The organism is Bacillus mycoides, from assembly GCF_001757995.1.
GTDB lineage: Bacteria > Bacillota > Bacilli > Bacillales > Bacillaceae_G > Bacillus_A > Bacillus_A mycoides_B.
This window is the reverse complement of record NZ_LXLV01000045.1, coordinates 1-57,671: the sequence shown is the minus strand read 5'-3', so window position 1 is coordinate 57,671 and position 57,671 is coordinate 1. Positions and strand designations below refer to the sequence as shown.

The following is a 57,671-nucleotide window of genomic DNA, read 5'->3' as shown; positions in this document are numbered from 1 at the left end:
GAAACGTATAACTTTTCCAAGTGTATGTTTTCAGTTGCATGGAATGGCACTCCTTCCTTATTAGTGTTTATATGTCTAATTGTAAGATATTTACCTTTTTTTTACAATTGGAGATGCTTTTTATTAAAAAGAGGAGGACTAATATGCGAATTAGAAAATTGATTTTAGTTTTTGTTGCTATTTGTATATTCATAGTAACAGGCTGTTCAAATATACTAGGAAATGAAGATCAAAGAATCGAAGTGCAAAAACGTGTTGGTGATGATGAATATGAAGATCTTAAGATAGTGACAGACAATAATCAGGTGTTGCAAGTAAAGAAAATATTAAATGATACTCATTTTGAAAATAAAAAAGCGGAAATGTCTCGTTCAGCTGATTATCAATTTATTTTTCAGTTTAAAAATCCGAAAATAGAGGCGAAAGCTGTGTTGTATCAAATTTGGATAAGTCCTAATAAAGATAAAGTAGAAGTAATGGCGGGGGATAATCGGTATGCTCAATTAGAAGGAAAAAATGCAGTCACTTTGTTTTTGATTGTTACGGGAGAGAAGTTAGCTGAATAAAAGTATATGGTACTTAACTTTTGGGTGTTTATTGTAATAAGTTACTACTTGTAAGGGACTATTCAATGTGTTGTTCTATTAAAAAAACTAAAGTTGATTAAGTAAATGCGATAAAACCTGGTCAAAAATAATGAAATTTCAGGAAAAATAAGGTACACTAGTCAATGGTTTTGATTTAAAATCGATTGACGTTAATGTATATGGGGGAAAGATTGATGAACAACAATACAGTAAATGAATCAGTTGAAGAAGTTGATAAAAAACGAGTAAGATCAAGCAAACGTTTTACAAATTGGAAGTTTATCGCAGCGGGTGTTGGTATAATTGCACTTCTCATTGGGGGAATGAGTTATTATCAGGCAACTCACTTCAATTCGAATGTTACGATTAATGACACCAATGTTGGTGGTTTGAGTGCTGATCAGGCAATACAGAAATTAAAAACATCTGGACTAGCAAACAAAGTCTATGTCGATCAACAACAAATTTTAGATGAAAAAGATACAAAAACGGAACTTACGGAAAAAGATTTGCCTCAAGTTAAGAAACTATTAAAAAGCCAGTGGACATTTTTCCCTTCTTCAAAGGAAAAAAATTATTCATTGCTACCGGACAAGGCGGATCAGTATCGTAGTGAAACGATGAAAAAACTTGTAGAAGAAAAGCTCATCTCTATGAATGAAAAATTAAAAGCGCCTCAAGATGCTATGGCGAAGCTTGAACAAGGAAAAGTTGTTATTTCGAAGAGCGTTGATGGAAAACAGTATGACGTTACTAGTCTACTGAAAGATTACGACAAGCAGAAGTATAAAAGTGAAATTCATCTGAAGTCTACATACATAAAGCCTATTAAAGAAGACGATCCGATTGTCAAAAAAGAGGAGGAAGCACTACAAAATCTTCTTCAACAGTCCGTTGAGTATAAAGTGCAGAATGAAGTTTATCCTTTAAAAGCAAAAGATTTAATTCAAAATGCCTCTATGTCAAAGGATATGAAAGTTACAATCGATGCGAGCGACATTAAGAATAAGATTACTGAAATTAATAATGCTAAATCAACGTTAAATAAAGATTTCGCATTTAAAACTCATTCTGGTTCGGTCATATCAGTAAAAGGGCAAGGCTATGGCTGGGCACTAGATGTTGAAAAAGAAACAAAACAAGTTCAACAAGCCTTTGAGAAAGGCGAAAAATCACTTTCTGCTTCTAATATTCACGGAAATGGTTGGAAGAAGGAAGGGATCGGTTATGAAACAACATCGAATAATGGCATCGGAGACACGTATGCGGAAGTTTCAATTGCAGAGCAACAAATTTGGATTTACAAAGATGGAAATTTAGTAGTTACAACAAATGTAGTAACTGGTAAACATAGCACGAGTGAAGATACATCACCAGGTGTGTGGTACGTCCTATATAAACGAACACCATACACACTCAAAGGTAGCGCTGTAGGTAAAGCTGATTATGCCGTTAAGGTAGATTACTGGGTTCCATTCACAAATAGTGGTCAAGGATTTCATGATGCAGGCTGGCGAAAAGACTGGGCAAATAATGCCTATTTAACAGGGGGATCAGGCGGATGTGTTAACCTTGTTCCTAATGTAGCAAAAACTGTGTATGATAGTTTGAACACTAATGATCCAGTTATCGTGTACTAGAAAATAGCTACTATCAAAAACTTAAACGAATAAACAAAGCAGGAAATTTTACCTGATGATACATGAAAAAACACCTCTTGAATTCGCATATTTAGTGTGCAAATTCAATGGAGGTGTTTTTTGTTTGAAGAAAAGAGTTCATTGCCTGTAAGAAACGAAGTGGAAAGAGATTGAGGTGAAAAATAGGTATTCAAATAGTCAATAAAATTGACACTGAATATCATTTTCATTTATTATGAAGTCGTCACATGTAATTGGACATGATTTTTGTGAAAAAGTTTACTTTTTTATTAATATAATAGATTTCTATTAAGGTGTCCCATTTAAGAATTTAAACGTAGGAAAGGGTAATATAAAAATGAACTGGAAAAAAGGCGGATTATGGATTATTATTTTTTTCATTGTAAAAGGTACGATTTCTACACTTTTAATTGTTACAGGTGCTAAATATTTTGATTTATCATTTATGCAACTTTTCGTACTAATACTGATCTTATTACTGATTTCTCTCATAAGTCGAAAATTGCTGTATAGACATAAACAAAATAAAAAACAAAAAGAGCTAAATATATAATGAAGCCCCAGAGACCTTTGGATTTCTGGGGTTTTACTTATAAAAATTTATAGTTCATAAAACAAAAAATTCTGTACCATTTAAACTCTGATAACAATTCAAATGATCAAGAATAATTGAGCTAACAGATTTCGTTAGATTGCCATCATCTTTTTTATAATAGAATAGATTCATTACCGTTTCAGACCTATGTATTCATTCATAACCTAACAGTAAAAGGGGGGATGATTGAAGGTATGGCGATTAATGAGGAATCAATTTGTCAACAGTTTGCAAGAATTATCGGTGGCCAAGAAGGATTCGCCGGTGGGAAATGCGTGGCAACAATAAACCGGGATGAAATACGCGCAACAATCTTGGGGAAACGTTTTAGAGTAACAACTTCCTTCTCATTCGAATCACGAGATAATAAAACTGGACGGGCATTATGCTTAGGCCGGGTAGCACTCTTGCAAAAGGAAGTTACTGAATTTGTTGCTACAATTATTAAACAAGGAATAATAGTTTCGTCTATACACAATGAGTGGTTATGTGATGATCCAAATTTGATTTATGTTAATATCGAAGACGTTGATGATCCACTAATTTTTGCAAGAAAAGTTAGAAGAGCGTTATGCAATTAACCAATTTTATTAGTTAAATGAGTGATTTTGTTAATTAGAATATTTCAGCGTGTTGAATGGTATATTTGGAAAATAGATTTAAGTGAATGGTTTTATAAAGTGAAAGAAGGCGTTCCATATTTGGAATGTCTTTTCTTGATGTTTTTTTCTAATGTGGGTTGTTAAATTATTTTAATTGACTATATGTTGCTTATCTTGCAACAACAAGAACTGGGTGAGGTATTTTAACTTGATGGCGATGAGCCACGATTGTGGAAAATCTCCAGGCTTTTATTAGCTGGTTAGTTGAAGAAGAATTTGTTCCGCAGCCCGTAAGTTATTATAGTACAAAAAAATAAAATTCTCCGCCTGCAATCCCTTCAAATCGGTCAATCTCCGCGTCTTTTGAATTCTCTGAAAGTTACTGAACCCAAGTCAAATAAAGATACCATCTCTAGCAAAATAATTAACTATCCTATGCAAGAAAGTTGAGGTAGTTAATAGCATATGTTTTATTGAAAGGGTGTGATTGAACTATGGAACGGCCGAATTGGGGAATTGGAGGATTAGTATTTGTTGGTTGCATGTTTCTTGGTGGAGGAGTGGGATCTATGTTAGGTAGTGCCCAAACTGGATGGCTAATAGGAATGGGTGCTGGATTTCTTGGGATGGCTTTAACGAGACTAATCAGAAAGTAATATAACGGGGATTCTTCTTCCGGTAAATGAGGAAATATGTAATTAATTAATTAATACAATAAGAGCTATTATAGTTAGAAGTTTTTCTTTTGTATTGGTTTTTTCTAAATTTCTTCCATACATAGATATGATTTTCAAGTTGGAGGATGGCACCTTAGGGTGTTTTTTTTATGCTCTCTAAAAAGGTCTGAACATATAATAGCCGAGTTTTTCCACCCATCAAGCTAAGATTTTAAAATAACCCCAAAATAAAAACTTGATAGCTCTACGATTATTTATGAAGACCTAGTTAGTTTGGAAGTTTGAAAATGATGAGGTGATACAAGTGCAAACAGGAGTTATTTGTAAACAATGTAATAATGAATACAAACATCTAAAGCAATATGATAAAAGGTTGGTGGTCCTCCATGCCCATCAACCTTTTATTATGAAGTAACACCTGAACGTATTATATTATTGGTTTTTATTAACAGACATAAAAATAATTTATTTGTTTTATTGATAATTCCTAAACACCATTATAAAATGTTTGTATATACATAAACTAAATCAATTTTCGTTTGATTTTCCTGGAATAGATAGGAAGTATTAATAATAATAAAATAATGGTTATATCACCTACAAAGAGCCGCGGAAAGAATGGAACCAGTACGGAAAAGATACTTTTGTAAAAAATTCAAAAAATAATAATTATTTACTCTTGAAGAAAATTTACAACCATATGGAGAATAAGGTTATACAAAAAAAGTCTTAAAAGGGGGACGGAATTATGGAACAAAGAAAGTTTTCAGTAACACCTCAAGATCGAATGAATTATGTATTAGGTCTTTATTCTGCAGATCAACAAATTAATGCAGTTCTTTATTTTCCTGTAGGTATATCAAAGAAAATACTTGAACAATCAGTAAGGATAACGTTACAATTGCAGCCGGTTTTGAACAGCCGTTTTGTAGAAAATGATATTCCTTACTGGGAGGAACATTCATCGGGCACTAACTCACCTATTTGCCTTTTTGCAGAAGGAAATGATCAAGAACTTGAAATAATGGCCATAGATTTTATTCAGGAACCTGGTGATCGTATCCAGGGGCCTATGGTTCAAACAAAATTATTACGAGGCACTACAACAGATATGTTAGTTGTGAAATTATCTCATCTATGTTCAGACGGTGCAGGGGTCAAGGAATATATTAATTTGCTTGGAGCAATTTATACTCAACTTTCCTTAGGACGATCTAAGGATCAAATTGTAAAGGAATTTAGTGAGGGAAATGAGAGTTTTCGAGATCAATCACATGTATTCAAATATGCTGGAATATCGGACATAAAAAGTGCGTATCGTCCTAACCAAGAACAACAGGCATCGTTATGGTCTTTTCCATCTCAACCCAACAAAAATAAATCCCCTCAAATGTCCATACGGCGGTTGAGCCATGAGCAATCTCTACGTCTAACCCAATGGACAAAAGCACAACAGGCTACCTTGAATGATGTAATCATGACTGCATACTTCCGAGCTTTATCACATTTCACTGTGTATGCAGAACCTCGCACGGCAGAAAAAATGATCGGTTTAACAATTGATTTACGTCGATATCTGCCTAATTATACAACTGGTGCTATTTGCAACTTATCCGGCATGGAAATGCCAGTGATTAAAATGGAGGATGATGAATCATTTAATCAGACTCTCGTTCGAATTAAACAATCAATGGATAAAATAAAGTCTCAAAATCCAGGTCTTTCTTCAGCAGCAGGAATGGAGCTACTGGCAGGAATGAAGCTATCTGTGGTGAAGGAAATGTATAATCAGCAATACGAACAGGCTTTACAGATGGGGATGGCGTTGCCGCTACTGACAAATTTCGGGGTGATCGCTGATGAACCTATTCAGTTTGGTGAAGTTCAAGCTGAGGACGGGTATATGACATCACCCATTATGTATGCACCATTCTTTTCAATGGGTGCAAGCTCTTATAATGGAAGACTTACATTTACGATTGGTTATCATACACCGGATACATTAAAAGAAAAGGTAGACAAATTTTTAGAAAGTGTTGTTAATCAACTATCATAAATAAAAGAGAAAATAGAGCGGAAATTTCTAGCGGAATTGTATTTTAATGGATCGTCCCCATGTCCATCAAGCTAATATTTTGAAGTATCCCTAAAACGAAAATTTTCTTCGTTTTGGGGAACTACCAATTTCTTAAGTTTATGGGCATGTGGTGATATACCAGTAAGGAAAGAAATAGGGGAACATCTATTTCTTCTTATTTCTATAATGGAATATAACTATTAAGTCGAATGTAACGATAATAATTAGAAGTAACAAGTGTAAAAGTGCTTCAGTTTTCCCGTTTAGCAAAGACTTTATAAAGAAATCCCACTCTTTTTCATAGGGAGGATCTATCCAATTGCGTTGCAGTCCTAACACCATTCCATTTATGAAAAAGACAATGCTTAATAGGATCCTTCCAACAAATACGGCGGCTACTTTTATATTCCACTTCTTTATCAGGATTATATAAAGCATGGGAAATAGTATAAGCACCCAAAAAACAAAGATAAAGACTATATTCATCATTTTATCCCCTAACTCAATGCTTATTAATAAAACTGAGTGGAGTTCAGTTTTCCTCCATTTTATTGTGTGAGGAACTGGAATATACGTTACATTATTGATGATTTATACTTGTAATAAAAAAAGAGCCGGAATTCCGGCTCTTTTTTTATCTCTCCGTCTCAAAAAATTCAATCCATTCTCCATCAGGGCCAGCGAAGAATATGTAACGTGTTCCATCTGGCAATGTTTCGATTTCTTCACCTAGTAAAAATGTTACTTTGTGGCTTTCTAGTCTTTTGATTTCATCTTCTAATGAATCCACTTTAAAGCAAATGTGATGTACTTTTCCTTCTGCTGGAAGAGAAGAGTTATAACCTTCAATTAGTTCGAGTATCGTTTCCTTTGATTCTTCTACGCCTAAAAAAGCGAGTTTTAAGTTTGGGTTTGGATGTCCCATACGTTTAATGAGCTGTAAACCGACTACTTTTTCATAAAATGAAATAGATGTTTCTAAATCTGCAACCATAAGTCCTACGTGTTCAATTCTTCTAACTGGCATGTGCAATCCTTCTTTCTGAAAATTTTATATGTAAAATAATATTGAAAATTAAGAAAATAAGCAAGATAAAAACCTTACAAATTTTAGAGTGTTATATGGTATAGTGAGAAAGTATGTTTGGGGAGACGGAAGGAGATTATTTTATGAATACAACTACTCAGACTCCTTCATTATCGGAAACGATGAAAGAGTGGCATTATGCATTAGCGTATGAAATTAAACATTGGAAGACGATAGGTGGTAGTAAAATTTCTATCATTAACGGTCGTTTTTTATATACAGATTATGAAAGTACAGTATACGTATTTCAGCTTATTTCGGAAGTAAGCTTACCTGAAGGTTCACCAATTCGAATTGAGTTCGATGGTGAGGAAGCGACAGGGGAAGTATTATCTGTACATGGATTAGAAATAGAACTGAAATTAAATGATTATATACAAGGTGAAATAAGAGAAGCTGTGTTATATAGTGAGCCGTGGCAACTTTTAGAGCAGCTGCAAGAGCGATTGAAAGAGGCGCATAAAGATAAGTTGAAACGTAATCGTATAAAGCGTCTTGTTGATGGGACGAGTAGTCCGAAGCATATTGAGAAGATGAAAAATACGAAAAATGAATTGGCGTATCGTTCTTTTTACAATCCGACAACGTACGTGTGGGGACCACCGGGAACAGGGAAGTCTTACAATTTATCGCGTATTATTTCTGCTCATTATCAAAAAGGAAAATCGGTACTTGTGCTAGCTCATAGTAATGCGGCTGTGGACGTATTAATGAGTGAAGTAACGAAGCAAATTGAGAAGAAAAAGAAATGGACACCTGGCGAAATTGTTCGTTACGGTTTTAGTCAACATGAACATATACGAAATCATGAAACGTTACTTGCGTCGAAGTTAGTTGAAACGACGAACGGATCTTGGGGAGAAGAAAGACTCTATTTAGAAGAGACACGACAAGATCTTCGTGAAAAGATTTTATCATATAAAGCGACTTCTGCTGATAAGAAGCGTATACAAGAGATTGAAAGTGATCTTCGAAAGCAAAAAGCGAAAATTAAAGAAGTAGAAAAAGAATACATTGAAAATGCGAAAGTAATCGGTGCGACTTTATCGAAATGTGCCATTGATTCACTTATTTATGAGCGTACATTTGATTTAGTTGTCGTAGATGAAGTAAGTATGGCTTATGTTCCGCAAATCGCATTAGCAGCTTCACTTGGAAAACGTATTGTCGTTTGTGGCGACTTTTTACAATTGCCTCCGATTGCGATGGCAAACCATGAACTCGTTCGAAAATGGCTTGGCGAAGATATGTTTTATCATGCAGGGATTGTTGATTCTGTAAATAAATCAGAAGCACATCCCAACCTTTTTATGTTGCAGGAACAAAGACGTATGCATGCGGATATATCGAAGTTTACGAATTCATTTATTTATAAAAATAGAGTGTACGATCATCCGTCTGTTTCAGAGCGTAAAGAACTTGCGCAACTACAACCGTTCGCAAATGAGGCGAGTGTTTTATTTGATACGAGCTTAATGGGAGCATTTTCTTTAAAAGACGCTGCTTCCGGTTCGCGTTTTAATATTATGTCTGGTTTAGTAGCGATGCAAATGATTTTAATCGGACTGTTAGATGGTGTTCAATCTATCGGTGTAGTTACACCTTACAGGGCGCAGTCGCGCTTTTTATCAACGTGTATTAGAGAAATGTTGCAGAGAACGAAATATCAAAACATACCAGTATTAGCGGCAACAGTTCATAAGTTTCAAGGTTCTGAAAGAGATATGTTGATCTTTGATACGGTTGATAGTTATCCGCAGGAACGTCCTGGTGTGTTATTCTTTGATCATAAAAACCATCGCCTCGTCAATGTAGCAGTAACGAGAGCGAGAGGGAAGTTCATTCAATTATCAGATTGCCATTATATGCGTAAAAATCTTTCGAGGAAACAAGCGTTATCACAATTAACAGCTCATATAGAACGTCACGGAGATGTGTATGATCGCACGACATCAAGACAATTGTGGGAGCGGAAAATTTCGAAACGTTTACGCTGGTTTATGGAAATGAATCTTGAGGAGCCGAAAGGGCTATTAAAAGATATTTTAGCTGCGAAACGAAAAATTGTCATTTCACTTCCAAGTACGAAGCAAGTAGATAAACGAGTATGGCAAGCGTTAATGCGTACGAATGCACAAGTAACGGTATATAGTGACGGACCAGTTCCATTAAAAAATATAAAGTTACAAAGGCAAAACAAAGCGTTCCCGTTTATAGTAATTGATGATGAAATCTTTTGGGCAGGAGCACCGCTCACATCTCAAATGATATTTGAAGGTAGTACGGAATTTCCGTACATATGTGCAAGACTACAAGCACCGGAGACAATTGGTGTATTAAAAGGATTTTTAGATATTCGGTAAATTCGGATAGGAATTCCTTGACTTTTAATCGGAATGAATTTAGAATAAAAAATAATTTAATATAATTTTATGAAAATTCTTATCACGAGAGGTGGAGGGACTGGCCCTACGATACCTCGGCAGCGGATTCTTTATGAATACTGTGCCAATTCCAGCAAGGTAACTTGAAAGATAAGAAAGAAGCTCATTTTGACTGTATATACAGAAGCCTCTTTCTATCTTTTAGAAAGAGGCTTCTGTATATACAGAAGCCTCTTTCTATCTTTTAGAAAGAGGCTTTTTTACGTGAAAATAAAAGGAGGAAGAAAAATGGGAGCGACAGGAGTAACGTCACAAAGAAAAACGATTGAAGAGAGTATAGAAAGAAATAAGGAAAAGTACATAGAAACAAGTCATAATATTCATGCGAATCCAGAGATTGGTAACCAAGAATTTTACGCATCAAGAACGTTAAGTTTATTGCTAGGTAGTGCTGGTTTTCAATTGCAACATAACATAGCTGGTCATGAAACAGGTTTTATCGCACGGAAAAGTTCAGGGAAAAAAGGACCAGTTATCGCATTTTTAGCTGAGTATGATGCTTTACCAGGACTTGGTCATGCGTGTGGTCACAATTTAATTGGCACAATTAGCGTTGCGGCAGCAATCGCGTTATCAGAAACGCTTGAGGAAATCGGCGGAGAAGTTGTCGTGTTCGGAACACCAGCAGAAGAGGGCGGGCCTAATGGTAGCGCAAAATCGAGTTATGTAAAAGCTGGTTTATTTAAAAACATTGATGCGGCGCTTATGATTCATCCGAGCGGAAAAACAGCGACGACGAGTCCATCACTAGCAGTCGATCCACTTGATTTTCATTTTTACGGTAAAACAGCTCACGCCGCAGCTTCACCTGAAGAAGGAATTAACGCATTAGATGCGATTATCCAGCTGTATAACAGTATTAATGCACTTCGCCAACAACTCCCATCAGATGTGAAAATTCATGGCGTCATTACAGAAGGCGGCAAAGCACCTAATATTATTCCTGACTACGCTGCAGCGAGGTTCTTCATCCGCGCAGCAACGAGAAAAAGATGTGCGGAAGTAACAGAAAAAGTAAGAAACATCGCAGAGGGAGCAGCATTAGCAACAGGTGCAAAAGTAAAAATCCATCAATTCCAAAATGAAATCGATGAATTACTCGTAACAAAAACATATAACGACATCGTAGCTGAAGAACTAGAGTTACTAGGTGAAGATGTAAACCGTAAAGAACGACTTGGTATCGGTTCAACCGATGCAGGAAACGTAAGCCAAGTCGTACCGACCATTCACCCGTACATTAAAATCGGCCCAGATGACTTAATTGCACATACGAATGAATTTAGAGAAGCAGCACGTTCAGAACTAGGAGATAAAGCGTTAATTACATCGGCAAAAGCATTAGCGAATACGGCGTATCGATTAATTACGGAAGAAGGGTTGTTAGAGAAGGTGAAGGAAGAGTTTAGGGAGGCGCAGAGGAATCAGGGATAGGGAAGAAGGAGAATTATACCCGGGATTTTTTAGTAGGAAATTGAATGAAAAAAGAACCAGCCTATGGCTGGTTTTATTATATTATAAAAGGATTTTTCCACATACACTTCATATTGCTACCTTAGTACCCTCTTATCAGAACGACAATTTCTCCTCAAACTCACTCTTTAAAACAATTAAAGGAGACGATAATCCAAATTGCATTAAAGAATCTAAAAATGCAGCGAGAGAATCCATCGAATCGCTCATGACCTTCATCATATAATTAAACTCCCCGCTAATTCGATATAAATCTGTTACTTCAGGAGCAGCATTACAAAATTGTATAAAATCAGAGCATTGGCTCGTTTTAAACATGATGAATGCTTGAATGTTTTTATTAATTTTGGAAGGCTCAAATTTCGTTCGGTAAGCCGCTATAACCCCTTGATCTTCAAGCTTGTTAATTCGTTCTTTTACAGCAGGCTGCGTCATTGATATAATTCGTCCTATTTCTGAAACAGAAATTCTCGCATTTTCATATAGTAAGTTCATAATTTTATGATCGATTTCATCCAGTTTTACTGCATTTTGCATTGTGTAGCCTCCTCATTTTGTTTTCTAAAGTAAATAGTAAATTATAACTATAATAACATAAGTTAATTGACTAAATTACCTATAAATCTATATTTAAAATTATTGGTATTTGAATAAAAATATAAGTGTAGAATTTATCCCACTATTTGTGGGCAGTAAGACTCCCACCTCAAAGGTCGGCTGGAGAAAAGAAGTTAGGTGGGGAGATCAACTGCCCGTAAACGCCCGATTGGTGAGGCCTGATTAAAGTTTCACTTTATTAAACGGAAATTTAGGAAGGATGGAAAAAATGAAGAATCTTGATGGAAAAGTAGCGTTAGTAACAGGAGCAAGTCGAGGAATCGGCCGTGCGATTGCGATGAGATTGGCGAAAGATGGGGCATTAGTTGCTGTTCACTATGGCCGAAATAAAACAGCTGCAGATGAAACGATTAGAGAAATTGAATCTAATGGAGGGAGAGCATTCTTAATTGAAGCTGAGCTTAATTCAATTGATGGTGTCAAAAAGCTAGTAGAGCAATTAGAGAATGAACTGCAAACAAGAGTTGATACATCAGAGATTGATATTTTAGTAAACAATGCAGGGATAGGTACACAAGGAACGATTGAAAATACGACAGAAGAAGTTTTTGATGAAATTATGGCTGTAAATATGAAGGCACCGTTCTTTTTAATTCAGCAAACATTACCGCTTCTACGAGAACAAGGACGTATTATTAACATATCATCAGCCGAAGTACGGCTTGGTTTTACAGGATCAATTGCATACGGTTTAAGTAAAGGTGCGCTTAATACGATGACTCTTCCTCTAGCTAAACATCTTGGAGAAAGAGGTATAACAGTGAATACAATTATGCCGGGATATACGAAGACAGATATTAATGCGAAATTGCTAGATAATCCGGAAATACGAAATTTTGCTACGAATTCATCTGTTTTCGGGCGAATAGGGCAAGTTGAAGATATTGCAGATGCAGTAGCGTTCCTTGCTTCTTCTGATAGTCGCTGGGTAACAGGGCAAATTTTAGATGTTTCTGGAGGGTTTTGTTTATAGAAAAAGAAGGAATTTCATAACCATCGGCTTAAAGTCTGTTGTTTTGCTAGTTGGATGGTTATGAAGTGCCACCATTTCGAAAATGTCTTAATTAGTGAGTCATTACGTATTAATATACTTACGTACCACATGTGGAGGTTTTTTTATGTTAAAGAGTTTTGTTGACTTTCTTATTGAACGAACTGGCAGTTTAGTTGAAGAAGGAAAAATTATAGTAAACATAGAAAAGATGAATGAATTGAAATTCTTATGAGGTGAAAATGATGGTAATAAAACAAGAAGAAATGAAAGTAGTAGTTGGAGCTGGAGCATTTAATAACAATCCAGGTTGGATTCAAACGCAAGAAGATGAGCTTAACTTATTAGTTGAAACTACATGGGAAGAAAGATTTGAACATAATTCTATTTCAGCTATTTTAGCAGAGCATGTATGGGAGCATCTTACTTTTGAGGAAGGTGTAAAAGCAGCTGGAATTTGTTATAAATTTTTGAAGCCGTCAGGTCATATTCGGTGCGGTGTCCCTGATGCATTTTTCCAAGATGAAACCTATCAAAATATAGTTCAAGTAGGCGGACCTGGCCCGAAAGACCATCCAGCTGCAAGCCATAAAATCGTTCATAATTATAAAACATTAACGAAAATGTTTGAAACTGCTGGATTTGAAGTAGTTTTACTTGAATATTGTGATGAAAATGGGCAATTTTATTACAATGAATGGGATGCGAACGATGGTGTTATTTTCCGTTCAAAAAGATATGATTCTAGAAATAAAGGAGATAAACTTGGTTTCCCGTCGCTAATTGTTGATGCGATTAAACGGTAAGGCATTAACGGCATGAGTTAGTTTTATAAGTTTATGAGCCGCAAATGCGGCTTTTTTGTTTGAAAGGAGAATAAAGTGGAACACATAATAAAAAATGTATTAATGAACTATTTTAAAGAACTCCATTCATTAGTAGTAGAAGAAGAATTACATAAAAATAGCTGGAATACTGATTTACACTATAAAATTATAGTAAATGGAAATCGATATTCTGCACGGTTCATTAATAGAAAACGAACAATAAATCCAGCTTTTGGAACGTTATCAAATGAACAATTGAAAGAGCAAGTACGGTATACGTATTATTTACGCAAGCATGGGATTCTTTTTATGCAAATGAACAAGAATAGGTCAGGGGAGTCATTTACATTAGTCACTTGGAATGATGAACAGTACCGATTTGTATTGTCTAATTGGATGGAAGGAGAACATATTACACATTGTACAGAAAATATTGCAAAAACCTTCGGAAAGGAAGCAAGAAGGATCCATGATATTTCTAGTACATTTCCAAGCTCGATTTTTCAAAAGAAATCTCATTTGGATGGATATGTTGAGTTTGTAAAAATGTTAGAAAATAAGTACGGGACATGTAAGGAATTGCGGGAGTATATAGATCTTGCTAGATATCATATAGAGTGCGCATATACAAGTGATTTACAGTTTATCGTACAAACAGATTTAAATCCTTTAAATGTTTTATGGGACTCGGCTCAACAAGTAAAAGGAATTATCGATTTTGAGTCTATCGGTTATGTCGACCGCATTGAAGGATTAGCCTTTTTAATAAAATGGTATTCTCGAACAGAAGGGATACAGTCTCATGAAGTATGTTCGAAGGTTGCTAGTGCATTTTTAGAAGGGTATAAGGCTCATAATATTGTAACCTCAAATGATTATAAAAGACTTGCTTCATTATTATGGTTATCCGGTAGTTTGAATTGGAATTTTGTAAAGAAAACGCTAAGTGTGTTAGATGATGTGAGGCGCTTAGAGGAACATTTGAAAGTTTATAGAGTAAGGGGCTCCATTTACGGTTGAATTAGTTTCAAGTGAATCAAAACAAGAAGTTACTACTTCGTTTGGAGTTACGGTTAAACTAAATGATTTTTTACGAATGGATAATCGTCCAGATTTGTTAATTGTACCTGGTGGTGGTTGGAATCATAAAGCTGAACATGGGGCACGAAAGCAAGCAGAGATTGGAACTTTGACCAAAATGATTAGAGAGATGCACAATGAAGGAACAATTGTTGCTGGAGTTTGTACAGGAGGGATGCTATTAGCTGCATCTGGTATATTGAATGATAAAAAGGCAACAATGCACCATTTGGCGCAGAATGAAATGAGTGAATACGGGGGAGAGCTGCGTCCTTATAGAATTGTGGATCAAGGCGATAGTATCACTGCAAGAGGAGTTACTTCAGGAATTGATTTAGGTCTTTGGATTACAGAAAGGTTCGCAAGCTCCAAAATTGCAGCGGCCGTTGAATATAGAATGGAATATGAGAGGCGAAGTGTTGTTTGGGAGTAATTTGAATTCTTTTTATTAGTTTAATCATAGTTTTTTGCTGTAGAGCGTATTGGATATTCTCAAAGAGAAAGAGTCAACTCATACGAGTAGGCTCTTTCATTTATATGCTATTTTCCACCTGTTTTCTTATTTTCTCCGGAATGTCCTTTTCAGAAATAACGTCGTAAGAATAGACATACTTACCTTTCACATGGATTTTCAAGTAAGTTTTTCTTAAATAGGTTTTTTAAAGGAGTGATAATCTTGTATGATTATTCGCTTTTATAAATCGTATTACTCTGTAGATCTTCGTAGCTTTTATGCAAGTGTGTCAGGTATCAAAAAAATTGATCCTTGTTATACAAAATCTCTGTTTTGAATTTTCTGTTTTAATTAATGAGTTCTTGTAAGGATGTTATTTTTTGGATAATAATTTAAGGGATAGAAACTAAAAGAATTTTTTTTATGTCTTATATAATAAAATTTCTTTTATAAACGCAGTATAACTAGAATATTCAAAAAGTAACAACGGTATTACACAAGGTAACCATTAGTAAGTTGACTTCCTTTATGTAACCGCAATACCCTTAATATAATTGTACGTTAAGAAATATATACTCACATAAAAACTCAATGAAATTACATATTAAAAAGAAATAACATGATGTAAATATAGATTTTTTAAAAAATCTTCATCACCAAAATATCTAGGTTACTTTAAATATCCAATTAATTATAAATTCCTACTAAAATAAAGGAATTGTTGTGTTTATTTGATATAATTTATGTGATTACAATAAATGTACGGGGAATGAAAGATTATAAATCATCTATACGGAGGTAAGAGAAATGGATGAACAACGAGACATAGGGCCTAAAATAGAAAAAGGCTTTGAATTAATAGGGAAAAGATGGACAGGACTAATTATTTATGTACTAATGAGTGGTCCTAAACGTTTTAGTGAAATTCATTCAATGATTCCAGATTTAAGTAAACGTATGCTTACAGAAAGAATGAAAGAACTTGAGGATAACGATATGGTAGTACGACATGTGACCGCGGAACGCCCTGTGCGAATAGAGTATTTACTAACAAAAAAAGGAACAGAGTTAGGAAGAATTCTTGGACCAATTAGTCAATGGGCTGAAAGTTGGATAAAAGAGTAAATAAAAAGTCCTTTCAAATACGTAAATCAAACACATATTAAGACAAGACCAAGTGCAATTTCCTAAAAAATATAGTCAATCAATTCAATAAGTAGACAATTCATATTAAAATAATAACTGACTTCATTCTAGAAAGGCAGGAAGGGACAAATGGCAAATCTTCTTTATATTACAGCGCATCCATTTGACGATACCGAATCATACAGTATGGCAGTTGGAAAAGAATTTATTAAATCTTATAAAGAATTAAACCCTTATGATGAAGTTGTTCATCTTGATTTATACAAAGCGGATATTCCATATCTTGATGCTGATGTATTTAATGGATGGAAGAAACTTAGATCTGGCATTCCTTTACATGAATTAACACCTATTGAAATATCAAAAGTAGGACGTCTAGCTGAATTAGGTGGACAATTTGTATTAGCTGACAAGTATGTATTCGTCGCTCCAATGTGGAATTTCTCTATTCCAGCCATTTTAAAAACATATCTTGACGCTGTGGCTGTATCAGGAAAAACATTTAAGTATACAAAAGAAGGGGCGGTAGGATTATTAACAGGTAAAAAAGCATTGCACATTCAGGCACGTGGCGATATTTATTCTGAAGGACCAGAAGCTCGTAAGGAGATGGGGCATCGGTATTTAGAGGTTATGATGGAATTCTTTGGAACATCTTTCTTTGAAGGAATATTTGTCGAAGGGCATAATAAATTTCCAGAGCAAGCTGAAGAAATTAAGGGAAAAGCTATTATTAGAGCTAAAGAAGTTGCTAAATATTTTTAAATATTTTAATCTAAAAACTTTCCTAGGCCTTTCTTCACTTATCTTGTAGCAAATTCATCCCACAATATCATCTCGCTCTATAGTATTACGTACATTAATTTAATCCACCAAAATGATTTTCAGTCGTTTACTCAGATTGTTTTAGGATTATAATTATAACCGTTATCAGTAGGCACTAAAAAAGATGGCTCCGGTAGAATGCGGAAACCATCTTTTAAGTGTTTGATTTTTTAGGTCCTTTTTATTAAACTGTCCATTTTATAGAGTACAGTTCAATTCTTTACAATCTTAATTGATTGACAGTAACTTATTCACATCAACCAAGAAATCAAAAAGGGAAGGGTAACAAGAGACATAAGCGCACTAATAAAAAAGGAAGAGGCTGTCTCACCTGCTAGACTGTCGAATTTCAACGAAATCATAGCAGCTACTGCAGATCCTGGGAATGCTACTAATAAAACTAACTTTGTTACGTCACCTGAAGATAATCCTATTGCAAGCGCAATTCCAAGCATGGCAAGTGGTTGAACGATTACTTTAAGAAGTGCAATCCCAAATGCAGTTGGGCTAAATTGAACTTTACGAATTCCGATTGTGACCCCAACAGCAAATAATGCTGCACCCGATGTAATGCCACCAATTTGCTCTAAACTCTTCGCTAATAAATGTGGTGATTGGAACCCGCATAGCACAAGAATAACCCCAATTAAAGGAACACAGGCTAGCGGCTCTGAAAGACCATGTAAAATTGATTTAACAGTTACTTTCAAAAGACTTTCTTTCTCGTCAGTCTCTTCATTCTGACGTTGACCCACTGCACCAATAATAGTAGCTAATGGATCTAGAATGGCATTCACAACGATTCCTGTAATGGCAATTGGAAGTGCTGCCACGCTTGCTCCAAACAAACTTCCTAAAACCGGCGTTCCCATAAATGCAAAAGTTGGTTGGGCTGAGTTTAAAGAAAACATTGATGCTTCTGTTAATGAAAACTTAAATACGTATTTAGCGATTAACAGGAAAATAATATAAAAACCTACAATACCAATAACTAAGGCAAGTAAAAATGGCCATTTTTCAATTAATGTTTGCTTAGATGTTGTTGTAATCCCCACAAACAGATGGGCTGGTAATGCAAATTTAGTTACTAATGTATTTAATCCTTGTGATGTCTTCGCATCAAATTTTTTAAAATATCCAGCTAAATATCCTAATAGGATGGTAAAGAAAATAGGTGTTAGAATAATAAAGATTTGACTCGTTTCCATTTTAAAATCCTCCATATTTCACTTTGATCTAGGTGTATATCCTTAAATTAAGATTTAACTTCAAAGTGAATAATTTCTAGTAAATACCAATGCTTATCAAGGTGATAGGCATTCATTTAAAACTACATAGTTATCTCCGAATTTTCACTAGCTTTGATTGATTTATAAGTTGGATGCCACATAGCATCTTTTACAGCTTGTTCAACATCTTCTGGAACATGTTGAGCCACGCCATCTTGAATAGCTGCGTTTGCAACTTTAATTGCTACTGCTATAGAAACAGAACGCAAGTCCTTTGTACTTGGAAGTAATGAAGCACCAGCTTTACGACTATCAGTCATATCAGTCACAGCATTTGCAACAGCAGTAAACATACCACTTGTAATCACTTTCGCTTTTACGACAATCGAACCAAGTCCTAAACCAGGGAATACAAATGCATTGTTAGATTGACCAATTTCGTATACTGTACCTTTATAAGAAACGGGATCAAATGGGCTTCCTGTTGCAATTAGTGCTTTTCCATCTGTCCAAGTAAGTAAATCTTGTGGAGTTGCCTCTGCTAATGGCGTTGGGTTTGACATTGGCATAATGACTGGGTGTTCCACATGTTTGGCCATTTCTTTTACGATTTCTTCTGAGAAGGCTCCCGTTACACCTGATGTTCCAATCAGAATAGTAGGTTTTACTTGTTTAATCACTTCCAGAAGAGTTATTTTACCGGACTCATCACGAGCCCAATCTTTTACTTCTTCCGATTTTTGTAAGTAAGGTTTTTGGAAGTTTAAAATACCATCCATATCGTCTGTTAAAAGTCCTCGATAATCAACAGCCCAAAATCTACTATATGCTCCTTCTGTCGAAAGACCATCAAACACCATCGCATTATGAATTTGATCAGCATTACCAATCCCTGCGGCCCCTGGTCCAAATACCACTACTCGATGCTCTCGTAAAGGAACGTCAGTAACTTGAACAGCAGAAAGGATAGCTGCTAATGTAATAGCTCCAGTACCTTCAATGTCATCATTAAATGTTAAAATCTTATCTCCGTATTTCTCAATAATGTTGCGAGCATTGACATTCCCGAAGTCTTCCCAATGTAATAAAGCATTTGGGAACATTTCTAATGCTTTTTCAACATAGGCATCAATAAATTTGTCATATCTTTCGCCTCGAACACGTTCATGTCGATTTCCAATATAAACAGGATCTTGTAACAACTCTTCGTTGTTTGTCCCTACATCTAATACAACAGGTAACACACGGCTGGGATCAATACCAGCAGCTGCTGTGTAAACGGCCAATTTACCAACAGAAATATTAATTCCGTTTGCTCCCCAATCTCCAATGCCCAGAATACTTTCAGAGTCTGTAGCTACAATTAAATCAATATCCTCTGCCTTAACTCCACTATTTGCAAATGCTCTATCAATACCATCTAAATCATTAATAGAAAGATAAACACCGTCTGGACGATGATATTCATGACTATACTCTTGAATGGCTTGTCCAACAGTCGGAGTGTAAATGATAGGTAACATTTCACTAAGATGATCTGTTAGTAATCGATAGAATAATACGGTATTGCGATTAGATAAATCGTTTAACCAAACATTTTTCCGTAAGTTATTAGGCTGTTCTTTAAATTGTCGATAAGCACGTTTAACTTGTTCTTTTAACGTTAAAACTGTTGGAGGTAATATCCCTTCTAAGCTAAGATCTTTACGTTCTTGTTTTGTAAATGCTAATCCTTTATTTAAGAAAGGTTGAGCAAGAAGATCTTTTCCTTTCAAATTCGTTTGAATAGATCCTTTATTGGAAATATTAAATTTATTCATGTAATTGTTCCTTCTTTCTTAAACCCTTAGTGTATTTGATTGCATAACTCAAGGTTACTATTAGTAACTTGTGTCACCCGACGACACTAATAGTAACCAATGTAAATAAAATAAGTCAACAATTTTATTTTTCCTTTTTTTTCTTTTTATTTCCTTCGAATTATTTTTTATAGGCTAGCAACTAAATAGTTATCTCTAAGTAAACATAAATTAAAACTATATAAAATAAGGGTTTTTGTGTGTTCTATTACATTGAGAAATCAATAGGAATAACTTAGAAAATAAGAAACCATATAGACGATTTAATTAGAAAAGAAAATATAAATACAATAAAAACCCTTGTTTTAAATGAGTTAATTAGGTTACTTTTTGTAACTTTGTTATTTTATTGATCCTTCCGTGTGTGGTTTATTATCTATCATAATAAAAACAGAAAGTTGAGAATGAATAATGGCAAAAGTGATGTAAGATCCAATTCAATCAGTATCTGATGATTTATATGTAAAACCAGCGCCTTAAAGTCAATTAAGTTGACTATATTGGAATTCCGTTGTACTATACGAGATATAGTCAACTTAACTGACTGTATTCGTAGTATGAAAAGAATAGGATTTACCTAAATAAAATTAATACATTATGGAGGTTTCTCATGGCTAATATCGTTAAAATTAGGGGAAGTGTATTTGCTCCGTATGCTTGGTTAGAGCCTATTAAGGATTCTGTAACAGGAAGAATCTTAGAATATACTGGTGATGCACGTGAATTTACACCACACGCTGTAAACACAATGCGGTCAAGATTAGAGCAAGAAGTGATTATTGATTTTCATAAAAAAGAAATTTTTACATTTGCAGATGCTTGTATTACAACTGTAAAAATTACAAATGTAGATGGTTCTATTGAGCATAAACAGGGGAAAACAGGTACAGAAAACATTGTATGTACGAATGTTGCATGGGGCGCTGATGAAGTCTCTTTTGAAATGAGGGCAAGCGCCAGCAACCCTTTAGATACAGCAGCACCTGCGGCGGACTATTTATTAACTATACATGTAAACAAAAGTGGAACTTTATATATTGAAGGTAAACATGATGGATTCCCTTGCTATGAATTTTATAAGCAAACAGATTTTGGCCCATTTGAACTAATCTATACACATGATTACAGAGAAACTGGTGACACTCCAAAAGCGCTAGCTGGAGAGATGGAATACAATTTTAAAAAGATAATTTAAATATAAATATGAATCAGAAGAGTATCATGCTTTGCAAGCAGTAGTGAGTATGAAAGGAAAATAATTGATTGTTCTAAAGAAGTTGTGACCTTGTTTGCTAAATAATTCAATGTTTTGTATTACTTGAAAATAAAATTACAGAGGTGTTTCTCATGGCTAATATCGTTAAAATTAGAGCAAGTGTATTCATTCCAACGTCTTGGACTGCAATAGGTTGGACTGGATCTAAGAAAGATAATCAATTGGGAAACTTAATCGAATTCGAAGGTGACTCACGTGAATTTACCCCTTATGCTGCAAATGCTATGCGTTCTAGAGTTGAACAAGAAGTAATTGTAGATTTTCATAAAAAAGAAATTTTCGCATATGGGAATACGGGTATAACAACGGAAAGAGTTACAAATCCAGACGGTTCCGTTAATAAAAAAACAGGAAAAGCTAGTACAGAACGTATTGTATGTACTGATATTGAATGGGCTTCTGATGACGTCAAGTTTCAAATGAGTGCAAGTGCTAGCAACCCATTAAATATAAATGCACCTGCTGTTGACTATCTTTTAACTGTGCATGTCACAAAAGATGGTACTGTTGATATTGAAGGTAAACATGATGGATTCCCTTGCTATGAATTTTATAAACAAACAGATTTTGGTCCGTTTGAACTAATTCATACACATGACTTTAGAGAAACTGGTGATACAGCTGAAGCTCTAGGTGGAGATATGGAGTACAGTTTTAAGAAGATATTATAAAAAACAATATAATGCCCTTTTTAGTAAATAAATATATAACACATAAGATTGAATGATAGGAGTAACAAAGAATGACAACAGCTTTATTTGTAAAAGCAAACAATCGTCCAGTAGGTCAAGCAGTTAGCGTGAAATTATATTATGCTTTTTTAGCAAGCTACAAAGAATCGCATCCGAATGATACAGTGATAGAGCTTGATTTATACAAGGAAGACTTGCCATATGTAGGAGTAGATATGATTAATGGTACTTTTAAGGATAGTAGAGGATTTGATCTAACAGCGGAAGAAGCAAAAGTAGTAGCTGTTGCGGATAAATATTTAGATCAATTCCTTGCAGCTGATAAAGTTGTATTCGGTTTCCCGTTATGGAATTTAACAATTCCGGCTGTACTACACACATATATTGATTACTTAAATCGCGCGGGCAAAACATTTAAATATACGCCAGAAGGTCCAGTAGGTCTTATTGGAAATAAGAAAATTGCATTATTAAACGCAAGCGGCGGTGTATATTCTAAAGGTCCAAAAGCTGAAATGGAAATGGCCGTTAAATATGTAGCAAGTATGATGAGCTTCTTCGGTGTAAAAGATATGGAGAAAGTAGTGATTGAAGGTCACAATCAATTCCCAGATCAAGCAGAAGATATTATTGCAGAAGGTCTTTACAAAGCTGCTAAAGTAGCAAGTACGTTCTAATTAACAAAATACTCTTCATTCAAAAAAGCAGTACCAATAGATGGTACTGCTTTTTTATTCGCCTATCGCACTACTTTTGGACAATAAGAATCCAATTAATGCGGACTTTCCATTCTCAACTTAATTGAACAATAGAAAGAAGGGTTACATTATAATGGAACATTTTATTTACATTAACAGGATGAAAAATTCTCCAGCCTCTTTCATTATTTGAATCTTTAAGAGTAATACTGCAATCCATATCTTCAATTAAATCTGTTTCATATTCAATTAATAGCAATCAAAAAAGAAGCGTTTACTGAGTTGTGAAAATGGATCTCCCTATTTATAGATTAACTAACTTAAAGAAATAATTGAATAATTTCCCTATTGATGGAAATTGTAAGAAGGATATCAAGGGTGTATTTTCTTGTTAGCATTTTTAAGACAAATGATTTTACCTTCCAAAAATCATTATTTATTTAAAACTATTAGGTGGAAGGTATATAAAGCTTTGCTGTCAAGGAATCATTAACTTTAAGGTCCAAATATAGAAAAGCTTGTCTTTATAAAAAATATAAACCATTCAATAAATGGGGTAGTATGATGAAAAAACTTAGTAGAAAACGTTTAAAAAAAGATATTCAGGAACTTGAGAGTACAAGTTTGCTACTCCAAAATGATCAAGATCGTGAACTCGAACAGAGTGTATCTGCGAATGAAGAAGTTTTGAAACAAGTTTTTGACAATTGTTCCGATATTGTTTTTCGTCCAATTCTCATAAATAGTCAAACTAAAATTCTTTTTATTTATATAGATGGATTAGTAGACACCAAAATCGTGGAACAGGTTGTTTTGAAACCAATGATGTTCGAAGGTATGCCCAGTGGATTAAAGAGTGTGGATTCAGTAGGGGAAATCATCCAAAATCAGCTTATTGCTGTTTCTCAAGTAAAGACGGTTTCTAAAGTTCATGAGGTTATAGAGGGAGTATTGAAAGCTAATATCGTCATTCTAACAGATGGAGAGAGTCAAGCCCTGATTGCGGATTTAAAAGGGTTTGAAAAACGGAGTATTGAAGAGCCTGCTGCCGAAATCTCTGTTCGTGGTCCTCGGGACGGGTTTACGGAAACATTAAGGGTCAATACGAGTCTTGTTCGCCGAAGAATTCGGAGCTCAAGGCTAAAAATGGAGCCCTATTCGATTGGGGAATTATCACAGACAGATGTGGTGATTGCCTACATTGAGGGCATTGCTCCCGATTCGATTTTGGATGAAGTTCGCCAAAGGGTACAGCGAATTCAAATTGATGGGGTGTTGGAGTCAGCTTTCATTGAAGAGTTTATCGAGGATCAGCCTTTTTCTCCCTTTCCACAAATTCAGAATACCGAGCGGCCAGATGCAGTGTGTGCAAGCCTATTAGAAGGGAAAGTCGCCATCTTTGTAGATAACACACCTTTCGTTCTGATCGTTCCTATGACATTCTGGACAGGTCTTCAAGCATCGGAGGATTATTATGAACGATCCATCTACACGACCTTTATTCGATGGATACGTTTAGTATTAATCAATATTTCATTATTTCTTCCGTCTCTCTATGTTGCTATTACAACCTTTCATCCGAAATTAATCCCGACAAATTTGCTTATTAGTATTGCAGCTGCTCGAGAAGGCATTCCTTTCCCAGCTGTCATAGAAGCGCTAATGATGGAATTTTTATTTGAAGGTTTGAGGGAAGCGGGCGTTCGGTTACCAAAACCTGTTGGATCAGCAGTTAGCATTGTCGGAGCACTTGTTATCGGACAAGCTGCCGTGCAAGCTGGTATTATTTCGGCACCTTTGGTTATTGTTGTGGCGACAACTGGTATTGCGTCGTTTGCGTTCCCGCGCTACAACTTAGGAACAGCTTACCGGATGCTGCGCTTTCCGATGCTACTATTGGCGGGGATGCTTGGGCTATATGGCATTGCTATAAGCACTCTTGCGATTTTGATTCATTTAACTAACATTCGTTCTTTTGGCATTCCGTATCTAAGTCCGGTTGCGCCTCAGACTCCTCGTGATTTAAAGGATATTTTGCTCCGAACACCTCGGTGGAATATGACTCACCGTCCTATAATGGTATCTGGTGAAGATAAAGTGCGTTTTCCAGATGGGCAACAGCCAGGTGCGAAACGAGGAGGAGAAACAGAATGAGCCTGCACAAGGCATGTTGTATGATACTGGTCGTTTCTTTATTTTTCTTGACGGGCTGCTGGGATCGGACGGAGTTAAATGATCTGGCAATAGAATTAGGATGGGGACTTGATCAAGCGAAGAATAACAAGGTTGAAATTAGCGCTCAATTTATCATCCCATCAAAAATGGGAATGGGACAGAGCGGAAGAAGTGATGCAGGAAAATCGGTTTTTATAGAATCGGGAACTGGAAAGGATACACATGAAGCCGTACAAATGATGCAAACAAAAATGTCGAGAGAAATCTTTCGAGGGCACCAGCGTGTGATATTAATTGGAGAAAAAATGGCTAAAAACGGTCTCGCTCCAGTCTTAGATGCATACAGCCGTGATCCTGATATTCGATTACGAGCAGATGCGTTAGTAGTAAAGGATAATACTGCAAAAGAGTTTCTGAAAGCATCCATCCCTTTAGAGGCTATACCAGCACTTGGGGCACTTAAAGAGCATATGCAAATAGAGGCATTGGGAGATACGTCCTTATTAAATTTTCTTATTGCTGGTACGAGTGATGGAATCACTCCAATTTTGCCTGTTATTAAACTAAATGTGTCTCATAAAAAAGATAAAACTGAGGTCAAAGGGTTTCAAATTGTAGGGGGAGCGATATTTAACAACGATCTCAAATTGGTAGGATACTTAAATATGCAGGAATGGTTAACCACTCTTTGGGTAGTGAATCGTTTAAGTAAACAGACGATTACAGCAACTGCCTCCAAAGCAAATGGTAGTGCAAGTTTATATATGACAAAAATCAAAAGAAAAATCATACCTACTATTCAAGGGGACACAATTAAGTGTGACATTATTTTTTCTGGCGAAGGAACGATTCAGGAGAACAATACGAATTTAGATCTTTCGCAGCCAAAAAATCTTACTCTTTTAGAACATGTATTGGAAAAACAATCTGAAAAGCAAGCTCTCCAAACTATTAAAAAGGTTCAAAAACAATACGGAACCGATATCTTTGGATTTGGAGAAGCCATTCATCAAAAATATCCATCCGAATGGAGAGGACTAAAAAAGAATTGGACGAAACAGTTTCGAAAAGTGCAGGTTTCTGTTCATACAAATTTGACTATTCGGCGAGTAGGGCTGACTGGACCATCGTTGCAGTTAAAGAAAAATGAAATAAAAAAATAAGGAGGAATATAGAGTGTGAGAAATTCAATGAAAATCTCTGGCAGGCAAATCTTTTGGATGATGTTTACATTTGAAGTGGGGCAATCAATTCTTCTGATCATCCCATCTACGATTCGTACTGCCAAACAAGATGCTTGGATTTCAATCGTGATTGCAGGGTGTGTAGGGATTGCTATTACTTTTCTGGCAACTACACTCGGTTCGCTTTATCCGAAGCAAACTCTAATTGAATTTAGTCAAACCATTCTTGGTAAATGGCTAGGAAAGCTGATGATTATTCCCTACTTCTTTGTATGGTACATGATAATTTGGATAACCGTCCGTGAATTTGGTGATTTCATTATTATCGCTTTGTTTCATAATACACCTTTGTGGGTCATTGTCTTTACTGCTATGTTATTGCTCATTTTTATTATTTACCAAGGCGGGGTGGAAGGTATTGGACGCTTAAGTGAAATCATTGGGCCGATGGTACTTTTAATGATAACGTTTGTAATCATTTTGAATTTTAGCAATATGAATTGGGACTATATGCGCCCTATTTATCACGATTCTGGATGGTTTCCAATCCTTAAAGGTTCCTATACCCCTGTAGCCGCTTTTTTTGGAGAGGCTGTCATGATGACAATGTTCGTTTTCTTTATGGACAAACCAGAACAAGCGTCATCACGGGCGATGTGGGGAGTAGGACTGGCCGTTTTCATGGTAACGATCGGAACATTAGCGGTTATTTTAACATTCGGTCCAAATTTATCTTCAAGGTTTTTGTATCCGGTATACGATTTGAGCCGGTACATATCCGTCATGGAATTCATTCAAAATGTGGATATTCTGATTGTTATTATTTGGTTTTTTAGTATTTTTGTTAAACTGGCGTTATATATGTTTCTTGCTTGTTATGGAACAGCACAAATGTTTCATTTGAAGGATTGGCGAAAAGTAGTTTGGGTTCTTGCTCCTCTTTCGTTTATCATAGCTGTGTCGGTTAAAAATATCCAGATATTCACCCATTATTACTACATATTTTTCGTGATTCCAATTGCATTTCCCGTCTATGAGCTAGGAATTCCCTTACTGTTATTGGTGGTTGGCAAAATTCGAAGGAAATATGTATAAACTCAATCGGTAATGTATTTGAATGAAGGGATGCTTAGTTTTTTGACTAAAATAAAAAGAGAAAGGGCCTACTCAAAAGCGTAGGCTCTTTCGTTTATATATTACGTTCTAATTGTTTTCTCCGGGATATTCTTTTCATAAATAACTTTATAAGAATATACATATTTTTTGGCTATACCAAACCAAAATGCATCTCCCATCTACCGCGTTACTACTTTCGATAAATATAAAGTTTCTTTTAATTGGACTGTTTGTAGAAAAATCATAAAGTTGTTTTGTATTGAGCTTGTAAAATAGAACATTTCTCTATCAATCGCATAAAAAATTTGCAACAGAACTAATGAAACCAACTGCTGCTACAAGGATTTTTATGGCCGACCAATCCCAATATAATGTAAACCATTTTTTACTATTTCATTTTGTTCAAGACAATTGCGGCCACCGACGATTTTACATCCTCGCATTAATTTTTTTACTTGTTGCCAATCAAGTGTTTTAAATTCATCCCATTCTGTGGCAATAATTATACAATCCGAATCTGTAATAGAGGACTCCAATTCAGTATGTTGTGTAACTTGTTTTTTTAAATGCGAAGGGAGAATAGCTATTGGATCATAGGTATGAATCTCGTAACCGAGCGGAATTAGTTTTTCAATAAGTGTTACAGCCAGAGAGTGGCGTGTATCATCTGTATTTGGTTTAAAGGAAATCCCTAAAATTGTTAATTTTTCCGAAGAAGGATTTTTTAAATTATTTTTGATTCTTTCAATATAGAGATCTACTTGTGTTGAATTGATAGATTGTACAGCTTGTAAAATAGGGACTGATACTTGTTTACTATTTGCGGTGTAAATTAGTGAATTTAAATCTTTTGGAAAACAGGATCCTCCATAACCAAGCCCTGCTTGAAGAAAGTTGGGATTGATTCGGAAGTCATACCCAATTCCTTTTGCTACTTCAGTAATATCAATGTGATAAGCGTCACAAATTCTAGCAATTTCATTTATAAAAGATATTTTCGTAGCCAAAAATGCATTCGAGGCATATTTAATCATTTCCGCGCCATCTAAACTAGTATGAAAGAACGGTGCTTGAATACTTTTATAGAGTGTTTGCATAATTTTTAGTGACTTTGTGTCATCTTTTTGTATACCTATGACGGTTCTATCCGGAAAGAGCATGTCACGAACAGCTGAACCTTCACGAAGGTATACATACAATAGGGGAGTTAGCGCAGTACCCTTTGAAATATTTAAAGCAATCTTTTGGTGTAATAGGAGAAGAATTACATCTACATAGTAACGGGATTGATTTCAGCAGAATAGCAGAGAAGTATGTTCCAGCAACAACATCTATAGCGAAAAGCCAAATATTATTACGTGATTATTCGGTAGAAGAGTTCGTCGTTATTTTATTAGAACATATAGAAGAAGTTTGTTATAGGTTGAGAAGAGAAAAGAAATACGCACAAACGATCCATTTTTCAGTTGGATATAGCAAGGAATACGGCGGGGGAATAAGAAAGGCACATACGTTAAACAGAGCAACAAATTTAACGATGGATATTTACAATGTTTGTACATATTTTTTATACGAGCGGCATACAGGGGAGCCGATTCGATCGATAAGTATTTCGTTAACAAATTTAATAAATGAAGGAGAAGAGCAAATTTCACTTTTCGATAACATTATACAAAGAGAAAAAGAAATGAGATTAACGAAGGTCATGGACGAAATTCGAACACGATTTGGTAAGAACAGTATTTTACGAGGGATTTCCTACACAAGCGTCGCAACAACAAGATATAGAAACACATTATTAGGAGGGCACAAATCGTGAAGAATGCAAATATGCCAAAAGGAAGAGGAATGGTAAAGTGGCAACCGTTTGCTAGTATGCCAGAGCAGTTCGTCTGTATTAAAGAAATGATACACGAGCAAACAAAGGTCCCGCGTCCAATCTTAACGCAAGATGCAAAAGAAAGGATTGAAAATAAGCTGTTAATTTCATATTTAGGTGAGGAAGAGGTTTTACTTACATATCATAAAAATGGCTACTTATATAAAAATTACATAACAGTAGATGATATAAATCCATTAAATGGGTTGATTACTTGTACGGATCTTTTTGTAATAAGAAGACTTTTAAGTTTGGTGATGTAATTGAAATTGATTAAAGTGTTTGTCTATGCAACTGCTATTAGTATAGAGCTTGCTCAAATAGTTTAATCAATGGTGAAAGGAGCAGATGGTGTTTTAGAATAAATTTTGTTCAAATTCATGCAAATGAACTTGATAAAAGAACAAAAAGAAAGAGCAAGTATGCTGCGATCATTGGGAGATGACTTACCATGAATCCTTTTGTTTTGTAAAAGGTGATGAATAACCTTAATTTTCGAAAAATATTTTGACGTATTACTTTTTTCGCTATAAAATAATATACGGACAATCAAATTTAACCAAAAATATACAAAGGATATACCTTTCTAGCAGTTATATGCTTAGGTGTGTCCTTTTTCGTAAGTATAAGGGGAGATTTCATAAATCAATTATTCGGTGGGAAGGGTTAACATGAAAGCAAAGAGCTAGTTACGTTAGCAATCTCATTTTTTACTATTAGCAGGTTCTAAAGGGAATAAAATAACAAAAGAAAGACGTAAATAAAGTTTAATGGTTTATAAAGTAAAAGTATTATTTATCAGTATCTCCCTCATATATTTTGCGGTTAAACATTATTTTTTTCGTACTAATAAACATAAATAAAAGAGGTACAGATGACATGAACGGTATAGGGACTTTAATTGAAAACCATGTAGAGGCGTTGTTTCTTATTTTTGTAAGTATAGTTGTACTAGTATTTCAAAGTATTGTCTTTGTAAGAATTGTAAGAGACTGGTTTAAAAGTAAAGATATAGAGAAGTTAAAAGAAGATAAAAAGTATATTAAGAAGTTAACTATAGTATACGTAGGAATTATGGTAATAGGTGCTATAACTAACTTACCTTTATTCGGATTTATATTGTTAGGTTTTATGTCTAACACTATTATATTAACGTCTTTAAAGATAGAATTATCTAATACAAAGTCAAATCAGTTGAAGACTGTAAAGAACTCAAATTTCATGTTATGGTTTGTAATAAACGCTATGCACTTAGTATTATTCTTTATTGAGAAAATAAATCTTATTAAAAGTATGTAGGCTGGAGACTTAGGAATAACGAGATGCTTTCCTATGCTTCATTGATGAACTATATAAAAATTGTAGTACAACTAGCTCATCTTTAATCCACCAATATTGATAAGAAAAAATAGTGATAGAACAATGGGGATTACTGGATTAGAAGACATCCGGTTGTTTAGTAAGATTTGGATGTTTCGATTTCAAAAACCTTTGCAAATAGAAATATTAGTTCAAGCTATAATCAATTCTGCAAAAACAAAAGATAACGGTATTTTTATGATAGAAGGAAATGCAATTTAGAAATATGTCGAAGCTAAATATGAATAAATTAAAAATAAGATGCCCCAGTTGCTGTTCTTCAACTGGGGCATCTTATTAATCTCTTCTTAACTTAATTATACCATGTAATTAACGTTCAAAATAGACTGTTTATTCTCATTTACTACTGCTACAATCAAGAACACATGCATAATAAGGAGAGATGTTACATGAGTTCTTTCGTTCTCGATTTTCAGGAAATAGAAAACACGCAGCTTTCACTCGTTGGTGGAAAAGGATTGAATTTAGGGGAGTTATCCAACGTTCAAGGGATACAAGTGCCAGAAGGTTTTTGTGTTACAACGGTAGGGTATGAAAAGGCTATCGAGCAAAATGAAGTGTTTCAAGCTTTGTTGAATCAATTAACAAAGCTGAAAATTGAGGACCGAGATCAAATTGGTGAAATTAGTAAGAAGATTAGAGAAACCATTATGGCGGTAGAAATTCCTTCTGATGTAGCGGAAGTGGTAGCTCGTTCTCTCTCTCGTTTTGGAAATGAGCATGCTTATGCAGTGCGTTCTAGCGCTACTTCTGAAGATTTACCGTATGCTTCGTTTGCTGGTCAGCAAGATACGTATTTAAATATCATCGGAAAAGAAGCAATCTTGCAGCATGTAAGAAAGTGCTGGGCTTCTTTATTTACAGATCGAGCAGTCATTTACCGAATGCAAAATGGTTTTGAACATAGCCAAGTTTCTATATGTGTTGTCGTTCAAAAAATGGTTTTCCCTGAGGCTTCGGGCATTTTATTTACTGCTGATCCGATTACTTCTAACCGAAAGGTGTTATCAATCGATGCAAGTTTTGGACTTGGTGAGGCTTTAGTATCAGGACTGGTCTCTGCCGATAATTATAAAGTAAAAGAAGGCGAAATTACCGAAACGATGATAGCAACTAAAAAATTAGCTATTTATGCTTTAAAAGAGGGCGGAACGGAGACGAAACAGATTGATCCGGCTCAGCAAAAGATTCAAACGTTGTCTGAACAACAAATTTTACAACTAGCACAGATCGGAAGACAGATTGAAGCTTATTTTGATTGTCCGCAAGATATTGAATGGTGTTTAGTTGATGATATATTTTATATTGTCCAAAGCAGGCCGATAACGACTTTATATCCAATACCAGAAGCAAATGATCAGGAAAAACATGTGTATGTATCGGTTGGTCACCAACAAATGATGACCGATCCTTTGAAGCCATTAGGAATGTCTTTATTCCAGTTAACATCTTTTGGACCGAGGTTTCAAGCTGGAGGAAGGCTGTTTGTTGATGTTGCACAAAGATTGGCTTCACCTGCTAGTAGAGAATCTTTATTAAATACAATAGGGGAATCGGAGCCGCTTATTAAAGATGCATTAACGACTGTAATAGAGCGAGATGATTTTATCAAATTGTTACCGGATGATGAAAAAGAAAAGAGTGTTGGTAAAAGTATGCCGCCTGCAAGTTCGCAACCACAAATCGAAAACGATCCGGCAATCGTTACGGATTTAATAAAGAACAGTCAAGCATCGATCGAAGAGTTAAAACAAAACATTCAAACGAAATCAGGGCTGGATGTACTTGATTTTATTTTAGAAGATATCCAGCAATTAAAGAAAATATTATTTCACCCGCAAAGTATGGTTGTCATTATGGCAGGTATGAATGCTTCATTATGGATGAATGAAAAGATGGAGCAATGGCTAGGTGAAAAAAGCGTAGCAGACACACTATCACAATCTGTACAAAACAATATTACGTCAGAAATGGGGCTAGCATTATTGGATGTTGCAGATGTGATTCGGCCATATCCAGAAGTCATTGAGTATTTACAGCATATAGAAGATGACAGCTTTTTAGATGAGCTAGTTAAGTTTGAAGGCGGGGATAAAGCACGAGATGCAATCTATGCTTTTCTGAATAAATACGGAATGAGATGCAGCGGAGAAATCGATATTACGAAAACGCGCTGGAGTGAAAAACCAACTACAATTATCCCGATGATTTTAAATAACATAAGAGATTTTGAAATGGGTGCTGGCAAAAGGAAATTTGAAGCAGGGCTGCAGGAGGCTTTGAAAAAAGAAGAAGAGTTATTAGATCGATTGCAGCACTTGCCAGATGGTAAACAAAAAATAGAAGAAACGAAGCGAATGATTCGTAACATCCGGGATTTTATCGGTTATCGTGAATATCCAAAATACGGCATGATTAATCGCTATTTCATATATAAGCAGGCAATATTGAAAGAAGCCGAGCAACTCGTGCAAAATAGTGTTATTAATGAAAGAGAAGATATATACTATCTAACTTTTGAAGAACTTCACGAAGTCGTCCGCACGAATAAACTGGATTACGAGGTTATTCATAGACGGAAAAGTGAGTACAAATTATATGAAAAACTAACGCCTCCGCGTGTTATTACGTCTGATGGAGAAATCATTACTGGGAAGTACAAACGAGAAAATCTCCCGGCTGAAGCAATCGTAGGTCTGCCTGTTTCTTCAGGAGTGATTGAGGGGAGAGCACGCGTTATTTTAAACATGGAAGATGCGAATTTAGAAGATGGAGATATATTAGTTACGGCATTTACCGATCCTGGATGGACACCATTATTTGTATCTATAAAAGGGTTAGTCACCGAAGTTGGCGGACTGATGACACATGGAGCAGTTATTGCACGTGAATATGGATTACCAGCAGTCGTAGGGGTAGAGAATGCTACAAAACTAATAAAAGACGGGCAACGAATTCGGGTACATGGAACAGAGGGGTATATTGAGATACTGTAGTTGCGCTTTAAATGAAAGATCATCCGCTATAAGTAGTGGATGGTCTTTTTATTTTTTAAGCCAGTTGCTATCACCTGAAACATTGATGAATCAGAATGTATATCAATCTAAAATAAAGAATATTTTCAAAAATATTACAAATTCAGACAATATATTGTTAAATTTCAGAATATTCTTTATTATAGAAACATTGGAACATATTTAATATTGGGGAGGAATAGGGATGAAGAAAAAGCCTTTTAAAGTGCTGTCTACGCTTGCGGCGACAGCTGTGCTTAGTTGCACATTTGGGTTTGGTAGTCAATCTGTTTATGCAGCAACGCCGTCTAATGTAGGAACTTTAAGTCCAATTGATGAAAATTTAATTCCGGAGGATCGTTTAGCAGATGCGCTCAAGAAACGAGGTGTAATTAGCGAATCTGCGTCGAAAGAAGACACATTAAAAGCTGTTGAAAAATACGTAGAGAAGAAAAAAGGCGAAAATGCTGGAAAAGAACCAGCAGCGGGGGACAGTGTTACGAGAGAAGCTTCTGACTTTTTGAAAAAAGTTAAAGATGCAAAAGCAGATGAGAAAGAAAAAGTAAATCAACCTGCTATTGGTCCGGTAGCTGGACAAGAGCAGATTAAAGGTGGATTAAACGGAAAAGTACCAACTAGTTCAGCGAAGCAAAAGCAATATAATGGAGATGTTCGTAAAGATAAAGTTCTTGTATTGCTAGTAGAGTTTGCTGACTTTAAGCATAACAATATTGATCAAGTACCAGGTTATATGTATTCAAATGATTTTAATCCAGAACATTATCAAAAAATGTTATTTGGTGATGAGCCGTTTACACTCTTTGATGGTTCAAAAGTCCCAACATTTAAACAATATTATGAAGAGCAATCTGGTGGTAGCTATACAGTCGATGGGACAGTAACAAAGTGGTTGACAGTTCCTGGTACAGCGGCGGATTATGGTGCAGATGCAGGAGATGGCGGTCATGATAATAAAGGACCAAAAGGACCTCGTGATTTTGTAAAAGAGGCATTAAATGCAGCAGTAGAAAGTGGTATTGATTTATCTGAATTTGACCAATACGATCAATATGACAATAATGGTGATGGCAATAAAAACGAATCAGATGGTCTTATTGATCATTTAATGGTCATTCACGCTGGAGTTGGGCAAGATGGAGGCGGTGGTAGACTAGGTGATGACGCAATTTGGTCACATCGCTGGAACCTTGGAACACCATATCCAATTGAAGGAACAAAAGCAAATGTTGATAACTGGGGCGGTAAAATGGCAGCATACGACTACACAATTGAGCCGGAAGACGGAGCAGTTGGTGTATTCGCGCATGAATTTGGTCATGATTTAGGTCTTCCAGATGAGTATGATACGAAGTATTCAGGAGCAGGTGAGCCAATTAACTCTTGGTCTGTTATGAGCGGCGGCAGCTGGGCTGGTAAAATTGCAGGTTCAACGCCACCGAGTTTCTCTCCGCAAAACAAAGAGTTCTTTCAAAAGAACATGGGTGGAAACTGGGCAAATATTGTAGAGATTGACTATGATAAATTAAATCGCGGTATAGGTCTTGCGACGTACTTAGATCAAAGTGTAACGAAATCAGCTCGTCCTGGTCTGATTCGTGTTAACTTACCAGATAAAGATGTAAAAGGTATTCAGCCTGCATTCGGTAAGAAATATTACTATAGTACAAAAGGCGATAATCTTCATACAACAATAGAAACACCAGTGTTTGATTTAACAAATGCAACACTGGCGAAGTTTGATTACAAATCATTGTATGAAATTGAAACAGATTATGACTTCCTTGAAGTACATGCAGTGACAGAGGATGATAAGAAAACGTTAGTGGATCGAATTGGCGAAAAGAATGTGAAGAATGGTCTAGACACAACGGATGGTAAGTGGATAGATAAGTCATATGACTTAAGCCAATTTAAAGGACAAAAAGTAAAACTAGTATTCGAATACATTACAGATGGTGGTTTAGCACCGAACGGTTTTACTCTTGATAACGCTACATTAACTGTAGATGGAAATGTTGTGTTCTCTGATGATGCAGAAGGCGAAGCGAAATTAAAATTAAATGGTTTCGTTACAGCAAACGGTTTTGATAAGAAGAAACATAACTATTATTTAGAGTGGAGAAACTACGCTGGTGCTGATCAAGCGTTAAAATATAGCGGTGGTGTACCATATAATACAGGTCTTGTTGTATGGTATGCAGACTCTAGCTTTACAGATAATTGGGTTGGTATGCATCCAGGCGAAGGTTTCTTAGGGGTTGTTGACTCTCACCCAGAGGCAATTGTTGGAACGCTAAACGGCAAACCAACTGTTAAAAATAGTACACGGTACCAAATCGCAGATGCTGCGTTCTCCTTTAACCAAACGCCAGCATGGAAAGTTGTATCTCCAACACGAGGAACATATGATTACAAAGGGTTACCAGGTGTAACGAAGTTTGATGATTCTAAATTGTATATGAACGATTTAATCCCAGATGCAGGACGTAAAGTACCGAAGTTTGGATTGAAATTTGAAGTAGTTGGACAAGCAGATGATAATTCTGCAGGAGCAGTTCGTTTATATCGTTAATAATGGAGAAGCTGTTGAAGGGGATTCCTTTCAACAGCTTTTTTCATAGGAACATAAATTTCAAGTTACTAGTAAAAATAATAGTAACTACTCAGCCATACATTTCATTTAGAAGTTTGTTGATGTTTAAAGCATGTTTCTATGCAGGCAAGCTTATTTCTTTAAACCAGCTGCATAGAAAGGACCATGAACTGCGATTGTTGATAAAATACGAGCAATTTCCTCAGGTGTTTCTTTTTGTCCATTATTTAACCATTGTTGAATGACACCTATATGAGCAGATGCCATATAAGAAGCTAAGTATTGGCTTGGAACAAGTAAATTTTCCTTATTAATGAGAGCGCCATTCGTATCTTCAAATAGTGTTTTCCACATAAAGTCTTTCAATTTTGTTTGGAAAGATAAATCTCCTTTTGGGCTTAGTACAGCTTTCATAAAATCACTATTGTCATTTAGAAATTCAAGGATAGAAGCGATAAGTACAAACGGCATTGTTGGAGAAGGATTTGATCCAAGTTCAGCAATAACTTCCGGAAGTTTCTGTTTGGCAATGCTGGAAAACTCATGCATAATTTCTTCTTGGCATTTTGTCATTAAATCAAATTTATCTTGATAGTGTGCATAAAAAGTGCCACGGTTTATGTTTGCTTTCATAGTAATATCTTTCACTGTAATGGCTTCAAAACCTTTTTCCTCAATTAACTCCACCAATGCATTTCGTATGGCAGTTTTCGTACGAATAACACGTAAATCTAAATTACTATCGCGCAAAGCATGTCCCTCCTTAATTTTTTCCAACACATTTAAAGAAAGTGTCTTATAACCGACACATTCACTATTTTTGATTATTGTATAAGATTTAACTTAAACATATAATTCAAAATATAAATAAACAACACGTTGTTGGTTATTATAAATCAAATTATAGGAGGAGAAAAGAAAATGTTTAAAAATAAACTTTTATTGTTATCACCAATTATTGCACTACTTGTAGTTTTTATTTTTTCATTAACATTATTTCCAAGCGTTCAACCTCAGCCGAAAAACTTGCCAATAGCAATTGTAAATGAGGATCAAGGAGTAGAAATTCCGAATCAAGCGAAAATGAATATGGGGCAAACAATCGTTGATATGATGAAAAAATCATCGAAATCAGATGAAGAACCTGCGGTGAAGTGGGTAGAAGTAAAAAATAAAGAAGCCCTTCAAAAAGGTTTAAACAATCAAGAGTATTATGCAGCATTAGTTATTCCGAAAGAATTTAGCGCAAAACAAGCATCATTACGAACACCACAACCATCTTCGCCAGAGGTAGAAATATTCATAAATCAAGGAATGAATACAGCGGCATCAACTATGGCAGGGCAAATGTTAAATGGTGTAGTTGATAATATGAACAATACTGTTCGTACTGAGCTATTAGACGGATTGAAAGCAAAAGGAGCTACTTTAACAGCTGATCAAGCTTCAAATTTAATAACACCTATTGCGAAGAAAGTGACAAATGTGAATGGAATTGGCAAAAATAGTGCGAACGGAAACTCACCAATATCCTTATTCCAACCGTTATGGATTGCAAGTTTAGCGAGTGCAGCAATCATCTTTATTGCGATTAGTAAAATGCCAGTAGGTTCACGAAAAGAAAACTTTGTATTGAAAGTAAAACAAATAGTAACAGGGGCTATTGCCGCGCTTGTAATCGGATTTGGTCTTACATGGATTGCAGATGGCATGGTAGGATTAAATATTTCGAATGTCACGGATACAGCGTTGTTCTTATCCATTACATCGTTTAGTTTCTTCCTAATGATATCTGCGGTACTTTCATTAGTTGGGCTAAAAGGAATCGGATTATTCGCTTTATTACTATTCTTCGGAGCACCATTATTATCGCTAGCACCTGAAATGTTGTCTCCGTTTTATCAAGATTGGATTTACTCATGGTTACCAATGAAATTTATGATCGAAGGACTTAGAGAAATCTTCTTCTTCGGAAAAGGATTAAGCTGGAATACACCAGTTACTGTCCTCGTTTGGATTGGTGTAGTAAGTATGGTTACTATATTAGCAACTGCTTTCAAACGTAGTGCAGTAAAAGGGCATAAAACAGAATTGAACGCTTAAAAAAAGCCGTTTCACTAATTAGTGAAACGGCTTTTTTGTGATGAAATCTATAAGCTGAAGAATTAGTATTTGCTGTTGTAGCCTTGGAATAAATTTTAATAATTTTTGTGATTTTTTCTCAATTTAAACGCCTGATTGTTGAACAGTGTTTTGTTTGGAATTAAGTCGGGATCTCTAAAGATCGCGTACGTTCCAAACAATCTCACCGCGCTCGTCCTCCCATGTACTGTGATGCCGCTTAAATCCTATCTTTTCTAGCACCCGGAGGGAAGCAACATTCCAAGCGCCTACAGTCGACCAAAGTCTATGGCGCCCAGTAGCAATCGCAGCGTCCAGCACAACGGATGCTGCCTCAGTCGCATAGCCTTTATCATGAGCACTGCGGAACAACTCGTATGCAATCTCCGGCTCTTCAAGTGTGGAACGTCCGATAATCAGGCCGCAGTATCCGATGAAATCGCCTTCGTCTCGCCTTCGAATAGTGAGAAGGGAAATGCCATTTTCGTCTGCCTTTTTGCGCATCTCAATAAGCCGGCTACGAACGGAGTCAACGGTTGGCATGTCCACACCACGTTCGCCAATTAATTTTCTCATCCAAACTGAATCTGATTCCTCCCACATACTCAGTTCAAGTCGTTCAGTTTTTAGCTGGAACTCCATAGTTTTAAATAAAGGTGGCATAGTGGAACCTCCTAGTTATGTCTCTGCACCTATAATAGCTTCACACATCATCATCACATCAGGTTGATTCGCGAATTTATTTTCCAACTCCCGCGAGAGTTTATAGCAACAGTATACAAAAAAATATTGTTATTGTATGCATAAGCAGTTACCCTACAAAATAGACCTTGTTATCAAACTTTATTTTAAATCTACAGCTGTCCCGTTATATATACATGCTCCTACTATTTCGAAATGCATAAAATGTTATGCGAAATTATGGAGGGGATACGATGTATAATTCAAATTATCATGGTTGGTATAGACAGAATGATAAGTTGATTAGTGATATTGAAAAAGCTATAAACGGAGAGTATAGTGCTATCAATTGCTATGCAAAATTAGCTAATATGGCTCCAAATCAAGTAGAGCAAAAACAAATTCTTGAAATCCGTAATGATGAAATAAGACATTTTCACCATTTTGTACAAATTTATACGAATTTAACTGGCAGACAGCCGAAACCACAGATCACAGAAGGTTGCCCTAATACGTACTTACAAGGATTAGAGTTCGCTATACAAGATGAGCAAAAAACAGTAGATTTTTATTTGGAAATTTCAGATGAAACATCAGATGCAGCTATGAAAGATTTGTTACGGAGAATAGCTGCAGATGAACAAAACCATGCGGTATGGTTTTTATATTACTTTGTGAAGTCGAAGTGAATTACTTAAAAATAAATAGAAGAAAAAGCACCTTAGTTATGTGTAACAATTGAGGTGCTTTTTTATATTTAATTTAAAACTGAAGCGAACTATTGTGAAGTACTTGCTTTCCAAAGAATAATATGTTTGATTAGGTAATAATTACCGTTTTTAAAAAGGAATAGAGATGATTATTCATGGTCTATAAAGAAGGGATAAACAAATGAAAAGAGGAATTTTTGTAGATATTCCAAATGAATATGATAATTTACTTTGGAAAGTGTTAAAGCCGGTTAATATTTCTTCATTCGATTGGTGGGTGGGGAGTGAGGAGTCATACCTAGTGGCACGTGGTGGATTGGATGAGGCATTATTTCCAGAAGAACCAAGTGTAGTGGAAGGAATAGATTTGAAAAATTTATTTAAAGACAACGTATATTATCTTATTTTTGCAGATTTAAAAGCATATACAAAAGGAGAAGAAGTAGTAGGTATTGAAACATATGAAGAATTTAAAGAGAGTAAGTGTGAATTAGTCTTACTAGTTGTGGATTGTACATACGTCACAATTTACGCTAAAGATCAAAAAGTAATTAAGGCGTTATATGAGAATGCTCAGAATCTAAATTTTTATGTAGAATACGTTACAGATGAAAATGACGGCAGAACTCGTTTGTCAGTATGGTAGTAATATGAAAGGGGAACAGAGATATGGAGAGAGACAGTTAAAGAATATACAATTCGAATTGCTACTGAAGATGAAAGTAATAGCATTATTGCTCTATTAAAAGAGGTAGCACAGTGGTTACAACATAAAGAAGTGGATCAATGGCAGTATCTTTTAGGAGGGGAAGCTACGGTTGAAATACTAGAAGGTATAAAAGAGAAATATACGTATGTTGTAATGAAAGAAGAGGAGATTGTCGGTACAGTTACAGTAGTTCTTAAACAAAATGAATGGGATGAACGTATTTTTGGTAAAGAGGAAGTTTCTAATTCATTATATATTCATAGATTTGCGGTGAAACGGAAGTATAAGGGGAATGGAATCGGAGAATGGATTTTACAGTGGGTAGAAGAGAATATACAACGTGATAAAGAGTATTTGAAATTAGATTGCGTGGGGCATAATCGTACGTTGAATGACTTTTATAAGAGAAGTGGTTTTGAGTATGTTGGAAGTACGGATGGGCTTAGTAAGTTTCAAAAAAGAAGGGGAATGTGAATGAATCCAATTAACACAGAACTAGTAAAAAAGTTAGTACAAGGACAGTTCCCTGAATGGGCACATTTAGAAATTAGGCCGATAAAATGTAGCGGGCATGATAATAGAACGTTTCATTTAGGGAAACTGATGAGTGTCAGATTACCAAGTGATGCAGCATATGCACCGCAAGTAGAGAAAGAAAACAAGTGGCTTCCTATATTAAATAAGGAACTTTCTATACCAATTTCTATACCAATTGCGAAAGGGAATCCATCTGAAGAGTATCCGTGGCCTTGGTCTATTAATAAGTGGCTAGAAGGAGAGACAGCTACGAAAGAAAATGTTCGTGACTTAGATGAGTTTGCGGCGGACTTAGGCTCATTTTTAATAGAGTTACAATCAATTGATGCGAGTAACGGACCAATAGCTGGTGCGCATAATTTTTACCGAGGCGGACTTATATCTGTATACGATGAAGAGGCGAGAGTGGCTATCGAAAATAATAAGGACATTTTTGATGAAACATTATTAAAGCATCTTTGGGATTTAGCGCTTCGGTCAACATGGGACCATAAACCAGTTTGGGTTCATGGAGATATAGCACCAGGGAATTTACTCGTTAAAGATGGAAAGCTTAGTGCCGTAATTGATTTTGGTATTTTAGGAGTAGGAGATCCTGCTTGTGATGCAGCGATGGCATGGACATTTTTTGATAAGAATAGTAGAAACGTATTTAAAGAAGTATTGCGTATAGATGAAGAAATGTGGAATAGAGCGAGAGGATGGGCACTTTGGAAGGCGTTAATTATATATGATGCGAATAGGGGTAGTAATGAGAAGGTGGCAGAAGAATCTTATCGTGTGATTCAAGTGATTGTGGAAGATTATGAGAGGTAATAGAAAAAGCCTATTTTGATCGTATATTTCAAAATAGGCTTTTTTACATGATTAAATATTCAAAATCAAAAGAAGGAATCTAACATTATTATACAGAATATTTAGATAATAGGAGGTGTCGAATTTTGAATGAAATTGAATTAAAAAGTAATGTAATTAAGACAGGACGAGAGAAGGGGATTATTCTTCGGTTTATACTCGCTAGTCTAGTTGGGGTGTTTATGTTTTTCGTACCAGTTACGATAAACGGTGCTTCGTCTATTATGATTGATCATATCGTATCGTGGATTCGGACTTCAGTTCCATCTGTAGTACCATATTACGCACTACTTGTAATGATAATTGGTGCGATTTATCCGTTTTATACGAAAAAATGGAATGCATCTATCGTAGATATTTGTTTTTCTATTTTAAAAGTAGTAGGTGTTGTTTTTGGCGTATTATATTGTTTGAAAGTAGGACCAGCTTGGTTCTTTGCGCCAGATGTTGGACCGTTTTTGTATGAGAAGTTAGTTATATCGGTAAGTTTACTCGTTCCAATTGGCTCGGCTTTTTTAGCGTTATTAGTCGGATATGGATTGCTAGAATTTATAGGTACATTTTGTCGCCCGATTATGCGCCCGTTATGGAATACGCCAGGACGATCAGCAATCGATGCGGTTGCTTCATTCGTTGGGAGTTATTCGTTAGCCTTATTAATTACTAACCGTGTTTATAAAGAAGGAAAGTATACGACAAAAGAAGCAGCCATTATCGCTACGGGTTTTTCTACAGTATCCGCAACATTTATGATCATCATCGCAAAAACACTAGATATAATGCACTTATGGAATATGTACTTTTGGACTACGCTTATCGTAACATTCATCGTGACTGCTATCACCGTAAGAATCCCACCTCTTAGTAGAAAACCAGATACATATGTAACGGAAGAAGGGTTCCCAGAGCCCGTTTATAAGGAAAAAATGTTAGAACGTGCTTGGGAAGATGCATTAGAAGTATCAAAATCTGCACCGGGCGTTATGAAAAATATCGCAGTGAACCTAAAAGACGGGTTTATTATGACGATGGGAATTTTACCATCGATTATGTCAGTAGGGTTAATTGGTATCGTCTTAGCAAAGTTCACGCCAATATTTGATTGGATCAGTTACATTTTCTATCCATTTACGTGGGCTTTACAATTACCAGAAGCAGAGTTAGCTGCTAAAGCTGCATCAGTTGGTATTGCAGAAATGTTTTTACCATCATTGTTAGTTGTAAGTGCACCACTTGTGACAAAGTTTGTCATTGCAGTTGTTTCGGTATCATCTATATTGTTCTTCTCAGCTTCAATTCCTTGTATATTATCAACTGATATTCCGTTAAAAGTATCTGAACTTATTATTCTGTATGTGCAAAGAACGATTTTAACGTTGCTTATTATTACGCCGATTGCATACATACTTCTATAACGAATGAGCTCGCTTTAAAGAAAGGCGAGCTTTTTTACGGTGTTTATTTTATTATATATTAATAATGCGTTATTATTTTGTATGATATAGTTACAAGAGGGGAGGGGTAATAAATGGAAATTATTCACGAAAGAGCAAAGTTACGCTTAATGGATAGCAATGATGTCGAAAAAATGTTTTCAATCGTGGAAGGAAATCGAGATATTTGGGCGTATTTAATCTCTAAAATGGATACTGTTCAAGATATGCAACAATATGTTCAAAAGGCGATAAAAGCTTATGGGGCAGGTAAGGATTTACCATTTGTAGTTGTTGATCAAAAAACAAATGAAATTGTAGGAAGTACACGCTTATATAACATTTCAGTTGAAGATAAGACAGTTGAATTAGGACAAACGTGGTATGACCCGAGTGTACAACGTACGAGTATAAATACAGAGTGTAAGTATATGTTACTTGAGTGCGCTTTTGAAAAATTACATATGCTGAGGGTGCAAATTAAGACTGATGTAAGAAATGAAAAAGCACAAAGAGCAATTGAAAGACTCGGCGCAGTAAAAGAGGGTGTACTTAGAAATGAAAGAAAATTGCCGAGCGGGCATGTTAGAGATGCAGTTGTATACAGTGTTATTGCAAGTGAATGGCCAGCTGTAAAAGAACGGTTATTAGAAAAATTAGAGTCGTATAAAGAAAAACGATAATTCATATTAAGAAAGGTGTATTGATCGTCAAGATGAAAAATATACCTTTTTTCTTACAAAACTGTTACTTCTTTTATTTACTTTTGTTTCATCATTCCATTATGAGAAAAAATTCGTTACAATGTAGTTGTATGGTAATAAACTTATAAATTACACAAATGTAATGAAACCGCAAACGAAAAATGAATTGATAATCCTCAATTTTAAATGAAAACCCTTTAATACATATATATAACAAGAAAAATTCCTTCTTTTAAACAAATTCAAACAAAATGATTTGATATATACGTTTTTATATAGAAGTATGGATGATGTACGGAGGCAGTTTAAATGAAAGAAAATAAGAAAAGTAAGAAAAGAAGAATCTTGCAAGTATTCTTGCTTATGATTTGTTCTATTATTTTATATGTAAGTTATGCAGCTTACGATATTTGGAGTTATCGCTTTAAAACAGATGATGGTGTGAAGACAGATGCTGGTATCGTGCTGGGAGCAGCTTCATGGAACGGAAAACCATCTCCTGTATTTAAAGAAAGAATTAATCATGCAATTTCTTTATATAAGAACGGTAATATTAAAAAGATTATTTTCACAGGCGGTACAAAGTTTGAGGCAGAGCTTGAGGAAGCGCGTACTGCTAGAGTGTATGCACTGAAACATGGTGTAAAAGAAGAGGATATTCTAATTGAAACAAAGTCCCTTTTCACAGAGGATAATTTAAAGAATGCAAAGCAAGTTGGAATAGAGAACGGAATACGCACATATACGATCGTGAGTGATCCACTTCATATGAAGCGTGCGATGAAAATTGCGAAACATATTAAAATTGAAGCGTATGCATCACCAACTCCAACGTCAGCGTATAAAACGTTAGATACAGAAATCCCCTTCTTTTTTAAAGAATTATGTTCGTATATTGGATATGTAACCTCTTTGCCATTAAAGGCATTGAAAGGGGATTAATATAAGAAAAGAACCTATCCTTTTATAGGAACTTTTCTTATTGTTCAAAAACATTGTATTTTTATCGGAATAGTGAAACAATAGAGAGGTAGCTTCATATAATCATAATGAAAAAATGAACGGTTTATGAATCGAACATAAAGGAGATTATAGTATGGCACTCTCATTTGTTGAAACAGAAGAACAATCTTTAGTTATTGAACAAATAAATAAATTGATTCCGAAGTTCATGGAAAGGGAGCATCAATTAAGTGAATTAGGATCATTTCCGTATGAAAATATTAATAATTTGAAAGATATCGGATATACGAAATTAACGTTGCCAAAAGAATGGGGAGGTAATGCGATTTCCTTATATGATTTTGTTTTATTTCAAGAGAAAATAGCAGAAGGCTGCGGTGCTACCGCATTATCAATTGGATGGCACCTTGGCATTGTAAAGGAATTAGCTGAAAATCGCTCCTGGAATGAGGAAATGTTCACTTGGTTTTGTGAAGAAGTGCGTAATGGCGCACTCTTTAATCGAGCAGCGACAGAGCCGAATACAGGTAGTCCTACGCGCGGCGGGAAACCAGAGACGTTAGCTGTCAAAAAAGGTGATAAGTGGGTTATAAGTGGAAGAAAAACTTTTACGACTATGGCACCAGTGCTAGATTATTTCATTATTTCAGCAAGTATTGAAGGCCGGGAAGAAATCGGTGAGTTTGTCATTCCAAAGAATACGTTAGGCGTATCAATTGAAGAGACGTGGGATAGTATTGCTATGCGAGGAACTGCAAGCCACGATCTCGTTTTACAAAATGTAGAGATACCAGATCGCTTTTTCACTGATATAAAGGGTTCAAAGGTTAAAGCTAAGGGTATTGGCTGGTTGCTACATATACCAGCATGTTATTTAGGAATTGCACAATCAGCAAGAAATTATGCGGTTCAGTTTGCGGAATCATACAAGCCAAATAGTTTAAATCATTCTATTAGTTTATTACCGAATGTTAGAAGATTAGTTGGAGAATTAGAACTTGAGCTTATGCAAGCTCGTGTCTTTTTATATCAAATTGCGAAAAAGTACGATGAAGCAGAAGATAAACTATCACTGCAAGCAGAACTAGCGGCAGTGAAATATGCAGTAACAAATGCGGCGATATCCATTGTAGATAAAGCAATGCGCATCGTAGGAGCAAAAAGTTTATCAGAAAAAAATCCACTTCATCGTTATTATTTAAACGTCAGAGCAGGACTACACAATCCGCCGATGGATGATGCAACTCTTTCCATACTGGCGGATGCGGCGTTTCGGTCTTAGCTTAAAATAGAGGCTGTCGAAATGTACTAGTCAAGAGAAAGAAGACCCTAATATAGGGTCTTCTTTCTTTATAAATAATAATATGATGTTATTTTTGAGATGAAGAAAAGCGAATTGTATCGTTGCGAGAAAGTAAGAAGGTATTCAGTTTACGACTATAAGTACGATGATAATAATCGGCGAATCATAAGTTATATAGCGTGCATTTTTATTCTTTAAGATCACAGATATGAGCATTTTTAATAAAAACAGCTTGGATCTATTGTGAAAATTATTGATAAAAAGAACTAAAATGAATTATTAGGAACGAGAAATCTATTAATAGTTTCAAATTAGAAGGATTTCTATTCAATTATTAATCATATTAATTGAAAATTATGCGTACGAATATATTAAATGAAGGGAGATATAAAATGAATAAAATTAAACTGAAAGTATTGAATTTAAATTATATAATGATATGTATTTTATTCACTATTATATGTATTCTCACTTCATTTTTCATTTCCAGTAATTCAAACTTATTTAAATCATTTTATATTAATCAACTATTGGGAACTAATTCTACTAAAGGTCTTATGTATATGATAGGAAGTGAGAATCATTATTTTGTAGAGGAATTTCATAAAGAAAAAGGACAAGCGTCTTTGGAATCTTTTTTACTTTCAATCTCTACAAACATTAACATAAATGATCTCCGAAGTTTATTAAGTAGAGAACTTCCTAATATGAATCAATTCTATTCGGAAATATTAATTGCTGGAGAAGGGACCGATTATACTAATATTCCTGAAGAATCCAGTATTCCTTTAGAAAATATCAAAAATGAAGGGTCTGCTATTGGACATCAAAATAGTGAAAAAGAAAATAATTCTACCGGTAAAAGTTCGAATCTACAAAATAACAGTGAAAATAAAGTTTTTATTTATCATACACATAGTTGGGAATCGTTTATTCCTCTTATTCCAGGAGCTACCAAACCAAATGATGCCTCCAGTACAAATAATGAAGTGAACATTTCGTTTGTTGGAAATTATCTAAAACAAAAGTTAGAGGAAAAAGGAATAGGTGTTTCGCATGATACTACAAATATGAGGGATTTTCTGCGAAATAAAAATTTAAATTGGGCTCAATCTTACAAAGGCTCCCGCCAAATAGTACAAGATATATTAGCAAAAGATAAAAATATTATGTTCCCAATTGACCTTCATAGGGATGATGCTCGAAAAAACATTACATTAAAAACTATTAATGGAAAAAATTATGCGCGACTCTATTTTATTTTAGGACGAAATAATCCTAACTATGAAAAAAACAAAAAAATAGTAACGGCAATAAATTCATATTTAGATGAAAAATATTACGGTTTAAGTCGAGGGATTTTCATTAAAGACCGTACGAAAGGAGACGGAGTATATAATCAAGATCTTTCTCCAAATGCATTACTTATTGAAATGGGAGGGGTAGATAATACACCAGAAGAACTATATGCATCTGTTGACGCATTAGTAGAAGCGTTTAGCCACTATTATTATGACGTTGCCAAGATAAATAATTAAATGATAGAAAAAATCTATTAAAACTAGCAAAAATCGAATTACAAGAATACCAAATTATTTAATGTTATATATTCTTAAAATGAAGTATAAAGAAAAAATATTTAATGCAATATCAAGCAGATTTAATTCACTCTAAAAGTAACTCTTATATTAATTACAGAAAAGTTTGTAATTAATATAATGTCATACTATGGTATTGTTCTAAAGAAGAGGGGAATTTACATTTGTAAAATAAAAAGGAGTGCCACCTAGTTTCTAGGAGTACTCCTTTTGTTAGTGCTATTGTGGCTGCACTTCAAGGTTCATACTACTTTCAGAACCGTCTTGATTATGTGCAAATAACAAATAATCACCGGCTAAAGGATTGGCGATGAGTGAACGTAAAGTAAAGGATTTACTTTCATTTGGCTGTAACGTGTGTTTTACTAAACGATCTTCTTTGAATTTAATTGAATAATTGACACTCCCACCCCTAAAGGGGCAAGCTGACTAACGTCAGTGGGATTCTTGCTACCAAAGGCGAAGTCCATTTCTGGTATCGCTGACGTGCAAGATTGCGGTGTGCCATCACCACTCCCACAACAGACCATATAGGTTCGTGGGCTACGGTACTGTGACCATACCGTACAGATTGTTGGTTCTCAAATGTTTTTACGTCTTTTGCATGACGACTTAATACATTTTACGGAGTAGAAGAATTTGCTACCCCAACCTCATATGTATTCTGTTTTCAGAGAACAGTCGTTTTAGAGTCTTTTGCATGACTATAAATAAAGTATCCCATGTTTTGCTATGCAAAAACGATGCTTTCATCCCACGTCTAAAGACGGACTAAAGTCCCGCGTGGGCTTTCCCGCATCATAAATTCTGTAATAGTTTCTTTTTCTATATTTGAAGGTGAGGAATCTAGTTTTGTATTTTGCTTTGTTAATAAAGTAATCGTGCAAAGTGAGGCAATGAGAATAAATGAACTAGAGATAACGAACCGCTTTTTTTGTAAGAATCATATATTTTATCCTTTTATAAGAATATAAGAATGTATAATTGCAAGGAAAACATAACATATATTCCATTTATTATCAATTCGATAAATCTTTCTTTTCACTCTTCTTTTTGTAGTTTTATAGTGGAATGCTATGTTTCTTATTTCACCTACTGTATAATAAGAAAAAAGCACGAAAAGAGGTTATCTCATGCTAGAGGTTATTGCAACTTGTTTAGAAGATGTGAAGCGAATTGAAAAGGCTGGTGGAAATCGAATTGAACTCATTTCATCGTATACAGAAGGTGGTTTAACACCGAGTTATGCTTTTATAAAAAAATCAGTAGAAGCAGTGCAAATACCAGTTCATGTTATGATTCGTCCGCATGCGAAGTCTTTTACATATACGGAAGAAGAAATTGAAATGATGAAAGAAGATATTGTAGTTGCTCAAAATCTTGGAGCTGCTGGTGTTGTATTAGGTGTATTAAATGAACAAAATGAAGTTGATAAAGAGAAATTAGCAGATTTATTATCTGTTGTAGATGGAATAAATGTAACGTATCACCGTGCGATAGATGATACAGAAAATCCAGTAGAAGCGATGAAAGCTTTGAAAAAATTCAATAAAGTTACTCACGTGTTAACTTCAGGTGGACAAGGAAATGTAGTAGATAATATTCCAGTGCTTACAGAGATGCAAAAGGAAAGTGAAGGGAATATACAGCTTGTTGTCGGAAGCGGAGTAACGAAAGAGAATGTAAAAAAATTGCTAGATGAAACTGGAATTACGCAGGCGCATGTAGGTACAGCGGTTAGAGAAGGTAAGTCATGTTTTTCAGAGATTGATCTAAAGTTAGTACAAGAATTAGTTGAAATAATAAAGTAAGTATTTAAGAAAGAGGAGAAACGATGAAGACAAATACGAAGAAAGAATTGATCTCATGGATTAAAACGATAGGTATTACACTTGCGATTGCCTTTATCGTTCGTGGGGTGCTATTTACGCCGTCATTAGTACAAGGTGAGTCGATGATGCCAACTTTAGAAAATAATGAGCGCGTGCTCGTTAATAAGATTGGTTATAGTATAAACGGATTAGATCGTTTTGACGTTATCGTCTTCCACGGAAAAGAAGGGTACGATTTAGTAAAACGAGTAATTGGTTTACCAGGTGATACAGTTGAGTATAAAGATGATGTTTTATATGTAAACGGAAAAGCGATGGAAGAACCGTATTTAAAAGAATTTAAAGAAAAGGCATCAGGTCGTGTATTAACTCCTGATTTTACGTTAGAACAAATCACAGGGAAAACGAAAGTGCCAGAGGGCCAAGTGTTTGTTTTAGGAGATAATCGTGAAGTATCTAAAGACGGTCGTATGTTTGGATTTATTTCAGAAGATGAAATTGTCGGAAAAGGACAAGCTGTTTTCTGGCCGTTGAAACAAGTAAGAGCATTATAAACAAAAAGTATGGGAGAAATATAATCTTCCATACTTTTTTTATTTGTGAAAAAAATATTGATAGAATTGAAAGAATATTTTATAATTTTAAATTATATGTTTGTTTCGAAAAACGGAATTGTAGTTCCGAAATTCGGAACGCGAAGGAGATAGGATGAGTATAAATAAAACGGCAGTTAAGACAATGGATATTTTAGAGTTGTTTTATGAGCATGAGGAGCTAAGTTTAACAGAGATGGTTCAGCTTACGAATATGCCGAAAACATCTGTTTATCGTTTAATTGGTTCGTTAGAAGAAATGGACTTTTTACAAAAAACAGAAAAGGGAAAGTACCGTCTCGGAGTCGTTTTTTTACGATTTGGTCAACTTGTTTCACAAAGGTTATCCGTAAGAAATATTGCGATTCCTTATATGAAAGAGCTTAGAGATAGTTTAGGGCAAGCAGTAAATTTAATTATTCAAGATGGTAATGATGCAATTTATGTTGAGAAGATGGAAGGAGCTCAGCCGGTACGTGTTTATACGGCGGTTGGAAGAAGAGCTCCACTGTATGCGGGTGCATGTCCGAGAATTTTACTATCATATTTTTCTGAGGAAGAGAAAAGAAAGTACGTAGAGGAAACAGATTTAAAGCAGTTTGCGGATGGAACGATCGTGAATAAGGAGCATTTACTAGAAGTGTTACATATGGCAAAACAAGCTGGATATACAATTAGTTACTCTGAATTAGAAAATCATACAGCGGCTATTGCAGCTCCAATTTTTGCAAGTGATGGAACGGTTGTAGCAGGCATTAGTATTTCGGGATTGGCAATTGAGTATAGCGAAAGTAACATTTCATATTTTACTGCGAAAGTGAAAGAAACAGCATACCGCATTTCGAAAGAACTCGGCTTTTGGGCATAGAAAGAGGGAGTGGGATGAAATTTTCTGCGTTAGGGGATCAAGCAATTATTGTTACATTTGGTGAAGAAATTGGGATGGATATATACGAAAAAGTGCAACGATTATTTCAAGCATTGCAACAACATCCGTTTGCAGGAATGGTTGAATGCGTTCCGTCGTTTACTTCATTAGCGGTTTACTACAATTTGTACGAAGTATGGAAGCGAAATGAGAGAAGTGAAAGGCCATATGATTACGTTTGCCAGTATATACAGGAGCTGTGTGATTCTTATAAAGAAGAAGTGAACCGAGATGTGAAACATATTTCTATACCAGTGTGTTACGGGGGAGAATATGGACCTGATTTAGAAGAGGTTGCGCATTATCAAGGCTTACAAGTAGAGGATGTTATTCGAATACATAGTGAAACAACATATTTCGTGTATATGTTAGGTTTTACACCTGGGTTCCCATATTTAGGCGGATTACCGAAAGAACTAGAAACACCTAGAAAAGAAACGCCGCGGTTACAAATTGCTCCTGGTTCAGTAGGTATTGGCGGAAATCAAACAGGTATTTATCCGCTTGAAACACCAGGAGGCTGGAATATTATCGGCCGAACACCTATTTCTCTATTTAATCCAAAAGAAGAAACACCAACATATATTCAAAGTGGTATGTATTTACGATTTATACCAATAACAAAGGAAGAGTACGTATCGCTTGAGGGGGCTAAAGAATGGATGTAGAGGTTTTACATGCTGGAATGTTTACAACAGTCCAAGATTTAGGACGATCTCAGTATCAACAATACGGTGTACCTGTTGGCGGGGCTATGGATAAAAATGCGCTCAGGATGATTAATATGTTAGTAGGTAATGAGGAGAATGAGGCTGGACTCGAAATTACAATAATGGGACCTAAATTGTTAATAAAGAAAACGACTTTGCTCGCGATTGGTGGAGCAGATATGGAACCGTTATTAAATGGAGAGCGCATTCCATTATGGCGCCCCATATTAGCTGAAGAAGGAAGCATGCTTTGTCTCGGGAAAGTGAAAAGCGGTTGCAGAGCATATGTGACTTTTGCGGGCGGTATAAATATTGATCGTACGATGGGAAGTAAAAGTACTTACATACGTGCTGCTCTTGGCGGTATTGAAGGGAGAATGCTGAAAAAAGGAGATTATTTTCAAATTGGTACAGGGGCAGAAGTTGCGAGTCGTTTCATTCAAAACTTACAAGAAGAAGAGCGTATAAAAACGAAGTGGGCAATTTGCAACGATGCTTTACCAAAATATAAGAAGCATCCTATTCTTCGCGTCATAACAGACTTTGAATATGATCAATTTACAGAAGAAAGTATAAAGTCGTTTTTTTCGAAAGAGTATAAAGTATCCAATTATGCTGATCGCATGGGATATAGGCTTGACGGAGATGTTTTAAATAGAGTTGAAGAGATAGAAATTTTATCGAGCCCAGTTACATTCGGAACAATTCAAGTACCGAATGGTGGACAGCCTATTATATTAATGGCGGATAGACAAACGACAGGTGGTTATCCGAGAATTGGAAATGTAGTTTCAGTAGATTTACCTCTTCTAGCGCAGCTGAAACCAGGAGACTATGTAACTTTTGAAAAAATAACTATGGAAGAAGCTGCACACTTATATATAGAACAGGAAATAAGTATGAGTCTATTAAAGAAATTCATCGCTTTACGAAGCTGAGATTAGGAGGAAAACATCGTGACTACAATTGATTTAAACTGTGATTTAGGAGAAAGTTTTGGAGCTTATAAAATGGGGAATGATGATGAAATTCTTCCGTTCGTTTCCTCTATAAATGTTGCTTGTGGTTTTCATGCGGGTGATCCGGCCGTTATGAGGCAAACGGTTGAAAAAGCTCTGCAGCATAACGTAGCAATAGGGGCACATCCTGGATTTCCTGATTTAATTGGATTTGGGAGAAGGAATATGCACGTTTCAGCAAGTGAAGTGTACGATTATGTTTTATATCAAATTGGCGCATTAGAAGGATTTGTTAGAGCTGCCGGAGGGAAAATGCAACATGTAAAACCGCACGGTGCCTTATATAATATGGCGGCAACTGATTCGGAAATTGCGGATGCAATCGCAAAAGCAATTTATCATATTAACCCTGGATTATTACTTTACGGACTAGCGAATAGTGAGGCATTTATAAAGGCAACAGAAAAATATAATATAACTCTCGTACAAGAAGCTTTTGCTGATCGCACGTATAAGCAGGATGGAACTTTAACGAGCCGTACAGAAGAAAATGCTCTTATAAAAAACGAAGATGAAGCGATAAAACAAGTACTTCAAATGGTAAAGGAAGGGTATGTAGAATCGGTTAATGGGGAGAAAGTAGCAGTTCAGGCGCAAACGATATGTTTACACGGGGACGGAGAGAAAGCAGTACAATTTGCGGAAAAAATATACAGAACATTCGAACTTAACGGTGTTTCTATAAGTGCACCGAAATAATAAATGAGGGGAAGTGCTGGAAATGATTAAATTAATTGGGATACTACTTGTTGCAGTTGGGTTTTTATTTAGACTAAATACACTGTTAGTAGTAATGGTTGCGGGTATTGTTACTGGTATGGTTTCTGGTTTAAGCTTTTATGATGTGATCAGCATGTTCGGTAAATTTTTCATAGAAAACAGATATATGTCTATGCCAATCATATTAACTTTACCGGTAATCGGAATTTTAGAGCGTTACGGTTTAAAAGAAAGAGCAGAAGCACTTATAACGAAATCAAAAGGAGCAACAACTGGAAGAGTATTAATGTCATATTTTACGATAAGAGAATCATCAGCAGCACTTGGACTTAATATTGGTGGGCATGCGCAAACAGTGAGACCACTAGTTGCGCCAATGGCAGAAGGAGCTGCACAAGGAAAATATGGTAAACTTCCTGAAAAATTGAGAGAAAAGATTAAAGCAAATGCAGCTGCTGCGGAAAATACAGCTTGGTTTTTCGGAGAGGATATTTTCATCGCAACTGGTGCCATTTTATTAATGAAAGGGTTCTTCGATTCAGTAGGTATGCATGTCGGTGTATGGGATATGGCGCTTTGGGGTATTCCAACTGCGATATCTGCCCTTATTGTGAGCTGGATTAGGTTTAGAAGGTTTGATAAGTATATAGAGAAAACAATGAAGGCAGAAGAAAAACAAGAGAAGGAGGCTATATAAGATGAACATCATAACAATGGATACAATTTATTATGTATTAGGAATAATCGTTGCATTTATCGCTGTTCGTATTGCATTTGATCGTGAACATCCAAACCGATTCGGTTCTAGCTTATTTTGGGCATTGTTTGCAGTTACATTCATATTCGGAAATGTAATACCTTCATTTTATGTTGGCTGTATTGTGCTAGTTATGGTCGTTTTAGCTTCATTAAATAAAGTAACAAAATCCGAGGAGAAAGAAGTACCAGTGCAAGAACGTTTGAAACATGCTGAGAAATTAAAAAATAAAATTTTTATGCCTGCAATATTAATACCTATTTTTACAATTATCGGAACGTTAACGTTAGGAAAGATAAAATGGGGAAATGTTGCACTTGTTGATCCTGATAAAGTGACATTAATTGCACTAGCATTAGGAGCGTTACTCGCATTCGTTGCGGCGATGCGTATTACAAAAGCGAAAATAACAACGCCTGTTCAAGAAGGAAGTAGGTTATTACAAGCGGTTGGTTGGGCAGTTATTTTACCACAAATGTTAGCAGCGCTTGGCGGTATTTTCGCGAAGTCTGGCGTTGGGCAAGTCGTTTCTGATTTAGTCGGACAAGTGTTACCGACAGAGTATCCCTTCGTTGCTGTTATGGCATATTGTTTAGGAATGATGCTATTTACAGTCGTAATGGGGAATGCATTCGCAGCGTTTGCCGTAATCACTGGTGGAATCGGCTTACCTCTAATTGTACAAATGCACGGAGGGAATCCAGCTATTATGGCAGCACTAGGTATGTTTGCAGGATATTGCGGAACATTGATTACTCCAATGGCGGCAAACTTTAATATCGTTCCGGCAATGCTTTTAGAACTGAAAGATAAGAACGCTGTTATTAAGGCACAAGTACCAATTGCTCTTTCCATTTTCATTATCAATATGTTTATCATGTACGGCCTTGTATATCGTTTCTAATTAGGAGAGTGAAACTATGAAAACAGTATTAATAACAGGGTTCGATCCGTTCGGCGGAGAAAGTATCAATCCAGCCTGGGAAGTTGCAAAAAGTTTGCATGAAAAAACAATCGGAGAGTACAAGATTATTAGTAAACAAGTTCCAACTGTATTTCATAAATCAATAAGAGTATTAAAAGAGTATATAGAAGAGTTGTCGCCTGAAATGATTATATGTATTGGACAAGCTGGGGGCAGACCAGATATTACGATAGAGCGTGTAGCAATTAATATTGATGATGCAAGAATTGCTGATAATGAAGGAAATCAGCCGGTGGATATGCCGGTTGTAGAAGAGGGTCCTATTGCGTATTGGTCTACACTTCCGATGAAAGCAATCGTAAAAAAACTTCGCGAAGAAGGTATACCGTCATCTGTTTCACAAACGGCAGGTACATTCGTTTGTAATCATTTATTCTATGGTCTCATGCACGAACTAGAGAAACATGATAAGAAAATAAAAGGTGGATTTGTTCATATTCCGTTCTTGCCAGAGCAAGCGAGCAATTATCCAGGCCAACCGAGTATGTCACTTTCTACGATTAGTAAAGGAATAGAATTGGCAATTGAGGTAGCGACGGAAGTGGAAGTAGATATTGTAGCGTGCGGCGGTGCGACGCATTAAGTGAAAAGTATGTTAATTAAAGAGGGCTTATGTAGCCCTCTTTGTGTATTTGTATTTTGTAATTGAAGATGCAGTATAGAATATAAAGGGAAAGGTTGCGATGGGAGTATTCTAACAAATATGGAATTGTTCCATATAAAAGGAAACTTTTTAAATAGTTTCTTAATGATGTAGAATTTTCGTCTATATGAATGGATAAAAAGTTAAGTTCTGATAAACTCAAAGACATACAAAGTAAAGGGATTCCAACTCAGATGAAATTATTAGAATAATTTGGATATATAGTATTTTAGTAGCCCTCTACATGACTTCATTTACTGCAACAACCAAAAAACTATTTCTTTTATTGAAATCCTCCAAAAGAAATAGTTTTTTCACATATATCCCTTTAGTAATCTTTATTTTATTTGTATATATAGCAATGAGAAAACTCCAGCTCATCAGTATTTTAAACTATGAATGAGTTGGAGTTTTGGTCTTTTATTCGCAAATTTCCCGTTCATCGAGTAAATCGATGACGCAGTCTTTATGTTTAAGAAGCTCCTCTTTAGATAAATAGTCAGCTCTCTTACCAAGTTGCATTAGTCTATTAGGTATGTTTTGTTTTCCTAGAAATATCATTGCTCCAGCATACATTATATTGCGTTTGTGTGGAGATTACTATGGTTATACAAAAAAGAGTAACCCGTTTGGCTACTCTTCACATAGAAACTTGTATTTGTTCATTTCAATAAGAGACCGTTATTGAAGTCCCTTCATGAAATTTTGGATTTTTGATGATAATGTAAACAGCAGGATGCTAACTAAAATGGAGATAGCACCAATAACACCAAAGTAAATTGCTTCTGTTGCAGGATTATACAGTTTAACAACTTGGGCATTTATTGCTTGCGCAGACGCAGTTGATAAGAACCATAAGCTCATGGTTTGCGAAGCGAAAGCAGCTGGAGCCAGCTTCGTCGTTATTGATAATCCTGAAGGGGATAAACAAACTTCTCCAATTACAATTAAAAAGAAGCTAAGGACTAACCACATAGGATTCACTAAAGAGTGAGTACCGTTGATTAAAGCCGGAATAATCATAACTAAGAATGATAAACCTGCAAATAGCAATCCAATAGCGAATTTTTTTGCCGTTGAAGGCTGCTTCTTGCCTAACTTTATCCAAACCCATGCAAAAATCGGGGCAAGCGTTACGATAAAGATTGGACTTAATGATTGGAACCAAGCGGAATGCAATGTAATTCCATTGAACTGTAATTGAGTTCGTTGATCCGCGTATGTCGCTAAGATAATAGCACCTTGTTCTTGTATAGACCAAAATATTGTAGCTGCAATAAAGAGTGGTATATACGCAAGAAGACGAGATTGCTCTACTTTTGTTGTTTTAGGACTACGATACATATAAATAAAATAATAGGCTGGAATAACAATCCCTAAGATACTAATCAGGAATGTAAAACGATTTATAGTTAACAACCCCGTTGGAATTGTAACCACACCTAGCAATGCTAATACAACCAGACCAACACTGAAATACTTATGATATTATCCCCTTTAAGTAGACAGTGTAAAAAGACCATGTACATACATGGATGTTACACTATTACTTGGAGGGGATTTTTCATGACTAAAAAAGGTTCAATATTTATTACATATTCAGAAGAATT

At 35.5% G+C, this 57,671-nt stretch carries 50 protein-coding genes, 5 pseudogenes and 1 riboswitch (1 of these 56 running past the window's edge); of the genes and pseudogenes, 45 read left to right on the top strand and 10 right to left on the bottom strand.

From position 1 onward, the window contains the following. On the bottom strand, positions 1–40 hold the start of the coding sequence (locus BWGOE10_RS15820; RefSeq protein ID WP_070143968.1) for a hypothetical protein. Its footprint begins 251 nt before the window's first position; the window shows 40 of its 291 coding nt (coding positions 1–40); its start codon is at positions 38–40; its stop codon lies off the left edge, out of view. 103 nt (positions 41–143) lie between these two features. Here BWGOE10_RS15820 and BWGOE10_RS15815 point away from each other — a divergent pair, with 103 nt between their 5' ends. The 6 genes from BWGOE10_RS15815 to BWGOE10_RS15795 all read left to right on the top strand — a co-directional run bounded on the left by BWGOE10_RS15815 (position 144) and on the right by BWGOE10_RS15795 (position 6,178). Continuing rightward, on the top strand, positions 144–566 hold the full coding sequence (locus tag BWGOE10_RS15815) for a hypothetical protein (protein WP_070143967.1): 423 nt from the start codon (positions 144–146) through the stop codon (positions 564–566). A gap of 215 nt (positions 567–781) precedes the next feature. Then, complete coding sequence (locus BWGOE10_RS15810; protein WP_070143966.1) at positions 782–2,227, top strand: L,D-transpeptidase family protein; 1,446 nt, start codon at positions 782–784, stop codon at positions 2,225–2,227. Positions 2,228–2,585: 358 nt separating this feature from the next. Beyond that, the gene (locus tag BWGOE10_RS15805; protein ID WP_002161189.1) at positions 2,586–2,801 is read left to right on the top strand and encodes a hypothetical protein; all 216 of its coding nucleotides are present in this window, start codon (positions 2,586–2,588) and stop codon (positions 2,799–2,801) included. Between the two features lie 236 nt (positions 2,802–3,037). Next, entirely contained in the window at positions 3,038–3,424 is a 387-nt protein-coding gene (locus tag BWGOE10_RS15800) for a DUF1259 domain-containing protein (RefSeq protein WP_070144030.1), read from the top strand. A gap of 515 nt (positions 3,425–3,939) precedes the next feature. After that, positions 3,940–4,101, top strand: coding sequence for a hypothetical protein (locus BWGOE10_RS32915; RefSeq protein ID WP_170961029.1), 162 nt, complete (start codon positions 3,940–3,942; stop codon positions 4,099–4,101). Between the two features lie 769 nt (positions 4,102–4,870). Continuing rightward, positions 4,871–6,178 carry a condensation domain-containing protein gene (locus BWGOE10_RS15795; RefSeq protein ID WP_070143965.1) on the top strand — a complete coding sequence of 436 codons (1,308 nt, stop codon included), beginning with the start codon at positions 4,871–4,873 and terminating at the stop codon, positions 6,176–6,178. A gap of 186 nt (positions 6,179–6,364) precedes the next feature. Here the strand turns inward: BWGOE10_RS15795 and BWGOE10_RS15790 are convergent, their stop codons facing one another. Both BWGOE10_RS15790 and BWGOE10_RS15785 read right to left on the bottom strand, forming a co-directional pair. Then, on the bottom strand, positions 6,365–6,688 hold the full coding sequence (locus BWGOE10_RS15790) for a hypothetical protein (RefSeq protein WP_070143964.1): 324 nt from the start codon (positions 6,686–6,688) through the stop codon (positions 6,365–6,367). 145 nt (positions 6,689–6,833) lie between these two features. After that, entirely contained in the window at positions 6,834–7,226 is a 393-nt protein-coding gene (locus tag BWGOE10_RS15785; protein WP_070143963.1) for a VOC family protein, read from the bottom strand. 113 nt (positions 7,227–7,339) lie between these two features. On the opposite strand from BWGOE10_RS15785, the gene BWGOE10_RS15780 reads away from it, so the two are divergent. Together BWGOE10_RS15780 and BWGOE10_RS15775 are read left to right on the top strand one after the other, a co-directional pair. Beyond that, positions 7,340–9,649: an AAA domain-containing protein gene (locus BWGOE10_RS15780; RefSeq protein WP_070143962.1), complete on the top strand. Its 2,310-nt coding sequence runs from the start codon at positions 7,340–7,342 to the stop codon at positions 9,647–9,649. 76 nt (positions 9,650–9,725) lie between these two features. Then, positions 9,726–9,827, top strand: a riboswitch (SAM riboswitch). A gap of 131 nt (positions 9,828–9,958) precedes the next feature. Then, positions 9,959–11,164: a M20 family metallopeptidase gene (locus BWGOE10_RS15775; RefSeq protein WP_070143961.1), complete on the top strand. Its 1,206-nt coding sequence runs from the start codon at positions 9,959–9,961 to the stop codon at positions 11,162–11,164. 135 nt (positions 11,165–11,299) lie between these two features. Here BWGOE10_RS15775 and BWGOE10_RS15770 read toward each other — a convergent pair whose 3' ends face one another. Continuing rightward, positions 11,300–11,740, bottom strand: a complete 441-nt coding sequence (locus BWGOE10_RS15770) for an Lrp/AsnC family transcriptional regulator (RefSeq protein WP_001178565.1) — start codon at positions 11,738–11,740, stop codon at positions 11,300–11,302. 289 nt (positions 11,741–12,029) lie between these two features. Here BWGOE10_RS15770 and BWGOE10_RS15765 point away from each other — a divergent pair, with 289 nt between their 5' ends. From BWGOE10_RS15765 to BWGOE10_RS15740, 6 genes and pseudogenes are all read left to right on the top strand, one after another. Then, positions 12,030–12,794, top strand: a complete 765-nt coding sequence (locus tag BWGOE10_RS15765; RefSeq protein WP_070143960.1) for an SDR family oxidoreductase — start codon at positions 12,030–12,032, stop codon at positions 12,792–12,794. Between the two features lie 260 nt (positions 12,795–13,054). Continuing rightward, the gene (locus tag BWGOE10_RS15760) at positions 13,055–13,618 is read left to right on the top strand and encodes a class I SAM-dependent methyltransferase (RefSeq protein ID WP_081338148.1); all 564 of its coding nucleotides are present in this window, start codon (positions 13,055–13,057) and stop codon (positions 13,616–13,618) included. Between the two features lie 75 nt (positions 13,619–13,693). After that, on the top strand, positions 13,694–14,659 hold the full coding sequence (locus tag BWGOE10_RS15755; protein ID WP_070143958.1) for a phosphotransferase: 966 nt from the start codon (positions 13,694–13,696) through the stop codon (positions 14,657–14,659). Beyond that, a pseudogene (locus BWGOE10_RS15750) lies at positions 14,640–15,152 on the top strand (DJ-1/PfpI family protein); the annotation flags it as partial. The gene BWGOE10_RS15755 and the pseudogene BWGOE10_RS15750, both read left to right, overlap by 20 nt. 828 nt (positions 15,153–15,980) lie before the next feature. Then, positions 15,981–16,298 (top strand): winged helix-turn-helix transcriptional regulator, encoded by a 318-nt coding sequence (locus BWGOE10_RS15745; protein WP_070143957.1) that lies wholly within the window; start codon positions 15,981–15,983, stop codon positions 16,296–16,298. Positions 16,299–16,448: 150 nt separating this feature from the next. Then, positions 16,449–17,084: an FMN-dependent NADH-azoreductase gene (locus BWGOE10_RS15740; RefSeq protein ID WP_070143956.1), complete on the top strand. Its 636-nt coding sequence runs from the start codon at positions 16,449–16,451 to the stop codon at positions 17,082–17,084. Between the two features lie 311 nt (positions 17,085–17,395). On the opposite strand, the gene BWGOE10_RS15735 is transcribed toward BWGOE10_RS15740, so the two are convergent. After that, positions 17,396–18,352, bottom strand: coding sequence for an AEC family transporter (locus tag BWGOE10_RS15735; protein ID WP_070143955.1), 957 nt, complete (start codon positions 18,350–18,352; stop codon positions 17,396–17,398). Between the two features lie 122 nt (positions 18,353–18,474). Beyond that, positions 18,475–20,193, bottom strand: a complete 1,719-nt coding sequence (locus BWGOE10_RS15730) for an NAD-dependent malic enzyme (RefSeq protein WP_070143954.1) — start codon at positions 20,191–20,193, stop codon at positions 18,475–18,477. 649 nt (positions 20,194–20,842) lie between these two features. Here BWGOE10_RS15730 and BWGOE10_RS15725 point away from each other — a divergent pair. From BWGOE10_RS15725 to BWGOE10_RS15700, 6 genes are all read left to right on the top strand, one after another. Continuing rightward, positions 20,843–21,427 (top strand): DUF3238 domain-containing protein, encoded by a 585-nt coding sequence (locus tag BWGOE10_RS15725; RefSeq protein ID WP_070143953.1) that lies wholly within the window; start codon positions 20,843–20,845, stop codon positions 21,425–21,427. 152 nt (positions 21,428–21,579) lie between these two features. Further along, positions 21,580–22,179 (top strand): DUF3238 domain-containing protein, encoded by a 600-nt coding sequence (locus BWGOE10_RS15720; protein WP_070143952.1) that lies wholly within the window; start codon positions 21,580–21,582, stop codon positions 22,177–22,179. Between the two features lie 71 nt (positions 22,180–22,250). Beyond that, positions 22,251–22,877: an FMN-dependent NADH-azoreductase gene (locus BWGOE10_RS15715; protein WP_070143951.1), complete on the top strand. Its 627-nt coding sequence runs from the start codon at positions 22,251–22,253 to the stop codon at positions 22,875–22,877. A gap of 582 nt (positions 22,878–23,459) precedes the next feature. Then, a complete protein-coding gene (locus BWGOE10_RS15710; protein ID WP_070143950.1) occupies positions 23,460–25,052 on the top strand; it encodes a spore germination protein in 1,593 nt (530 codons plus the stop codon). Beyond that, positions 25,049–26,236 carry a Ger(x)C family spore germination protein gene (locus BWGOE10_RS15705; protein ID WP_070143949.1) on the top strand — a complete coding sequence of 396 codons (1,188 nt, stop codon included), beginning with the start codon at positions 25,049–25,051 and terminating at the stop codon, positions 26,234–26,236. Before BWGOE10_RS15710 ends, BWGOE10_RS15705 begins: the two co-directional genes overlap by 4 nt. Positions 26,237–26,263: 27 nt before the next feature. Continuing rightward, complete coding sequence (locus BWGOE10_RS15700) at positions 26,264–27,352, top strand: GerAB/ArcD/ProY family transporter (protein ID WP_070144029.1); 1,089 nt, start codon at positions 26,264–26,266, stop codon at positions 27,350–27,352. A gap of 368 nt (positions 27,353–27,720) precedes the next feature. Here the strand turns inward: BWGOE10_RS15700 and BWGOE10_RS15695 are convergent. Then, positions 27,721–28,563 (bottom strand): annotated as a pseudogene (locus tag BWGOE10_RS15695) (nucleotide sugar dehydrogenase); the annotation flags it as partial. On the opposite strand from BWGOE10_RS15695, the pseudogene BWGOE10_RS15690 reads away from it, so the two are divergent. From BWGOE10_RS15690 to BWGOE10_RS15670, 6 genes and pseudogenes are all read left to right on the top strand, one after another. Then, a pseudogene (locus tag BWGOE10_RS15690) lies at positions 28,557–29,192 on the top strand (DNA repair protein); the annotation flags it as partial. The pseudogenes BWGOE10_RS15695 and BWGOE10_RS15690 sit on opposite strands and share 7 nt — an antisense overlap. Further along, positions 29,189–29,529, top strand: a pseudogene (locus BWGOE10_RS15685) (YolD-like family protein). The pseudogenes BWGOE10_RS15690 and BWGOE10_RS15685, both read left to right, overlap by 4 nt. Positions 29,530–30,131: 602 nt before the next feature. Then, complete coding sequence (locus BWGOE10_RS15680) at positions 30,132–30,551, top strand: hypothetical protein (protein WP_070143948.1); 420 nt, start codon at positions 30,132–30,134, stop codon at positions 30,549–30,551. 123 nt (positions 30,552–30,674) lie between these two features. Further along, positions 30,675–30,833 carry a hypothetical protein gene (locus BWGOE10_RS32910; RefSeq protein WP_171903119.1) on the top strand — a complete coding sequence of 53 codons (159 nt, stop codon included), beginning with the start codon at positions 30,675–30,677 and terminating at the stop codon, positions 30,831–30,833. 188 nt (positions 30,834–31,021) lie between these two features. Next, positions 31,022–33,628: a phosphoenolpyruvate synthase gene (gene ppsA, locus BWGOE10_RS15675; protein ID WP_070143947.1), complete on the top strand. Its 2,607-nt coding sequence runs from the start codon at positions 31,022–31,024 to the stop codon at positions 33,626–33,628. A 223-nt stretch (positions 33,629–33,851) separates the two neighbouring features. Then, complete coding sequence (locus tag BWGOE10_RS15670; protein ID WP_070143946.1) at positions 33,852–36,239, top strand: immune inhibitor A domain-containing protein; 2,388 nt, start codon at positions 33,852–33,854, stop codon at positions 36,237–36,239. Between the two features lie 153 nt (positions 36,240–36,392). Here BWGOE10_RS15670 and BWGOE10_RS15665 read toward each other — a convergent pair whose 3' ends face one another. Continuing rightward, the gene (locus BWGOE10_RS15665; RefSeq protein ID WP_070143945.1) at positions 36,393–37,010 is read right to left on the bottom strand and encodes a TetR/AcrR family transcriptional regulator; all 618 of its coding nucleotides are present in this window, start codon (positions 37,008–37,010) and stop codon (positions 36,393–36,395) included. 132 nt (positions 37,011–37,142) lie between these two features. On the opposite strand from BWGOE10_RS15665, the gene BWGOE10_RS15660 reads away from it, so the two are divergent. Beyond that, positions 37,143–38,363 carry a YhgE/Pip domain-containing protein gene (locus BWGOE10_RS15660; protein ID WP_081338150.1) on the top strand — a complete coding sequence of 407 codons (1,221 nt, stop codon included), beginning with the start codon at positions 37,143–37,145 and terminating at the stop codon, positions 38,361–38,363. 174 nt (positions 38,364–38,537) lie between these two features. Here the strand turns inward: BWGOE10_RS15660 and BWGOE10_RS15655 are convergent, their stop codons facing one another. After that, positions 38,538–39,044, bottom strand: a complete 507-nt coding sequence (locus BWGOE10_RS15655; protein WP_070143943.1) for a GNAT family N-acetyltransferase — start codon at positions 39,042–39,044, stop codon at positions 38,538–38,540. A gap of 272 nt (positions 39,045–39,316) precedes the next feature. Here BWGOE10_RS15655 and BWGOE10_RS15650 point away from each other — a divergent pair, with 272 nt between their 5' ends. The 18 genes from BWGOE10_RS15650 to pcp all read left to right on the top strand — a co-directional run bounded on the left by BWGOE10_RS15650 (position 39,317) and on the right by pcp (position 56,001). Continuing rightward, the gene (locus BWGOE10_RS15650; RefSeq protein ID WP_070143942.1) at positions 39,317–39,751 is read left to right on the top strand and encodes a ferritin-like domain-containing protein; all 435 of its coding nucleotides are present in this window, start codon (positions 39,317–39,319) and stop codon (positions 39,749–39,751) included. Between the two features lie 202 nt (positions 39,752–39,953). After that, entirely contained in the window at positions 39,954–40,418 is a 465-nt protein-coding gene (locus tag BWGOE10_RS15645) for a DUF2691 family protein (RefSeq protein ID WP_070143941.1), read from the top strand. A 21-nt stretch (positions 40,419–40,439) separates the two neighbouring features. After that, entirely contained in the window at positions 40,440–40,955 is a 516-nt protein-coding gene (locus tag BWGOE10_RS15640) for a GNAT family N-acetyltransferase (protein ID WP_070143940.1), read from the top strand. Next, the gene (locus tag BWGOE10_RS15635) at positions 40,956–41,834 is read left to right on the top strand and encodes an aminoglycoside phosphotransferase family protein (RefSeq protein ID WP_070143939.1); all 879 of its coding nucleotides are present in this window, start codon (positions 40,956–40,958) and stop codon (positions 41,832–41,834) included. A 125-nt stretch (positions 41,835–41,959) separates the two neighbouring features. Continuing rightward, entirely contained in the window at positions 41,960–43,288 is a 1,329-nt protein-coding gene (locus BWGOE10_RS15630) for a YjiH family protein (protein WP_070143938.1), read from the top strand. A 113-nt stretch (positions 43,289–43,401) separates the two neighbouring features. Beyond that, the gene (locus BWGOE10_RS15625) at positions 43,402–43,989 is read left to right on the top strand and encodes a GNAT family N-acetyltransferase (RefSeq protein ID WP_070143937.1); all 588 of its coding nucleotides are present in this window, start codon (positions 43,402–43,404) and stop codon (positions 43,987–43,989) included. Between the two features lie 330 nt (positions 43,990–44,319). Continuing rightward, entirely contained in the window at positions 44,320–44,952 is a 633-nt protein-coding gene (locus BWGOE10_RS15620; protein WP_002033016.1) for a YdcF family protein, read from the top strand. A 154-nt stretch (positions 44,953–45,106) separates the two neighbouring features. Beyond that, positions 45,107–46,255, top strand: a complete 1,149-nt coding sequence (locus tag BWGOE10_RS15615; protein ID WP_070143936.1) for an acyl-CoA dehydrogenase family protein — start codon at positions 45,107–45,109, stop codon at positions 46,253–46,255. A 413-nt stretch (positions 46,256–46,668) separates the two neighbouring features. Next, positions 46,669–47,814, top strand: coding sequence for a stage II sporulation protein P (gene spoIIP / locus BWGOE10_RS15610; protein WP_070143935.1), 1,146 nt, complete (start codon positions 46,669–46,671; stop codon positions 47,812–47,814). 1,193 nt (positions 47,815–49,007) lie between these two features. Then, on the top strand, positions 49,008–49,685 hold the full coding sequence (locus BWGOE10_RS15605; protein ID WP_070143934.1) for a copper homeostasis protein CutC: 678 nt from the start codon (positions 49,008–49,010) through the stop codon (positions 49,683–49,685). Between the two features lie 23 nt (positions 49,686–49,708). After that, positions 49,709–50,260, top strand: coding sequence for a signal peptidase I (gene lepB, locus BWGOE10_RS15600; RefSeq protein WP_002120448.1), 552 nt, complete (start codon positions 49,709–49,711; stop codon positions 50,258–50,260). A gap of 154 nt (positions 50,261–50,414) precedes the next feature. Continuing rightward, positions 50,415–51,167, top strand: a complete 753-nt coding sequence (locus BWGOE10_RS15595; RefSeq protein ID WP_070143933.1) for an IclR family transcriptional regulator — start codon at positions 50,415–50,417, stop codon at positions 51,165–51,167. Positions 51,168–51,181: 14 nt separating this feature from the next. Beyond that, positions 51,182–51,895, top strand: a complete 714-nt coding sequence (gene pxpB / locus BWGOE10_RS15590) for a 5-oxoprolinase subunit PxpB (RefSeq protein ID WP_070143932.1) — start codon at positions 51,182–51,184, stop codon at positions 51,893–51,895. Continuing rightward, positions 51,886–52,875 carry a biotin-dependent carboxyltransferase family protein gene (locus BWGOE10_RS15585; protein ID WP_070143931.1) on the top strand — a complete coding sequence of 330 codons (990 nt, stop codon included), beginning with the start codon at positions 51,886–51,888 and terminating at the stop codon, positions 52,873–52,875. The genes pxpB and BWGOE10_RS15585 overlap by 10 nt, the downstream gene beginning before the upstream one ends. A gap of 18 nt (positions 52,876–52,893) precedes the next feature. Further along, positions 52,894–53,655 carry a 5-oxoprolinase subunit PxpA gene (pxpA, locus tag BWGOE10_RS15580; protein ID WP_050000596.1) on the top strand — a complete coding sequence of 254 codons (762 nt, stop codon included), beginning with the start codon at positions 52,894–52,896 and terminating at the stop codon, positions 53,653–53,655. Between the two features lie 22 nt (positions 53,656–53,677). Further along, positions 53,678–54,373, top strand: coding sequence for a DUF969 domain-containing protein (locus BWGOE10_RS15575; protein ID WP_000593391.1), 696 nt, complete (start codon positions 53,678–53,680; stop codon positions 54,371–54,373). Between the two features lies 1 nt (position 54,374). After that, positions 54,375–55,337: a DUF979 domain-containing protein gene (locus BWGOE10_RS15570; protein WP_070143930.1), complete on the top strand. Its 963-nt coding sequence runs from the start codon at positions 54,375–54,377 to the stop codon at positions 55,335–55,337. 16 nt (positions 55,338–55,353) lie between these two features. Next, positions 55,354–56,001: a pyroglutamyl-peptidase I gene (pcp, locus tag BWGOE10_RS15565; RefSeq protein ID WP_070143929.1), complete on the top strand. Its 648-nt coding sequence runs from the start codon at positions 55,354–55,356 to the stop codon at positions 55,999–56,001. 741 nt (positions 56,002–56,742) lie between these two features. Here the strand turns inward: pcp and BWGOE10_RS15560 are convergent. Beyond that, a pseudogene (locus BWGOE10_RS15560) lies at positions 56,743–57,543 on the bottom strand (peptide MFS transporter); the annotation flags it as partial. Positions 57,544–57,671: the final 128 nt, after the last annotated feature.

Excerpts from the sequence above, each read along its gene's own strand:
- BWGOE10_RS15815 (WP_070143967.1), top strand. The coding sequence starts at position 144 with ATGCGAATTAGAAAATTGATTTTAGTTTTTGTTGCTATTTGTATATTC.
- BWGOE10_RS15810 (WP_070143966.1), top strand. The coding sequence starts at position 782 with ATGAACAACAATACAGTAAATGAATCAGTTGAAGAAGTTGATAAAAAA.
- BWGOE10_RS15805 (WP_002161189.1), top strand. The coding sequence starts at position 2,586 with ATGAACTGGAAAAAAGGCGGATTATGGATTATTATTTTTTTCATTGTA.
- BWGOE10_RS15800 (WP_070144030.1), top strand. The coding sequence starts at position 3,038 with ATGGCGATTAATGAGGAATCAATTTGTCAACAGTTTGCAAGAATTATC.
- BWGOE10_RS32915 (WP_170961029.1), top strand. The coding sequence starts at position 3,940 with ATGGAACGGCCGAATTGGGGAATTGGAGGATTAGTATTTGTTGGTTGC.
- BWGOE10_RS15795 (WP_070143965.1), top strand. The coding sequence starts at position 4,871 with ATGGAACAAAGAAAGTTTTCAGTAACACCTCAAGATCGAATGAATTAT.
- BWGOE10_RS15790 (WP_070143964.1), bottom strand. The coding sequence starts at position 6,688 with ATGATGAATATAGTCTTTATCTTTGTTTTTTGGGTGCTTATACTATTT.
- BWGOE10_RS15785 (WP_070143963.1), bottom strand. The coding sequence starts at position 7,226 with ATGCCAGTTAGAAGAATTGAACACGTAGGACTTATGGTTGCAGATTTA.
- BWGOE10_RS15780 (WP_070143962.1), top strand. The coding sequence starts at position 7,340 with ATGTTTGGGGAGACGGAAGGAGATTATTTTATGAATACAACTACTCAG.
- BWGOE10_RS15775 (WP_070143961.1), top strand. The coding sequence starts at position 9,959 with ATGGGAGCGACAGGAGTAACGTCACAAAGAAAAACGATTGAAGAGAGT.
- BWGOE10_RS15770 (WP_001178565.1), bottom strand. The coding sequence starts at position 11,740 with ATGCAAAATGCAGTAAAACTGGATGAAATCGATCATAAAATTATGAAC.
- BWGOE10_RS15765 (WP_070143960.1), top strand. The coding sequence starts at position 12,030 with ATGAAGAATCTTGATGGAAAAGTAGCGTTAGTAACAGGAGCAAGTCGA.
- BWGOE10_RS15760 (WP_081338148.1), top strand. The coding sequence starts at position 13,055 with ATGATGGTAATAAAACAAGAAGAAATGAAAGTAGTAGTTGGAGCTGGA.
- BWGOE10_RS15745 (WP_070143957.1), top strand. The coding sequence starts at position 15,981 with ATGGATGAACAACGAGACATAGGGCCTAAAATAGAAAAAGGCTTTGAA.
- BWGOE10_RS15740 (WP_070143956.1), top strand. The coding sequence starts at position 16,449 with ATGGCAAATCTTCTTTATATTACAGCGCATCCATTTGACGATACCGAA.
- BWGOE10_RS15735 (WP_070143955.1), bottom strand. The coding sequence starts at position 18,352 with ATGGAAACGAGTCAAATCTTTATTATTCTAACACCTATTTTCTTTACC.
- BWGOE10_RS15730 (WP_070143954.1), bottom strand. The coding sequence starts at position 20,193 with ATGAATAAATTTAATATTTCCAATAAAGGATCTATTCAAACGAATTTG.
- BWGOE10_RS15725 (WP_070143953.1), top strand. The coding sequence starts at position 20,843 with ATGGCTAATATCGTTAAAATTAGGGGAAGTGTATTTGCTCCGTATGCT.
- BWGOE10_RS15720 (WP_070143952.1), top strand. The coding sequence starts at position 21,580 with ATGGCTAATATCGTTAAAATTAGAGCAAGTGTATTCATTCCAACGTCT.
- BWGOE10_RS15715 (WP_070143951.1), top strand. The coding sequence starts at position 22,251 with ATGACAACAGCTTTATTTGTAAAAGCAAACAATCGTCCAGTAGGTCAA.
- BWGOE10_RS15710 (WP_070143950.1), top strand. The coding sequence starts at position 23,460 with ATGATGAAAAAACTTAGTAGAAAACGTTTAAAAAAAGATATTCAGGAA.
- BWGOE10_RS15705 (WP_070143949.1), top strand. The coding sequence starts at position 25,049 with ATGAGCCTGCACAAGGCATGTTGTATGATACTGGTCGTTTCTTTATTT.
- BWGOE10_RS15700 (WP_070144029.1), top strand. The coding sequence starts at position 26,264 with ATGAAAATCTCTGGCAGGCAAATCTTTTGGATGATGTTTACATTTGAA.
- BWGOE10_RS15680 (WP_070143948.1), top strand. The coding sequence starts at position 30,132 with ATGAACGGTATAGGGACTTTAATTGAAAACCATGTAGAGGCGTTGTTT.
- BWGOE10_RS32910 (WP_171903119.1), top strand. The coding sequence starts at position 30,675 with ATGGGGATTACTGGATTAGAAGACATCCGGTTGTTTAGTAAGATTTGG.
- ppsA (WP_070143947.1), top strand. The coding sequence starts at position 31,022 with ATGAGTTCTTTCGTTCTCGATTTTCAGGAAATAGAAAACACGCAGCTT.
- BWGOE10_RS15670 (WP_070143946.1), top strand. The coding sequence starts at position 33,852 with ATGAAGAAAAAGCCTTTTAAAGTGCTGTCTACGCTTGCGGCGACAGCT.
- BWGOE10_RS15655 (WP_070143943.1), bottom strand. The coding sequence starts at position 39,044 with ATGCCACCTTTATTTAAAACTATGGAGTTCCAGCTAAAAACTGAACGA.
- BWGOE10_RS15650 (WP_070143942.1), top strand. The coding sequence starts at position 39,317 with ATGTATAATTCAAATTATCATGGTTGGTATAGACAGAATGATAAGTTG.
- BWGOE10_RS15645 (WP_070143941.1), top strand. The coding sequence starts at position 39,954 with ATGAAAAGAGGAATTTTTGTAGATATTCCAAATGAATATGATAATTTA.
- BWGOE10_RS15635 (WP_070143939.1), top strand. The coding sequence starts at position 40,956 with ATGAATCCAATTAACACAGAACTAGTAAAAAAGTTAGTACAAGGACAG.
- BWGOE10_RS15625 (WP_070143937.1), top strand. The coding sequence starts at position 43,402 with ATGGAAATTATTCACGAAAGAGCAAAGTTACGCTTAATGGATAGCAAT.
- BWGOE10_RS15620 (WP_002033016.1), top strand. The coding sequence starts at position 44,320 with ATGAAAGAAAATAAGAAAAGTAAGAAAAGAAGAATCTTGCAAGTATTC.
- BWGOE10_RS15615 (WP_070143936.1), top strand. The coding sequence starts at position 45,107 with ATGGCACTCTCATTTGTTGAAACAGAAGAACAATCTTTAGTTATTGAA.
- spoIIP (WP_070143935.1), top strand. The coding sequence starts at position 46,669 with ATGAATAAAATTAAACTGAAAGTATTGAATTTAAATTATATAATGATA.
- BWGOE10_RS15605 (WP_070143934.1), top strand. The coding sequence starts at position 49,008 with ATGCTAGAGGTTATTGCAACTTGTTTAGAAGATGTGAAGCGAATTGAA.
- lepB (WP_002120448.1), top strand. The coding sequence starts at position 49,709 with ATGAAGACAAATACGAAGAAAGAATTGATCTCATGGATTAAAACGATA.
- BWGOE10_RS15595 (WP_070143933.1), top strand. The coding sequence starts at position 50,415 with ATGAGTATAAATAAAACGGCAGTTAAGACAATGGATATTTTAGAGTTG.
- pxpB (WP_070143932.1), top strand. The coding sequence starts at position 51,182 with ATGAAATTTTCTGCGTTAGGGGATCAAGCAATTATTGTTACATTTGGT.
- BWGOE10_RS15585 (WP_070143931.1), top strand. The coding sequence starts at position 51,886 with ATGGATGTAGAGGTTTTACATGCTGGAATGTTTACAACAGTCCAAGAT.
- BWGOE10_RS15575 (WP_000593391.1), top strand. The coding sequence starts at position 53,678 with ATGATTAAATTAATTGGGATACTACTTGTTGCAGTTGGGTTTTTATTT.
- BWGOE10_RS15570 (WP_070143930.1), top strand. The coding sequence starts at position 54,375 with ATGAACATCATAACAATGGATACAATTTATTATGTATTAGGAATAATC.
- pcp (WP_070143929.1), top strand. The coding sequence starts at position 55,354 with ATGAAAACAGTATTAATAACAGGGTTCGATCCGTTCGGCGGAGAAAGT.